Here is a 57,671-nt window from a genome sequence, read left to right as displayed (position 1 = left end):
GTTAAACCCTGGAGACGGCCGTGCAGCAGATGGTACTTCGATCAAAGTGAGTGTCAGAATGGGAATTAAAATATATCATTCATTTGCACAAGCTGATGAAAGAGATATTGAGGTGATCAATTTCACCGATGTGCTCCCTCTCAAAGATGATAAAACAACAGGAGGCTATCTTGAACTAAAGCTGAGTAACACGGGTAAGCAATGGCTGGAAGGAAAAATTAAGTGGGAGATTTTAAATACACAAACAGGAGAGAAGAAAAAATTGGAAGATCAGGAAATATTTTCATTGCCTGGAGATCAACGCCTGGTCAGACAAAATTTACCTCCCAATATGTCCAAAGGTAAATATACTGCAACTGCTGTTATCAATTATGGTGACAAGGATCAATTGAAGCTTGTTGAGCTTGAATTTCAACGATAATCGAAATAAAAATGAAAGAATTATTCAGAAAGTATTTAATGAACGGAAGTCTGCAAATAACTGTCTTGCTCACTTGTTTGCTGTTTTTATATTCTGGAAATGGATTTTCACAAACTATAGCATCTTATAATGGATCTTCCTGTACTTTTAATACAAATACAGAAATTGCAAATGGTTGTACCACTTTGAATTACATCACAATACAGTATAATCTTGCGAATGGAAATTACCCTAATGGATGGACCCTGTCTGTTAAGGCCAATGGCGATTTTTCCAATGGAAGCACAATAATTCCTGCTCAATACGTATCCTTAGGTTTCAGTTCTGCGAACGGTGGGCCGGGTGGAGAAACGGGTACCGGCTACCAAATTTTAAGTACCACACTGGCAAAAAATCTGATCACCACAAGCAGTCAGTTAAGAACTCCGCCTAGTTATTATTTTGAACATAAATTAAACATGAAGGTTCAGGGTGGGAATCATCTTGCTGTTGGAACCGGAACTTACAGTACAACATTGACAGTCAGCCTGCTTGCCAAGAATGGGACTGTAATTGCAACGAGTTCAAATGTTCAGGCATCATTTGTTGTAAATTTCAGTAATTCATGTCAGGGGGCTTCATTAAATACTTATTCAAGTGGCCAGCATACCTTCAGTACTTATGCAGAACAATTAGCAGGAGCAACGGTAACTGATGCAGTTAGTGTTCAATATGCACCAAATGCTGCATCATGTGCAGGCTGGACTCTCAAGGTTAAGGCGGCAGGTAATTTCAGTAATGGCAGTCAATCTATCGCGCCTCAATATTTTTCATTGCGCTTTAACAGAGTAAGTGCCGGTTCTCCTTCAGCCCTTGCAATTGGAGTAGACAATACCCCTGTAATGATCAATAATACAGATGTTACTTTGATTAATCAATCTAATGCTGCTTTTGTTGCTTATTCAGGTACTGAGCATAAATTTGATATGTTGATCCAGGGAGGAATTCATTTGCTGGTGCCAAATGGAACTTATACAGGAACTTTGATTTTCTCATTGTTCAATCAGAATAATGAGCTTGTTTCTATGAGTACGGTGAATGTATCGATCTATATTAATTCTTCGTCAAACAGTTATACCGTGGAGCTTCAGAATTCTGCCAATGAAATAGATCTTGTTTTTAATACACTTGCAAATTATACCAATGGGGTGTCTGTAGCGAAAGCAAGGGGGCTCAGGATTGTTGGTTATCAGCCTTATCAGGTACTGATTAAAACCAGCGGATTAAATTTAGTAGGTTCTGATAGTAATACCATTCCTGTTTCAGCAGTAAGTGTAGAAACAACAAAGTTCACCTCAACAAGTGGGGGTGTATCCACATTCACACGGGAACTTTCAACCGCTGATCAGATTATAATTACAAATCCAATGGTTGATTATACACAGCAGAGTGTAGAATATAATCTAAGGTATTATACAGCGCCAAATGATAGCCGGCTCTCAGGTAAATCAGGTGTTTTTAGTACCACTGTGCTTTTTGTGGTAATTGCTCAATAATTATCTTTTTTAGTGCTGGACAAGGATATTACGGAATAATTCAGGTGAAAAAGAGAAGAAGACAATCGGTGATTCCAAACTATATTTATTGTTTGAACGGAATAAGTTCTGTGCTTTCTAAAATTTCAGGATCTGTTTCCCTTTTTGTGAAATTAAGTCTTGTATTGACACTCTTATCATTCAATTCTTCAGCGTTGAAAGCGCAATCATCCGATTCTCTAATTGTACTTGAGCCTTCCAGGCGTATAATTAATGCTTCAAATGAAGAACTGATCGATCTGACATTAAAGCTGGTAAATAGAAAGTCTGTTCCGCTTTCGGGTGTTATTAATATAAACCTGGAGAGTAGTATGAACCTCATCAGCAAGAATAAAACAGCAGTCAACATCCAACCTGGCGATAGCCTATTTATACCGGTAAAGGTATTTGTAACCAAAAAAACTACATCAGGTAAAGTACATGTGATTAGATTTAACCTGTCTGATACAGAGAATAATCTGTTGCTGGCAACAGAATCTACAGTACAGGTATCTGTTAAAAGGAATGTGAATATGTTCGCATTAGTTTCAAGCATACTCCTCGATGTGACCTCAGATTCAATACGTATTCCGGTCAGGATATCAAACCCGGGTAATACAGCTCAGCGCATTACGATGATCAATCGATTTCCTCCTGTATTCCAGAACGAGGCTTTTCATTCAACCTTAGAGTTTGTCATTCAGCCTTCTGCCGATACTCTTATTACTATAACAAAGCCGGTTACGAGGAAAATGTTTGCATCGGAAGGCTTTGATGTAACGTTCACCGGATTATATTCTAATGGAGATGTATTTGGAATGGCCTATGTCAGGATTCAAAGTGGCCGAAGTGACCGTGCCTATCGCGATCCATTACAAAGCGATAACTATAATGCCAATAGCATTTCACTGAGCTCGCAAAGTATGTTCTCAGATAATCAGTCATACCTTCTTTATGGTCAGGGAGATCTTGAACTCAAATCAGGACAATTAGGCTATAGCCTTGATTATACCAAGTGGCAGAATTCTTATTCGCCTTCAATGATGAGAAATACCTGGGTAAGTTATGAATCAAATAATATGGGTATTACTGCCGGTAATATTAACAGGAATATGGATATAAACCTGAGTGGGAGAGGTGCAAATGTATTTATGAATGATACAACCAATAACGATTCTTATGAAGTCGGTTACCTCGACGGAAACTCCAATTTGATCGGTCAGGATTTTTATAATTTTATGCCAACAGGTAGTGCCGGTTGGGGTAGTTATACTCACAGGAAAGAAAATTCTGAATTTTCAACATCTGTGATCTATGAAATTAATCCGATGTTAAATGCCAATAGTGCGATCCTTGGGAATACTTATACGCTTACGAAATTTAAAGGCCTCCGTATACAAGCTAACCTGAGTGCAGGGAACACCTCACAATATGATAGCACAAGTATAGTTAAAGCAAGTTTGGCCAGTGGCCTAAATATTACCGGAACGATTAAAAAATTTGCAATAAGCAGCTCGAATTATTTCAGTACAGGTTACTATCCCGGTATGAGAAGAGGAGCCTTATCTTTTAATGAAAGGTTAACCTGGTTAAGAGAAAGCTCGAATGTTTGGGTAGGTTTTGATTATAACTATTATGCACCTAAGAATTTTACAACTTTTCAATTGTATATGCCCAGATTTAGTACCATGAGGGCAGAAGTTGGAATGTCAGGCACCGTCCTTAAGAAAATGGTCACTTCAGTTTCTCCCTTATTTTTTAGGGAAACTAATAACTCATTCCGATTTTCCGGATCTGGAGATGTTGTTCATAATTTAAGCTACTGGAACCTCAATGCTTCAATAAACTACCCTATTGCAAATAATCATTATCTTTCTGTTAATACTGAAAGTGGTTTTTATAATACTTCATTTGATGATAAGACCCGGTTTCACTTTCGCTCAAACCTGAATTATAAGAAGGGTATTTTTAATCTGAGTTCTACCCTGCAATTTGGAACATTTTATATTGGAGAAGCTGTCAATAATTATTTAAGAAGTCAGGAATCTCCGAGGATACTGAGTATAATTCCTACTGTCCGGAAAAGTTTTTATCGTAATAAACTCCGTACAGAAGCGGGTGTTGCTTTTATGAATAATTCATCTTATGGCAGCAGTAGCTTCTTAACCGGCAGAGCAGAATATGATGTTTTGCCGAAAACCAGTTTTTACTCTTCAATAAATCATAACCGCTTTAACGGTTACCAGTTTAGTATCCTTGAAGTAGGTCTTACACAGAAGTTATCTTTACCAAAGGTTGGCGCAACCAACAGTGATCTGGAAGTAATCGCTTATAGAGATATGAATCAGAATAATATTTTTGATCAGGGAGATCAAAGGGCCGATGGCCATCTGCTTTATATAAATGATGTAGCCTTTATTGCGGATGCCAGCGGCTCTGTGGTCTATAAAAAATTGCCTTTAGATAATTATCGCGTATCTATTACGAATGACAAAGGCTGGTACGCTCCCGATCAATATATCAGGCTTGAAAAAAAGAAACATCGCCTGGAAATTCCATTGAAAAGAACTGGTACCCTGAAGGGCAGCTTAGTTTATAGTTTTGATGAGTTTAGCTATGAGATAAATAGAAATCTTCAGGGAATAGCAGTTATTGCAACCGATGAAAATAATGTGAGGTATATGACCAAATCGAATTTAGATGGTCAGATTATCTTCTATCTTCCTGTTGGTAAATATACACTGGTAGTTGATGGTGCTAACCTTCCTCCTGAAGTAGAGGCAGAGAAGAATATTCCAATGGTTGTTCTGGATGCTGAGACCCCTAAAAATATAACGATCAAGCTTATTATTAAACCAAGAAAGATCGAGACTAAAAAATTCACGTCTCCAAATAAATTACCTAACAGGTAAAAATATTTCTTTATTTTATTGTAACTTTTCTATAAATTTATCGTAAAGATAAATATGAAAAGCTTACTGGGATTTATTTTCTTCTGCTTCATTGCCTCTACTATTCAGGCCCAGTCAGCTTCTGCATCAATTTCTATCACTTTTACAGACATCCAATCCGTTAAATTCATTGATCTTCCTGAACAAGCAAAAGCTGACCCATCAAAAGGAAAATCAGCTAAAAAAACTATTGTTTTATTGCATCCTGCTACATCTCAGGTCCGTCAGTTTGATTCCCTTACTGAAAATATGGAGAACTTAATTCAGGAACTTCCAACAACATCTAAAAAACAAGCATCTTATTTTTTCGCATCCACCAATTCTAAAAGTGCAGAGCTTACAGCAGATAGGAGCAAAAAAACTAAAACTTCAGTCCCCCTGATCGTTTACCAGATAGATCCACGTTAGGCTGCTCATTTTTAATATACCGGATATATTCTCCTTTTTTTTCTACCTTATCCCATCTAAGGAGAGGATAAAATGACACCAATTAATTTCAGGATTAAATTACTTTTAGTTGTATGCTTTTCCCTGTTCTATGTACTTGAAATTTATTCACGAAATGTTGATCCGAAATTTAAGGTAATAGCTTTCTATACCGGGAAAAATGATCAGGCTCATATCAGTTATCTTACTGAGGCATTAAAATGGTTTCCGAAAATTGCTGAAGAAAATAAATTCTCATTTAGTTCAACTAATGACTGGACTAATATGAATGCTGATTTTCTTTCCAATTATCAGGTGGTAATTTTTCTGGATACCAGGCCTGAAAAACCTGAACAGCGAGAGGCTTTTCGTAAATATATGGAAAGAGGAGGATCATGGATGGGCTTTCATTTTTCGGGCTTTGCATTAAGTCCTTCATCATTCCCGCAAAATTGGGATTGGTACCATGAAGAATTTTTAGGATCCGGACAGTATAAAAGCAATACCTGGAGGCCGACTGCTGCAATTTTAAGGGTAGAGGATCAAAAGCATAAGGTAACCCGAAAATTGCCGCATACATTTCTTTCTGCTCCAAATGAATGGTACAGATGGAAAAACGACCTGCGAACAAATCAGGATATAAAGATATTGCTCTCAATTGATCCTGCAAGTTTCCCTCTGGGTACAGGTCCGAAGGCACATGAGATCTGGCACGAAGGATACTATCCGGTTGTTTGGACGAACAAAAACTATAGAATGCTTTATGTTAATATGGGTCATAATGATATCGATTATGAGCATAAATTGGATAATACTAATCAAACATTATCGTTTACTTTTGATAATGATGTTCAGAATAGCATGCTGACCAATGCCCTTCTTTGGTTAGGAAAAAATAAAAAATAGCAAATTGATTTTACCGGCTTCTAACTAAAATTTTGAAACAACAGCATAAAGCAAAAACTTACACATTGAGAACAGTCTTTATTATTGCTTTTTTCTTTTTCTCTCCAGCCCTTTTTGCGCAGAATGAAATACCCATTGAAAATGGAGAGGAATACAATGCTATTAAGGTGAAACCATTTTTAGATACACTTCATAAACAGAACGATTATGTGATTGCATTTCGTGTAGTACTTCCCTCATCCCGGGGATCAAAGCCCAATTATTTCATTTTGACACACCGTGGTCAGAGTTTTCAGGGATTCAAGTATACCGGGGAATTAGAAAAGCTAATCTTACCTGATCAATCACTTGAACTGATATGGAAAAATCTGGTGCAGAATGAGCTTTTTTCTATGAAGGATGAAAAGGAACTATCCAACTTCTGTCCTAAAAAGTACCATGTATATAATTCATATTCCTATGAATTTACCCTGATTTCAAAAAGCAGGATCAAAACATTATCTTATTATTATCCTGAACATTATGATGAGGCTTGTTTTGGAATGCCTGAAAGGAAAAAGATCATCAATTCTGTATCTGTTATTGATTTACTTGCCCTGAAAGATTGATCAGACTTCGTTGAGCTTTTGTATCTTTTTTCTTTCACCAACTATCCAGACAATATCACCCCATTCAAAGACAGTGAATGAATTGGGATTCAGGATCCGTTCATTTTTACGCTCAATACCAATAATTAGTCCATTGGTTTTCTCCCTGATCCCGGAGTCACGAACCGTTAATCCCTTTAATTTATTATATTCATTTACTACAATTTTCTGAACTATAATATCTTCAACATCATAGTCAGGAATGTCTGTATTTTCTGTTTCTGTTGAATCGAAAACCGGCTTAAAAACCAGCATTTGTTCATCTGTGGCAATAAGGCCAACATGATCAAAGGGTAATAATTTTTTGAATCTGGAAGGAGCATAGATCAGTTTATCTCCCCGTTTGATATAGGCTATATTTACTCCGTATTTTTCCCGCCATGCCAATTCCTCCAGAGTTTTTCCTGTGTAGTCGGCATTCGGATTTACCTGAAGATCAACTATATGTGCCTGCCATGGAGCCAGTTCAGATTCAGGTTTAAAATGCTGCCTTAAGATCTTCTCCGAATGAGAATCTTCCTCGGCTGCAATTTCTCTTGCATTCAAATTACTGAGGAATCTTTTTTCAAGTCGCTGGTAAAATTTTTGAATTCTTTGCGAAAATAACCTGAGTACAATAATGATCAGGGGTAAGGCAATTAATATAGCTACTGTGGCTGAAAATAAACGGCTAACCCAAAATCCTATTAAAAGTAGACCGAGTATGACTCTGGAGATCTCAAGAACCAGCAATGGCCCTTTACTGTATTTATAATCCAGCCATAATTCTTTATAGTCCATATTGTCTGGTCTTTTTGCCATTAAAGCCCATAAAAAGGGTGCGGAAATGCCAAATGAAATCACCAATACGATGATTCCTGAAATTACCGGATTTGTTATTGATCTATTTATAAAAGGCAGTAAAAAATTTATGGATAGAAGCATCAATGCTACCAGAACAATACCATTTGTAACCGCTATGTTCAAATAAGATTTAAAAACTTTTTTCCAGCTCGTTTCAGCCTGTATATTTTGTGTGCTTGAAGCATAGTTTGATAAATTATTGACCCATTTTTCGGGCAGAAAACGAACAATAAGTTCATAGAGTTTTTCAGAATATTGGATCCTGTAGGGCGTTGTAAAGGTTGTTATTACGGATGCACCAACAGCAACAGGAAACAGGAAATTACTTGTCACCCCTAATGCAAGTCCTAATGAGGCCACAATAAAAGCAAATTCACCTATTTGTGCAAGACTCATTCCAACCTGTATAGATTGTTTTAATGGCTGGCCTGATAGTAAAGCACCCATTGTGGAGCTGAAAAATCTTCCAAACAATATTAATAAAGTAACCCAAAGAATTGCCCAGCGGTTTTCCATAATGGCCACAGGATCGATCAGCATCCCAACAGAAACAAAGAATACAGCACCAAACAGATCTTTTACAGGTTTAACTAAATGCTCAATTTTTTCTGCTTTTGTTGTCTCAGCGAGGATTGATCCCATAATGAATGCACCCAGCTCAGCCGAAAATCCGGATTGTCTGGCTACGATCACCATCCCAAGGCAAAGGCCTATCGCAAGAATAAGCAGGGTTTCATCATCTAAAAGTGATTTTGCCTTCCTGAGAAATGTGGGTAGCAAAAAGATTCCGGCAATGAACCATAATAGCAAAAAGAACAGCAGTTTACCCACAGTAAACAGCATTTCAGTCCCCTCAAATTGATTGGTTATAGCTAGAGTTGAAAGTAATACCATTAAGAGGATCACAACAATATCTTCCACTACAAGCACCCCGAAAACTACCTGGGCATACTGCTTTGTTTTGACGCCAAGTTCATCAAATGCCTTAATAATAATGGTGGTTGACGAACTGGCGAGCATCCCTCCGAGGAAAAGGCTATCCATAAGTGACCATCCCATCCATTGTCCGACTAAATATCCCGATACTGTAATAAAAACTATTCCGATCAGGCCTGTTATTGAGGCAGCACCACCAACACGCACCAGTTTTTTAAAACTGAATTCGAGACCAAGGCTAAACAATAAAAATATAACACCAATCTCTGCCAGCGTTTCAATATTCGTTGTATCAACAACTGTAGGAGTGATGGATAAATGGGGGCCAACCAAAAAACCTGCAATAATATAACCTAATACAAGTGGCTGCTTTATCTTCCTGAATAAAATAGTTGTTATTGCAGCAACAATAAGTATTAATGCCAGATCTTCAATAAGTTTTGGTAAATGACCCATTTAATTTCTCCCGTTCTGTCTTTTTTGTATGTTTTCGCTTTAATATAGTAAAAATAATGATGAGAATGGTCATAAAAGTGACGAATTTGAAGGAATTGATAATTACTGTATTTGCACTATTTAATGTCATTTATGGCTGTTGGAAATTAGATCATATGTCTGATTGAATTTAATGGTCAGTTCATTACTTTTATTGAAACATTAGAATCTATTGAAAATGATAAATGGTATAAATCTTATTACTGACGAGAATGGAAAGACAAAAGCTATTCTGCTCGATCTTATCCAATTCAAGAAGGATGGGCTGAGCGCAGAATCCATTCTTGATTCACTTTCTGATCTTCAGCAAATGATAAATGATGCAGGAGTAGAAAAGAAAGCTCCCAATACCTGGGAAATGGCCAAAGAAAAATTAAAGGATTTAAAACCCTGAAATTTCTTTTGGGATTCCGAATTTGTTCGAAAATGGCAAATGCATGTTTTTCCTCTCCGGACTGTTTTCCCGGACAGAAAAAATATCAATATGTTAATCGCTATTACGGACTTGAATGGAAACATTTATAGATTGTTGAAAATAGCTTTATTTGGGATAGCTTTAATTTTCCTAATTTAGCCGAATCATTAAGATAGCCAATGAGTACAACATTTGATTTTGAAAAGCCTATTGCAGATCTGCAATTACAGATTGAAAAGGTTAAGCAGGTCTCTGAAAAGACTAAGGTCGACATGACTGCAACCATTACTGAGCTGGAAGCTAAGCTTGATTTCACCAAACATCAGGTTTATTCAAATCTTACAGGATGGCAGAATGTTCAGATCTCCAGGCATCCGGAGCGGCCTTATACTCTTTCATATATTGAAATGATCTGCGATGATTTCATTGAAATGCATGGTGATCGTACTGTGAAAGATGATAAAGCCATCGTAGGTGGTTTTGCTAGTATTGGTGGTCAGACAGTAATGGTTATTGGCCATCAAAAGGGAGTGAATACAAAAATGCGTCAATACCGCAATTTCGGTATGGCAAATCCGGAAGGTTATCGGAAAGCGCTCCGGTTAATGAAGCTTGCAGAAAAATTCAATAAACCGGTTATTACATTTATAGATACTCCAGGTGCATACCCCGGGCTTGAAGCTGAAGAGCGTGGTCAGGGAGAGGCTATTGCAAGGAATCTCCTGGAAATGTCTGTTCTGAGAGTTCCAATACTTTGTTTCATTGTAGGAGAAGGTGCTTCAGGTGGTGCTTTGGGAATTGGTATCGGAGATCGGGTTTACATGCTTGAACATACCTGGTATTCTGTTATTTCACCGGAATCCTGTTCTTCCATATTATGGAGAAGCTGGGATTTTAAAGAGAAGGCTGCCGATTGTTTGAAATTAACAGCTGATGATATGTTTAACAATAAGTTGATCGATGGGATCATTAAAGAGCCTCTGGGTGGCGCTCATCATAATCCGGAGGAAATGGCTAAGACAATACAAAATAAGATCACTGAAGACCTTAATTTGCTTCTTAAGCAGGACATTGATCAGGTAATAGCAGATAGAATTGAAAAATTCTGTTCTATGGGGGTTGTTGTTGAATCCTGATTTGATTTTTTAACCTGAATAAATTATTAAAAGACCCGAATCTTGCTGAAAGGCAGGATTCGGGTCTTTACATTTATGGACTGTAGGTTTTAATTTTTATTTCCTCCATTCGAAAGTAGCAGGACTTAATCCCCTCTGGTATTTTCCAAAGCCAAACATGGTAGGATTGTATTCGCCAACTATAAGAACGTTATTTTGCTCCGGAATTTGTTGCTCCAAGCCTGTTGCCCAATAACATGCATTCACTATTAGTCGGCGCAGGTCTTCACTCACCAGATCGATAGAAGCACCCATTGTAGTTGTAAAGATCTTTGCTTTTTTTCCGCTTTCAGAGGTATGACTTTTTATCCATGCTACCGGCATGACTGACTTCTCATAACTCAGTGGTGCGGATGGAGTCATTCCAAGGCTTGATTGCCCGAATATCAGAACCTGTGAATCAGTTGTTAGTCCCCGAATTCCATATACATCTGTTGGAGTCCAGATATCTTTTACTCCGCGTAAAATGGGATGGTCTTTCATCAAACCATTCACTAATCCTCTTGTACCTTCCTTACCATGAATTCCATGGTGGTCAATCCACGTTTCACCAAGTACCTGCTTGCCATATCCACCTTCCCATCCTTTAACCTTACTGTTATAACTATATTTAGCATAAGGACTTTGTTTATTTCGGGTATAATTGAAGCCATGAGTTGAGGTACGTAAGGCAACAACCGGTTTTCCTGCCTTAGTATATTCAACAAAATATTTCATTTGTTCATCGGGCAATTCCCTGAAACGAATCAATAATACCATCAGATCGGCTGTTTTAAGCTGTTCCATTCCTGGTATATTTGTTTGATTCTCGGGATTGATAGTAGTTGTTGCAGGGTCAATAGCAAAAAGAACAGTGCATTTAAATCCATGACGTTCAGCTAAAATTTTAGCCAGCATTGGCAAACCTTCTTCTGAACGATACTCTTCATCACCGCTTATAAAAACAATATGCTTCCCTTTACCAGGTCCTTCATTTCCTTGATATATAAGCCATTGCGGGCTTTTCTGAGCGATTGCTAATCCTGTATGAATGAAAATGATCATGATGATCATTGCTAGTCTGTTTTTCTTATTGTTCTTCATTTTCTTGAATTAACCAATCTGGTAATAATCAACTTGAAAATCATGATCTATTGTTTACCAATTCAAGTAAAGATCATGATCTTTACAGCTTATTTTTCTAAAGGGTGTTGTTTTAGTAGTTCTTCAGGTGAATAAAAACCGGTTTTATCCTTTACGGCAGCACGTGTAGCTTTTACTTTTTCTGCCGATACAGCAGGTGCTTTGTTACCAAATGAGTTTCTCACGTAGGTTAGTACAGCTGCTACCTCATCATCATTGAGCATGCCTGCAAAAGGAGTCATTGGTACCTGTCCCGGATATTTTTTACCAAGAACATCAATCGGACCATAAAGCCCTTTTAACACCAGTTTGATCAGACGTTCTTCACTTCCGGTAACCCAGGTTGTACCTGCCAATGGTGGGAAACCGGAACTTTCCAATCCTTTTCCATTACTTTGATGACAAGTGTTGCAAAATCCATCTTTTGCGTAAATAGCCTTTCCTTTAATGAAAAGATCGCGGTCAGCACCTTTTAGATCGGTTAAAATTGGTTCTTCTTTTTTTACAACCCGTTCAGATCCATTGAGGTGTGCAAGAGCTGTTTCATAAGCAGGAACCATCCATTCGTCAAGAGGATGTTTACCAGCTTCCATTAAAATAGCAAGCCCTTTGGCTTTTTCCAGCCAGGATGCGGTTACAATTGCCTCCAGTCTTACTCTGCCATGCACATCTTTGGCTGCTTGTATCAGTAAGTTTGGCTGATCAGCTACCTGATGGCCAGTGTATCTTAATACACGCACTGCAGCAGCACGAGCCTTATAATTTTTTGCCTGCAGCAATTGACGAAGTAATTTTTGATCAACCTTATTCAAACCCCAGCTAACCCATAACGCTTCCAGCAAATGATGTTCATATCGGGGGTCTTTTTTATCAAGTTTTGCAGCCCATGGAGTGATGGCAGCAAGCACCAGCGAAGCCTGGCGACCACGAAGTTCACGGCGTGTTCTGTAGCGGGTACGATATTCAGGAAGCTTGAGATTGTCTAAAAGCTCATTGATACTCGCTCCTGCAACTTTAGCGGGTTTAACCAGGGGTCTGGAAGGATAGGTGATGCGGTAAATACGTCCATGAGAATGATCACGAAGCGGGTCACGTACATTATGCTGCATATGTCCAATCAGAACATTATGCCAGTCTACCACATAGAGGGAGCCGTCGGGAGCAAATTCCATATCTACGGGACGGAAATTCTTGTCGTCTGATACCAGCAAGTCCTGACGATGTTTACTTGCAAAGCCGGTTCCCTTATCCTCCATAGCATGTTCTTTAGTTCCTAAAAAACCAATGGTATTATTAATAAGCATATCACCCTGTACCTCATCTGGAAAGTGGCGGCTTGAGATAAATTCAAGCCCTGAGGTAGGACGTACACGATGTTTTTCTTCGATCAGGTTTGTAGATTTATGGGTGGCGACACCATATCTTGGTTTAATAGATCCGGGCATCATCCAGAGAACATCTGGTCCGGAGGTCTCGGCAAAGAAATTCTGTCCCCATTCATCAAAGGCAATTCCCCAAGGATTTGGAATGGAAAGTTGTGCTGTGCGTTCCAACTGGCGGCGGGCAGGATTATATCTGTAAAATCCACCATTGGTAGCACGAACCGGACCATAGGAAGTTTCCACATTGGTATGCAAGAAGACTCCTTCACCCATATAAATTGCACCGGAAGGATCGGCAGTATATGCATGATGCGCATGGTGTGTATCATGATCATCAAAACCACTTAATAGAATTTCTTTTGAATCAGCTTTGTCATCACCATTCGTGTCCTTATAAAGTACCAGATTGGTGCCCTGAGAAACATAAACACCTTCAGGCGCAATTTCGAAACCTACAGGCAGGTGTATTCCATCCAGAAAAGTTGTTTGCTTATCGGCCTTGCCATCATTGTTGGTATCTTCCAGAATGATGATCTTATCATTAGGTTTTTTATCGCCAGGCTGCCAATGGGGGTATGTTGGCATGGTAGCAACCCAAAGCCGGCCTTTATTGTCAAATGATAACTGAACAGGATTCTCAACATCTTTAAATTCAAGTTCAGAAGCAAAAAGGTCGATTTTATATCCTGGAGGCAATTTGAATTTATCGAGGGCATCTTTTCCATAGAGATATTCAAGGCTTCCGTTTTTCTCAGGATTATAATTAGTTTCTATTTTAGGTAGCGGGGATGTATTTTTATCAGCAGCATCCAGATCCATTTTTTTTCCTTTGTTCGCCATCCAGATTGCCTGATCTCTTATTACGGTCAACTCTCTGATCTTTTTAAGTTCAGCAGGGTAATTATCCTGACCGAAGGGATTATAACGGCGACCAAATACATGAACACCATTAGGGATCTTAAGGTCATTATGCCACATCCAGTTTTTTTCCAGTACGGCTTCGTGCACCAATTTACGGTTGGCCTCCATGGCAGGTGTTACTTTGGATTTGCCAAAGATTCCATCAGCTAATAGGGGTCCAAACTTAGCATAAGCGGCATCTGTTAGCTGAGAACCATCGATAGTTTGTGGCTTCTCATTAGTATCATACCATTGTTTTGTAGGGGTAAAAACATTTAAATAATGAACCTTGTTTTTAGCAGCAACTTCTTTCATTGCCTTCGCATAGAGCTCCAGATTTATATTTTCAGTTTTCCCATTTGGAAGGTCGAACTGCTTAGAAAGATCCTCAAAAGCGATTGGAGATACAATAGCCAGTTTAGGAGCTGATGTTCCGTTATACTTTTGTTTTAAGGTATGTTTGATAAAAGCATCAAGCTCAGCTTTATAGTTTTCAAGTCCTTTTGCACCCTGAAATGACTCATTATATCCAAAAAAAGCTATGATTATGTCTGCTTTGTGATTGCTTATCCAGGTATCCGGACTATCATAAAACCCTTCGCTATTCGAGTTTTTTGCAAGTTCAGTTTGGAATTTCTCAGCGCCTGGGAATGCCCAGGGTAATGCACGACCTGAATGTGCCCTGAATCCTGGAGTATTACCACCGTCACACATATTCCTGATATACAGCATACTATCCGGATAACGGAGCTGCATTTCTGTCTCAAAATGACCATAATTCATCATCCTTGAGCCAAGGTTATTTCCAATTAAAATGATGTGATCACCCTTTTTAATTTTTAATGCAGCTGAATCTGATTGTGTAAACTTAAACGCAGTTAATGCAATTAGCACCAAGGTTAGTGTGTAGAGCAGTACTTTCAAATTCTTTTTCTTAGGTATTATCATGTTCTTAATGCTTATTTTACTTTTAAGGGGTTTACCAGAAATTCATTTACAATTTTAAATTTATTTTTTTGCCTGTTTTAACTGCCAAATAGATAGCATCAATAATTTTCAGGTCTTTTAGAGCTTCTTCGCCATTTACAGGTACCCGGGCAGATTCATTTGCCAAAATTATACCTGCCATTTTTTCCATTTGTACAGTTTGGTGAGTAACATGCGAATGATTTAATTCGCCTTTGTTAGTGCGGCCCCTGATGGGTCCATAACCGGTTGAGGGTTGTAATTCGGCAAATCCTTTTTCAGCAGTTAGGAAAAAGCGATCCAAATTACTCATGTTGTAGCTTGACAAACAGGATGCTACTGCTCCGCCAGGAAAGCCGAATTGAAACTGAATGGTTTCGTCTACGCCTTCTTTAAATTTTTCGGGGTTAGTCTTGGTTTCCTGTGCAGTTACCCAAACAGGCTCTTCGCCAATCATATAACGTGCACCATTTATTGCATAAATGCCTATGTCCATTAGTGAGCCCCCTCCGGCCAATTGCTTATTCAATCGCCACTGAGTAGGGTCGCCAATTTTGAAGCCGCATAATCCCTGAAAAAACATAATTTTCCCTAATTCCCCTTCATTCCGCATCCGGATAATTTCCAGGGTTTTTGGCTCAAAATGCATTCGGTATCCTACGAGCAATTTTACATTCGCTTTCTTACAGGCTTCAATCATTTCCTGCCCTTCTTTGGCATTTAAAGCCATTGGTTTTTCGCAAATAACATGTTTACCAGCTTTGGCTACACGTATTACCTGATCGTGATGCAGGGCATTCGGCGTAATGACATATACCGCATCGATGTCCGGATTATCTTTTATGAAATCGAAATTCTTATAATTGTAACAGTTTTTCTCAGGAATATTATACTTGCTCTGCCAGTTCTTTATTTTAGAAGGAGTGCCACTGATTACCCCGACTAATTTAGCCATCTTACAGGCTTGCATGGCCTCAGCTACACGGGTTCCATAACTACCCAGACCCATGATTGCAACCCTTAGAACGGGGCCTTCATAAGGCTGACTGTTAAAATCCTCAAGGCTCGCAAAACCATATCGGGGTATGGATAAAGCAAGTATTGAAGCACTTATTGTTTGCAAAAAATTACGTCTTGAATCCATAACATTAGGTTTAAAATATAGGTTTCAAATCCGGCACTATTTAATTAAACGTGATCTTAAAAATTTCAATCCTTTGATCGCTATATCTTCTTGTGAAGGTTCAAACTGACGCCATATTGAGGCTGCCTTAGCAATCATTTCTATATCAGGAATAAATGATTCAATGACAACATCTCCATCATAATTGATCTGGTGAAGAGCTGAACTTATTTTGTCCCAATTGATTTGGTCACCTCCGGGTGTTCCACGGTCAGAACCGCAGGCATGGAAGTGACCCAATTTACTTCCTGCATTTAAAATGGCCTGGTATGGATCTTTTTCTTCAATGTTCATGTGGTAAGTATCCAGCTGAAGCATCAGTGCATTGCTATTTACCTGATTAACCATTTTCATTCCTTGTTCACAGGTATTGATAAAATCAGTTTCATAACGATTCAGAGGTTCAATGGCCATTTTTACATTCAAGGACTCAGCGTAATCGGCTAAAGTTTTTAAATGTTTTGCAACTGTTTCCCATTGCTTCGCATAATCTTCTTTACTCACCAACTCTGCCCTCCCAACTCTGGAATACAAAGGGCCGATCAGGGTATCACAACCCAGTGCAGGCATCATGCTTAGCATACTTTTTAAATAATCAAAGCCTATTTGCTGTTCTTCAGGTGTTCCTCTAAGGTCACGTCCCGGGCCCATTGCGGCACAAATAGTTCCGCATTTTAAACCATTGTCATCCAATGCTTTCCTGATCACATGAGGGTCAATGTGGGAGGGGTCTTCAATTGAAATTTCTACAGAATCAAATCCCCATTCCTTAAATTTTGGAAAAAGGGATACACTTTCATTTGTAAAAGGGGAGGTGAATAGAAAAGTATTAATGCCAAATCTCATTTTTTGTGTTTTTTCGTCTGAAAGACTATTTATTTTTTGATTATTTCCTGCAAGATTAATTCCTTGTTCAGCAGGTATTTAAATTTAATGTTCTCCTGATATACTTTTTTATCAGGACTATTGTTTGATCATGATCTTGCGATATTCAACCTTCATTGGCGGACCAACATGTACCTGTATACCTAAGACTCCCTTTGTTTTACCATTCACCTGATCATTATCTGTGACATCACTCATCAAAACCCCGTTGATATAGTGTTGTAAACGATTGCCTTTTGCCACTAAGCGACAGGTATTCCAATCTTCACTTTTTATTTTTTTCAACAAGGCATCCGATTCCCCTAAAGAACCTGTTACACTTAGGTCAGTCCATGCGTTGTTTTTAATTTTTGATTGAACAGTCTCCTTAGTATTTTCACCACTTTGAGCTTTTATCATTGTTTTTTGTCCCCTATAAGCCAAAGTTGTTCTGCCACGCTCCTCATAGTTTTGTCCGGTATAACGGTTGGCACCATCAATATCCAGCTGATATCCTTTTACTGCAAAAGGCAGGTCTTTCAGTTCTTCGCTTCGGTAATTGATACCGCTATTACCTGCCAGACTGATTTTAAACTCTAAAGTAAGCTCAAAATCGGCCGGAGTTCCGTTACGCCAGATTAAAAAAGAATTTCGTTTAAGTAAGGTAGCTGGGGTGATTTCTCCAACAATACTTCCATTCTCCACCCTCCAGTACGTTGCATCACCTTCCCATCCATTAAGGCTTTTCCCATCGAATATGGAAACAAATCCTTTTTGAGGAATGTTGCTATGATCAGCCAATTTATAGCTGACAAGAATTAGGGACAGGGTCAAAATGCCCAACGTGAAGTATCCCTTAAATGTTTTAATCTTTTTAAACATGATTGTCAGCTATAAAATGGATGAACTTTTGTAAAAATTTATGTTTTAAATTTAGCTTTCCGATTAAATGTCTTTCCAGCTTCTGGATGCGGCAGATTCAATTACTGCCTGACAAACTTTTTGTGTTTCCAGAGCTTCCTGGAAGGTAGGTGAGCATGGCTCTCCGGTTTCCAGACTTTTTAGAAAATCAGCCACCTGATGTACAAACGTATGCTCATATCCTATAGAAAGACCCGGAACCCACCATTTATTCATGTAGGGTTGATCTCCATCAGTTACATGAATGGAGCGCCAGCCACGAACAATTGAATCATCTGCATGATCGAAATATTCTAAGCGGTTTAAGTCGTGAAGATCCCAGCGAATAGAAGCATGTTCTCCATTTATCTCGAAGGTGTACAATGCTTTATGTCCGCGGGCATATCTGGTAGATTCAAACAATCCTAATGAACCATTATTGAAATGGCAGTGAAAGAGACATGCATCATCAATTTCTACTTTTTCCATTTTTCCAGTTAGCTGATGCATACGTTCTTTGATGAACGTCTCCGTCATGGCGGATACATCTTTAATGCCCCCATTTAACCATATTGCGGTGTCGATGCAATGTGCTAATAGGTCGCCGGTTACACCTGAACCTGCGGCATCAATGTCCAGACGCCATAATGCTTCACCTCCCTGAGGAAGATCTGCACTGATAGTCCAGTCCTGAAGAAAATTAGCCCTGTAATGAAAGATCTTTCCCAACTTTCCTGAATCAATGATCTGCTTGGCTAAAGTAACTGCAGGAACCCGGCGATAGTTATACCAGACTGTATTTTTAACACCTGCTTTTTCAATGGCATTCACCATTAAAACTGCCTCGTCCAGGGTTCTGGCAAGTGGTTTTTCGCAAAGGATCATTTTTCCCGCTGCCGCAGCTGCGATGGCAATTTCGGCATGCATATTATTGGGTGCGCAGATATCAATTGCATCAATATCATCACGGGCAATAAGTACTTTCCAATCTGTTTCCACAGACTCATAACCCCATTGATCAGCAAATGCCTGAACTTTATCTTTATTACGTGAACAAACCGCCTTCAATACCGGGCGATAGGTCAGCTCAGGAAAAAAATCACTAACTCTTTTATATCCATTTGTATGGGTTCGGCCCATGAAGCCACATCCAATCAAACCAATTCTTAATTCTGTTTTATTAGTCATTGTATAATTTTGAAGATTTTATTTAAATCGATTAAAATCCTTAAGACCAGCTATTTAAATTGCGCACTTTGATCATTGCAGCCAAAATATCATTCCACGTTTTTTGCTCATTCAGAACGGCATTCGGGAACATACATCCATCCCAGCAAATATGTTTAAACGCTTTTGTCAGTTCTCCGTTTTCATTTCGAAGCCAGTGTCCGGCATCCACAGCAATGTCTAATTTGCCGTTAGGGTCTGTTGCCTGACAATGTCTGCCTGTTTTATCATGTGAGCCTGATCCATAGGCGGTTCCATCATTCTGAGCGACGTGGAAATCAAGGGTCCAGGGACGTAAAGCTGCCGTTAATTTTTTAAGACCTTCTGTAAGTGTTTCACGGTCATCCCACTGATAATCAGCTGGTAAAATGCGATGCTCTGGTGCATTATAGCCGAGGAGATATAAAAAAGTATGTGACATATCCGCCTGAAAACCAATATTGGGACGGTCAACAGCTTCCAGTGTATCCAGCATTGCTTTCCAGCTATGCATTCCACCCCAGCATATTTCACCTTCAGCGGCTAATTTTTCACCGTAATCAGCTGCCACATCACATGCTTCACGGAAAGTTTGTGCGATGAGTTTAGTATTGTTTATCGGATCTGCAGCCCAGCTTTCAACACTGCTTGCAGAATCAATTCTGATTATTCCATATGGGCGAATACCCATTTCCTTGAGTTTTTGACCATAAATACATGATTTACGGACCTGATCTACAAAATTTGCACGATCTTCTTTGGTACCCATTGCTGGTCCGCCCCAAATGGGAGCAACCAAACTCCCAATCACTAAATTATGTTTGCTAACCTGATCAGCCAATCTTTTAATTCCATCAAGATCATCTAAATCGATTGAAGGATCAAAGAGTCCAACATCAACTCCATCAAATTTTATTCCATCAACTTCCGCCGCAGCAGTCATTTCCAGCATTTTTTCCAATGAAACAGGAGGTTCTGAATCAGGACCTTTCCCCACAATACCAGGCCATGTTGCATTGTGAAGTTTTGGATAAATATTCTCAGTCATATTCAAAAAATAAATAAAAATTACAAAATAAGATCCGGATTTTCGGGACCAAAATGTTTTAAGATAACAATAGGATCTGTCTTGGATGGGTTGCTAATACAAACACCTTCTAATGCAGCTTTTTCGCTCACAAAGAATTCATCATCAGTAAGTTGACCATATTTGATCAGTGCAGGAGTTTCAATATCCCATACACCAAATTTACCATGTCCCTGCATGACGATCATTCCATAGCAGGCGCTATCTTTAATAGTTACTGTTTGTCCCGGTAAGACCGTTAACTCTTTTGCACTGAATGCAGCAGACCGATAGCAAATCCAGTTCTCGATATATCCCTCTGCTTCCATTTGTTTAACAGGTTTTACAGGCTTTGGAAGCATAAAACGAGTTTCCAATATATTAGGATTAACGTTCAGGTCCCAGTCAATAACTTCCATCAATTGATCAAAATCACCTATTCTGTCCTTTGGAGTTCCATTCCACAATAATTCTTCAGGAATGATCGCTTCATTAACCAGTGACTGGTACATCGCAAAAACATCTGATGCTTTCTGAGGCTCATAGGTACACATACTTCCTGGTGCATGAAGCATCCCGGGAGGAACATCCCATCCGGTTCCCGGCTCCAGTTTAAATGCCTGTGAGTAGGTAGTCAGTTTATTGTCGCCTTTGGTAAAATTAACCAGACATTCCCGAATCTGCTCTTTAGTTGTACCCGGAGCAATTCCAAAAAAGGTGTAAGGAAAGTCGCCACCATGATTGTTCAATTGAGGCGGAAAATAATAAGCTTCAGGCTTACCTTTCTGACCGATTTTTGCAGCATGCTCATCATTATGATGAATATGGTGGGGCAAAGGACCCATATTGTCAAAAAACTTGGAATACATGGGCCAGCTTTTATGTTCATCCCATAAGCGATCTCCGATTATTTCGCCCTTAAGCTCATCAATGGCATCTTTCAATAAAAATTGTTCGTCTTTACCTCCCTCATTGATTACTACAGCACTTAATCCTTCATTCTTGCCTGTCAAAGGACCGTTTTGAGCTGGCGTAGTGGAAGACAGCCATCGTTCATCAATACCGCCCCTTTGGCCTCCCAACACATAATAATCATCCGGGTGTAACTTGATCCTTCTTCCCGGTACACAAAATGAACGTGGTACCCAGGTAGGTGCTAACCTTAATATCCCTTTTCCTTGTTCTAATGCTTTCTTTGCTAAGCTCATATTCTAATTTAAATGTTTATAAGGCTTAAATCTGTGTCTGATCAGCCTGTTTATTATTAAATACCTCTATTTCTAATGTATATTTTTTTGTCTCTCCCGGGGCCAGCTGAATTAATTCATTCTGAAGTCTTGCCTGGCTTTGTCCGATTGGCGGATTTGTTCCAGGCTCAAGTCCTACAACATATTCCCCTTTCCCGAAATGCTGCCAATTGGTTAAGCAGGGTAATTGTTTTTTCTGAAATTTTAAGTTGATACTTAGTCCAATTCCCGAGTTTTCAAGTCCGCAGGTACAAAATCCATCTTTATCTGAATACAGATCAATAAAAGCAGCTTCTTCTCCACCACCCTGATGATCATCGAGAGGTGGCGGGCATGTCTTGAAATCATTGCCTTCGCGGAATATTTTATTTGGATTGCCATCCCGAGCTTTCCATGTTCCATTCCATACTATTTTTGTGCCCTCATCAATTAAAGGCCAGCCAAAATTACAGTGATACAAAAGCATGTGCGCTGCTTCCGTATTGCCTCTGTTGATCACTTCATCATGAATGCGGATCACTGATTTTCCAAGAGTGGCAGAAATAGTACGTCTCAGTTCCAGCCTGCTGCCAAGTGCTTGAGACTGTTTAATTATTCCTGTTATACTCATATCCATATTCCCGGATAGAGGATCAGGCTGTATGACCGACTCTATTTCTGCTGGCAGGTTGCTGATCTGTCCGTGAATTCCGCGTTCTCCAAATTCATCACTTTCTGGTCCGCCTACATGACTTAATCCGCAGGTAACGAGTAATCCTCCTCCAAAAGTTCGCAGCCAGTCAATACCTTTATCAGATAGGGGCTGTGCAGCAGTGATCCCTGAATGGCTCAGCCATGCCAGACTATGCTCATTATAAAAGGCATCGGCAATATCCATGGCACGATCGATCACCACCTTGAAGCGTAATCCGGTTCCGGTATTGATCCATGCGATGCGGGTTCCGCGACCTGCACCATTATCTATCACAGAGGTTTCAATACCTCCCAACTGGGCGGTATTAGATATTTTATTATGCCAGACTTGATGTATCAAACTTAGTTCTCCTGATCAATTATTTAATACTCTTTGGCTTATAGATCGCATGATCCTTATTTGATCCTGACACCAGATAGGCCATCAGATCTTTCAGTTCTTCCTTATTCAAGCCATTGATCATACCGGGATACATAGATGACACATCAGAAATTCTTGTTCTCACAACATTTTTCTTAAGCACCTCACGCATGGTTTGTGGTGCAAATGGATTTTGGGAAATATAATATTTTTCGCTGTCTTCATTTTTTAGCCTTCCGGTTACCGAGCCGCCATCTTTCAGGTAGTAAGAAGTGTAAGCATACTGATCAGAAATTACTTTATTGGGTTCAAGAATTGACTCAAGAATATCTCTGGCAGAGAAACGTGTACCTAATTGAGTTAACGCAGGGCCAACAGCACCACCTTCACCCTTCATATTATGACAGGAAATACATTGGGTTGCACTGAACAGCATTTTACCTTGTTCAAAGTTTCTGTCGGTTGAGTCATTTTGAACAAATTTTAGTGCTTCATCAATTTTCCAGGTTCTTCCCGGACCTTTAGGGCTTCCTGCACTGGCCAGTTTCATGCCATTATTAGTCAGTAATTCATTGCCCGAAATTTTATTATAATGCTCGAATTGATTCTGAGGGAGATTAGCTAAAGCCATTTTGCGCGCCTTATCGATAAAACCGATAAAACTATTACCCCCTTTATATCCAAATGCGGTATAATACCATTTGAAATATTTTTCCCTTAATTCTGTTGTCCAGCCATTTTTTGCTTCACTTAATGCCGTTACGTAATAGATCTGCTGTGCAGGTGGGGTTTTAGCTAACATTCCTGCAATGTCAAGTCCGTATTGAGGATTACGCAGGATTAAGTCTGAAGACTGCATGAAAGATTTTTGGTCATCCACATCCAGAACGACTCCATCAAGTAATGCCAGTGTTTTTTGAACGACTAAAGGGTCATCTAAGGCTACTAAAACCTTGCTGAAGGAGCGATTCAATTCATTACTTTTTGCAGGATAGAATTGATTTAAATAACTGCTTAATTTAACTTTTTCAGCATCATAGGGTTTACCCATTCTTGAAATTATCAACTCATAGGCTCTTAGAACATCTATTTGTTGAGATTTAGGTAATAGATTGAAGTTTATGTTCATCAATGCATTGATCATCCTGACTTGTAAACCTCTGTTACCTGTTCTGGCCATAGCAATCATAGCTTGAGTAAGTATCTGTGGGTCTTTTTCTATGAATGCTCTTTCCTGCCATTGACTAATAGGCTGGTGCTCCATGGCAATGCGGGCAGCATAACGAATATAACGATCACTATTTTTCATGTTAGGCCATGCCATGCCAATTGCTAACTTGTTTGGTGCACCATGAAAAGTTTCTAATCGTCTTCTTAAATTTCGTGCCTGGACTATATCTGCGGAGGTTTTTGAAATTATTGGAGCATTTGGCAATTTATTGTCGCCATAATAAACACGGTACAAGTCTGAATCAAGTTTTCGGCCTCCTGTTAAAAAGTACATCGCACCATCTGGTCCGATGATACCATCAGTAAGAGGTAAAGGAGCTCCAGAGATGAATTCTTCAGCACTTGCCTTGTAGGATGATCCGCTTGGTGTTAGTTGAACGGCATAAATGATACCGAAACTCCAGTCAAAGGCAAAAAGACCTTTACGATATTTTTCCGGAAAACGTGCATTATTGCCACTGAAAAGGCTGGTAGGGGAGCCCTGCCCGATATTTAATATGGCCGGTAAATTATCCGGATAAGCTGGTGACCACTTACTGTTTCCTGTGCGCCATCCAAACTCGCTGCCACTTGTAGAATGGCTGATACGTGTTGGTCTGTACCATGGCATACCAAAATCCCATTCCATGTCAGCATCATAAACAAACATATCGCCAACCTCATTAAATGCAAGATCAAATGCATTTCTGTAACCTGCGCTGATAAGTTCCCAATTTGTTCCTTCAGGATTTATTTTTACAACGAAACCTCCCGGGGCCATACGATCGTTTGCATGTCCGTTAGGGTCTTTTATTAAAGGGAATAAATTATCTTCCTGCCAGGTTTCAGGCAAACGATAGGCATCCATTTTTGGAACATCCACATGGTTTCCGGCAATGAGATGAATAGATTTCTTATCCGGGGAAATAACCATACTGTGTGGTCCATGCTCACCACCAGGGGTAACCAGATCCTTGAGTAAAGTAATTTGATCGTACTGGTCATCATTGTTGGTGTCCTGTAGGCGATAAAGGCCGCTGCCCTTAGCCATCGAGGTGTCACTTTTATGGTTAACCATCACGTAGAGGCTATTAAATGCATACAATAAGCCTTGAGCATATCCCATTTTTATCTTGGCGGAAGAGGTATCTCCGGTAATCTTTAGCTCCAGTTTTTCAACTATTACTTTTGATTTAACGGCATCTGTTCCAATTGGGGGTATGGTTAAACGGTACAAATATCCATATTGATCACAAGCGATCATTCTGCCCTTATTATCGAAGGTCATGGCTACCCATGAACCGTTTTTGCTTTCAGAGGGACTGTATAAATGTTCTGCTTTGAAATTGGGCTGCAGCTTAAGCTTTTCAACTTTTGGATCTAATTCTCTGATCCTATCCCTGGTAGTTTCTTTTACATTGTCAATAAAAGAGATTCCCAGAAAAAAGACGATCACCAGCAATCCTGCTAGCTTTAAATACGTGTTCCGATTCATAATTTTATATCCTGCTGTTTTTAAGTATATCCTTTAGCATTGATTTTTTCTGTAGATTAAATATAGAATAAATCAGGAAAAGAATATCGGTCGTTAATTGCCAATCACAAATTATATATTAAAAATTGACTGTCTGTCCTGAGCTGTCATGGCCTAAGTATAATGTCACCCCTTCGGGGTTATAACCATATCATCATTTATGCGAAGAGTCCCATTTCAGCTTTTCCTAATCCGTCGGGGGTGGTGTAAAATGGCCTTTTTTCAACAACATAATGTGCATCTTCAGCAATACCAAGAGCATGGTAGATCGTTTGGTGGATCTGTTCGATCATGATAGGTTTTTCAACGGTTTTACAAGGGCGTTCATCAGCGGTTTTGCCATAAACACTTCCTTTTTTAATTCCGCCGCCAAACATTAAGATCGAACATCCATCGGTAAAGTGGCGGTGCATACCATAGTTTTTGATGTCATGAATAATGTCGGGCTGTGCAACTTGTTCTTCAACCTTTAGATCGGGTCGTCCTTCAACCATCATGTCTCTGCTAAACTCACTGGCCAATATGATCAGGGTGCGATCCAGATGACCGGATTTTTCCAGGTCTTTTACTAATTGGGAAACAGGTCCGTCGATTTGCTTTTTCATGTCAATTAAGCGCGTATGGCCATTGTCATGCGTATCCCAGCTTTTGAATGGTTCATATTCGGTGGTAACACTTATGAACCGGGCTCCCTGTTCTGTTAACCTGCGAGCCATCAAACAGCCTAAACCAAACTTTCCGGTATTGTAAATATCATAGCTTTCTTTGGGCTCTTTGCTCAGATCAAATGCAGCGGCTTCCGGCGATTTTAAGAGCATATAGGCCTGCTCCATCGATCTTCTTAAAGATTCTTTCTGATAGTCGCTGCCATACTCACCCATCGCACCCTTACTCATCAGATCATTATAAAGCTGGTTTCTTTTTTCAAACCTCATTGATGACATACCTAAAGGTGGTCTTACACTTTCCAAACCTGCGGATGGATCTGGTATCAGGAAAGGACCATATTCACTGCCCAGAAATCCGGCAGTATGGAAAGCTTTTAATTCTTCTCCTTCTCCCAGGGTAAACCGCTGACCGATATCTATGAAAGCAGGAATTACCGGATTTACAGATCCCAACTCCTTCGCAATCCAGGAGCCGATATGTGGCGCTGAGACCGATTGAGGTGGTTTATAGCATGTATGCCAGTGGTATTGGTGTCTGGAGTGTAAAATATGGCCCATATCTCCGGCTACATACGAGCGGATCACGGTGCCTTTATCCATTATAGACCCTATAGATTCCAGCCCTTCCGAAAATGAAACCCCATCCAGTATCGTGGGAACAGGCTTAAAGGTGCTTAGAACATCATTCGCATTCATTCCTTTTGAAAAAGGAGTAAATCTTTTTGGATCAAAGGTATCTGTATGAGCCATTCCTCCTGCCATCCAAAGCAGGATGACCGTATCGGCTTTGGAATTTGTTCTTCTGCTATTACAAGAGGACAATAAACTTGTTAAAGGAGCACCTGCTGCAAGTGCAGCGAGAGTAGCCGCACTGCTCTTTTTTATAAATTCCCTTCGGTTCCAATTATTATTCATGTCCAATAATTAATAGATGATTTGAAATTCAGGGAGCAGCATTACTGCCCAGAAAAGATCCTGTATGGAATCAGTCTCAGGTTTATCTCCTAATATTTTTTTAGCGACCTTGAATTCATTTGCCTGCACTTGACGTCCTAATGCCTGTTTATATACTTCTTTAATGATCGCATCACCATTCTTATATTTTAATTTCCAGTTTTCTGCACCTTTTCTGAGCATTGAATTGAATCTTTCGCCATTGGTGAGTTCGAGCGCCTGTAATAGATTTGCCTGTGATTCCCTACTCGTAGAGACTGTTTCTCTGTTTGGCCTGCCCAGTGCAGTTAGAAATGGATTGTTTACAACCAGAGATGCACGGGTGAAAAGCGGACTGGACTGACTGATGGCAGGAGTGAATACTGGTTTGTATCTGACCATTGAATCAGGGAAAAGTGTACCGAAAAGTGATGCTCCTGCATCTGCAAACTGTTCAGCTGTCATTCTTTTTCTCAATCTGCCGGTGAATTTGTATTCCTTGGCTACTATTTCATTGGGGTCTTTAAAACCTGCAGATGGAAGCTGGTAGGTATTGGAGGTAGTGATCAGGAAGATCAGTTCCTTGATATCGGATTTGTTTTGCTGAAAATTAAAGGCCATCCAATCCAGCATATCCTGACTCCAGGGTTCATTATCCATCATGTCAACTGGCTCAATAAAACCACGCCCCATGATCTGGGCCCACATCCTGTTGACCAGGGTACGATACAAACGGCCATTCTGCGGTTTTACCATGTTCTCTGCAAGCTGAGCCCTTTTAACAGATACTTTTGCCTTATTATCTATACTGCCCAGCTCCTTCCAGAGCATTCTGGCATCGGTATATTTACCGGTCGGTTTATCGCAACGATTTATTTCAAGAGTGGTGTCAGCAAAAATATTGGCGAATGCATAGGCATCATCAAGCTTCCAGTCGCTTATGAAACTGTTATGACAGGATGCACATTTTAAATTCAATCCTAAAAACACCTGAGATACGTTTTGTGCTGCCTGCATTTCTGTCCTTTGGCTTGCATTCACCACGCCCCGCCATTTAATACCTTCAACAAAACCTTTGGAGCTTTCATCCGGACTAACAAGTTCTTTTACAAATTGGTCATAGGGTTTATTTGATTTGATTGATTTGTATAACCAATCAGTAATGGCATAGCGCCCATTTGTAATATAGCCTGTTCCAGTATAATCATTCCTCAATGCATCATTCCAGAAAGTAAGCCAGTTTATGGCGTAGTCATCTTCGCGATCTAATAGTTTTCTACTCCAGATCGCTCGTTTATCAGGCCTGGTATCTTTGCTGAAAGCATCAATATCTTCCTGGCTGGGCAGTAATCCTATGATGTCCAGAAATATTCTTCTTAAATAGGTTCTGTCGTCAACAATTTTTGGCCAGGCAATTTTATTCTTTACGAAATACTGATTGGTCCATCTATCCACCGGATTCGTATGGATGCCTGAAGCAGGAGGAAGCGCCGGATTTCTCGGGGCAAGAGCAGCATTATTAAAAACTTCATTTTTATCTGGTCCGTCGGGCCATGGTGCACCTTGCTGTATCCAGAAATTGATTACAGCGACATCATTTGCTGAGAGTTTTTTGCCTTTGGAAGGCATTACATCTTCATGATTTGAAGGCAGGGTAATACGTCTGAATAGTTCACTCTCATTGATGTTTCCAGGTTTGATTACTTCTCCGTTTTCCCCGCCTTTAAAAACAAAATCCTTGCGGTCGAGTCTTAATTCACCCTTTACTTTTTCTTCTCCGTGACACTTATAGCAATTATGGGCAAATATGGCCCTCACTTTCAGATTGAGCTCCTTCTCCTGCGCTTTGCTCAAAGTGTCTTTATCTTTAGAAATTGAATTGATATCAAAGCTGATGTTTTCTGCATTTTCATAATCATCAGTCCAGGGTAAGGTACTTGAAAGGTAGTCATCACCATGGGTTAATGAAGCTCCTAAATGTCCGGCAAGTATCACCCCCAGAGCAGTCATAAACAAGGCAAAGCGATAGGTTTTGATAAGTAGAGTTTGATTTTTTACTAAAACTTTTTGATGCAGAAACCAAACAATAATTCCAAGGAAAGCAGTGCATATACCCAGCCACTGGTGTAAAATCAGATTTTCGCCATATTCAGCATTGCCCGACAGCAGGATTCCAAAAATTGCTGAAATCAGGGAAGAGACAATGCCTGCAATCAAAAGTATTTGAATGCCGGGCCGTAATGGAGAATTGAATTTTTTTATTGTACTAAGTTCAAGGATGGCTGTAAATAGGAGCAGAGCTACCGGAAAATGAACTGCTAAAGGGTGAAGTCGTCCAAAGAACCTCAAAAACCAGAAATTCTCAGGCGTCAGGGAAAGGAATGAATTGGCAGGAGCAAATTCATCATAAATCAAATGCAGCAAAAAGATTGACAGGAGTGTAATGAATAAGGCAATCAGCTTATTATTTCCGAGAAAATTATTTTTAGCATTGCTACTCATTGGCTCCTGAAAATGAATTGTTAAATAAATCTAATATTTATTCAGGAAATAATATAGTAAATAGCTTGGCTACCAAGTTAATTGCCTTTAAATTCTATCAGCACAATCGCTATTCCTCCCTTTGATTTTAACGGATCGCTCTGAAATCATTTATAAAAAGGAAAAGTGTTATGTCACTCATCATTTGACGGATAAAGTTTCAATAATTTCATCCTCTCATCGTCACAGGTAAACTGCCATTTTATTTCATCCTCCTAAGTATTCCGATGGGTTCGTCAAAGTATCTGTGGCATGACACCAGTACGGTCGCTAAATAGGCTCCAGCTTTAGCTGGGCTTAACGAGTTTGTTCGTTTTCGGGAATGGTAGATGTGGATTATTTATCGGCATTTTGGCGCTGAAGCACCAGTATTTGACCCGTTCTGGTCGCTTAAGTTTTGGGCTGAAGCCCGGTCTGAAAACCAAATCCTTACCCGGAGCTAAAGCACCGGGCTATTGAGCGATATGGCTATTCCAACACTCAGTATATTTTATTTAATCATGACACCAGTACGGTCGCTAAATAGGCTCCAGCTTTAGCTGGGGTTAACGAGTTTGTTCGTTTTCGGGAATGGTAGATTTATTATTTATCGGCATTTTGGCGCTGAAGCACCAGTATTTGACCCGTTCTGGTCGCTTAAGTTTTGGGCTGAAGCCCGGTCTGAAAACCGGATCCTTACCCGGAGCTAAAGCACCGGGCTATTGAGCGATATGGCTATTCCAACACTCAGTATATTTTATTCAATCATGACACCAGTACGGTCGCTAAATAGGCTCCAGCTTTAGCTGGGGTTAATGAGTTTGTTCGTTTTCGGGCTTCAGCCCAATATTCAGCAACATTTGAGGAAAATTACATTGGGCTTTAGCCCAATAGATAGAACATTAACCTCCTCTGATTTGATTGAACCCCAGTTTTTCAACAAAAGCCTTATATTCTTCTTCAAATGATTTTTTCTGATGATGCCTTTCCTGATTTTTAATGTATTCTCTTACAATTGCTAAATTGGATTCAGAAACAGAAATTGCCAGGTATTCATCCTGCCATTCAAATTTTGATGCGAACGAATTGGTAAATCCCCCTCTCAGGTTTATCCATCTCGAAGATTCTCCTTTGATAAGTTGTAGAACATCCTTAATACATTGATCGCTTTTTAAAGAAATAAGGCAATGGCAATGTTCATCATATCCGTTTATGGTATCTATATAAATATTTTTCTTTTTCGAATTTTCGCGAATGTGATCCCATAGCTCATTCCGGAATTCCGATGATTTTAGAAATGGGATTCGATTTTGTGTGCTCCAAACACAATGGATAGTTATTTTTATAAATGACATTGCAGGTATTTAGACTACAATATTTGAAAGTTTTGGAATAATAAAAAATCGGGTTAGGGAATGGTAGATTTGGATTATTTATCGGCATTTTCGCGCTGAAGCACCAGCATTTGTTCCGTTCCGGTCGCTTAGGTTTTGGGCTGAAGCCCGATCTGAAAATCGGATCTTCACCCGGAGCTAAAGCACCGGGCTATTATGCGATATGGATATTCCACCACTCAGTACTTTATTCAATCAGTTCAATTACCCATCATCCATTGTCATCTCACACATTAATTGACGGAGAACATTTCAATAAATTTACTGGCATTTTGGCGCTGAAGCACCATTATTTGTTCCGTTCTGGTCACTTAGGTTTTGGGCTGAAGCCCGATCTGAAAATCGGATCTTCACCCGGAGCTAAAGCACCGGGCTATTATGCGATATGGATATTCCACCACTCAGTATATTTTATTCAATCATGACACCAGTACGGTCGCTAAATAGGCTCCAGCTTTAGCTGGAGTCAATGAGATTGTTCGTTTTCGGGCTTCAGCCCAATATTCAGTAAGATGTGAAGAACTATTACATTGGGCTTTAGCCCGATCTGAAAATCAAATCCTTACCCGGAGCTAAAGCACCGGGCTATTGAGCGATATGGCTATTCCAACACTCAGTACTTTATTCAATCAATTCAATTACCCATCATCCAGTGTCATCTCACGCATTAATTGACGGAGAAAATTTCAATAAATTTACTCTTGTATAATCAAAGGTAAACTGCCATTTTATTTTAGCGTCCTTAGTATTCCAATCTATTCATCAAAGTATTTATGGCATGACAATAGTCCGGCTTTGGCCAGATCCTTTAAGGACTAATGATTGTTCATCCCGGCCATCAAAATTCAGCATCCTTCCGTACCGCTTCTTAGAAGCTTCGGAAAGGCTTATTATCTGCTTCGATATAAGCACAAATTAAGACCGTAAGAAACACATACTAAACACAGAGAAAACACAGATTTGTCCGCGTTTAGTCCGCGTTTAGTGTGCGTTTAGTGTGGGTTTAGTGTGGGTTTCCTATAATTCAGATACGAACAAAATAACAAGCTGTCTGCCAGTTGGTATTAAGGGATTCCGGGATATTTATGATGATAATAAGAAGGAGAATGGCATGCTGGTTTTACCTTACCAAAGCAGTGGCGCTGGTATCTTTTTTAGAAGAAGAGGGATTTTATATTTATCCTATTTAATCTTATGATTCAGGACAGGTTTAATTGCGAAAACTTACAAGTTTCCCGTTTTTTTAATCTAATTACTGATTCTATTTCAAATAGGAATCAACATCCTCTTTTGTCAGCAATTTGAATGGAATCAATAATTCCTTTTCAAATTGCTTACCCTGAGCGATCTTTACCGCTGTTTCAATTGCTCCGGCACCCTGCTTGCGGGCATCCTGAAAGACTGTGGCATCTAAATGGCCCTTTTTGACTGCCTGTAGTGCATCAGCAATTGCATCGATACTAACTACAATCACTTTGTCTTTCATCCCGGCATCTTGCAATGCTTTTACTGCGCCCAAGCCCATTTCATCGTTGTGGGCAAATACCGCATTGATTTTAGCGCCATAAGATTGAATCCAATTTTGCATCAGATCCATGCTTTTTGATCTGTCCCATTCTGCAGTTTGCTGGGCAATTAGTTTTAATTCAGGGTATTCTTTCAAAATCTCCTTTGCACCAAGCTCTCTTTGAATTTGTGCAGCCTGTCCATTTAATCCCTGAATCATCACAACATTCCCTTTTCCTCCCAGCTGGTCTGCAATGAATCTCATTGCAATTCTGCCGGATTCCAGATCATTTGATCCGACAAAGGCAGTTGGTGCTATTTTGGTGGCTGAGTTTACATTTACAATCGGGATGCCTGCAGCCAGGGCCTTGGTCACAGCAGGTGAACTAGCTTCATATTCACAAGGATTCAGAATAATAACATCCACTTTTTGGGCAATAAAACTCTCAATCTGTTCAATTTGCTTCAAAGGAGAACGTTCAGCATCCACAATAATCAATTCTGCACCTAATTCCTGTGCTTTTTTCTGCATTTCATCATTAATATTCACGATGAATTCATTTTGCATACTAAGCATCGATATTCCTATGACTATTTTATTTGCTTTGCTTTTTTCGCTGTTAGTTGATTGATTACATCCTGCAAATAATGCTACCAGTATGATTAAAATCAGATAAGAGTATTTCATTTTTTGTTTTTTTATGAATTTGATTTCTGGTTCAGGCTATCTAAAACTACTGCTCCGATGATGATGATTCCCATCACAACCTGTTGATAATAGGATGTGACATTAAGTAAATCTAAACCATTATTTATTACTCCAATTAGTAAAACGCCAATCAAAGTACCCGCCATACTTCCCCTGCCTCCGGAAGTGCTTGTCCCACCGATAACGACTGCAGCAATAGCATCTAATTCGAAGCCGGCTCCTGCATTAGGCTGGCCGGTATTGATCCTAGAGGCTAACAAAATGCCTGCTAAACCTGCCAATAATCCGGAGATGGAATATACAGCTAATTTTACCCGATCAATATTGATTCCGGAAGCTCTTGCAGCTTGTTCATTACCGCCAACAGCATAAATATACCTGCCTAAGATCGTTTTATTGAGGATAATTGAACAGAGTGCAAAAACAAGAATGAAAATTAGTATTAAAACAGGAATTCCTAAAACGGTACCACTTCCTAAATAATTAAAGGAGTCGGATAGGTTAGAAACCGGCCTGCCATCGCTTAGGATCAGGGCTAATCCCCGTCCGATGGTCATGGTGCCAAGCGTGACGATAAATGGAGCAATTTTGCTTTTTGTGATGATAAACCCATTGAAAGCACCCATAAGCAGACCCGCTAACAATCCCATGAAAATAGGAAGTAAAACAGGATAGGTATCAGGATGGGCAAGCATGGCAGATGTAACGCCGGTGACTGCAACTATTGATCCTAAAGAAAGATCGATTCCGCCAGTTATGATTACAAATGTTACTCCGAAGGCCAGCAGGGCATTGATTGAAACCTGTGTGACAATGATTGTCCAGTTGGATACGGTTAAGAATTGAGGTGTAATCAGGGAAATTAGAAGGCAAATAATGCCAAATACGATGAACAAACCGTATTGCCGGATGCTATTAATGTACTGCATAGTGCATGATCTTTTCTTGAGTTGCTTCCTGTTTGGTTAGGATAGCAGTTTGTTTTCCTTTTGATAAAACGAGGATCCTGTCACTCATTCCCAAAATTTCAGGTAATTCTGATGAGATGATTATTACCGCTAATCCATTGTTTGCCAATTGATTAATTAGCTTGTAGATTTCATGTTTCGCTCCAATATCAATTCCTCTTGTAGGTTCATCCAAAATAATTAGAGAGGGAGAGGCCAGTAAAACCTTAGCAATCACAACTTTTTGCTGATTTCCCCCACTGAGATTTATAACTTTTTGTTTAAGGCTTGCAGCTTTTATTTTTAGATCGCCAGCCATTTGGGAAGAGGCTTTAGTCTCATTTTTAGTTTGAATGAACCATCCTTTTGAATAATTTCTCAAACTTGAGAGACTAATATTTTCTATCACTGACAATTCCGGAATAAATCCTAATGATTTTCGGTCTTCACTGACATATCCAATGCCTATTTCTATTGCATCTTTTGGGGTTCTTATTTCTATTTTTTTGCCTTTTAGAATAATTTCACCGCTATCTGTTTTGTCTAATCCAAAAATAGCTCTTGCAATTTCAGTCCTGCCAGCACCCATTAAACCAGCTATTCCAAGTACTTCACGGGCATGGACTTCGAAATTAATATCAGAAAATTTGCCTTTTTTAGCTAGGCCCTGAACTTTTAAAATCACTTCACCGGGAACTCTTGAGTCTGCGGAAAATAAGTTTTTAATTTCCCGACCAACCATAAGTGAGATCAGGCTGTTTTTATTCAGTTCATTTGTGTTTTTTGTAATAATAAATTTGCCATCCCTCAGTACAGTAATTCGATCTGCGATCTGAAAGATCTCCTCCAGTTTATGAGAAATATAGATAATAGCTACGCCTTTGCTTTTTAGGTCTTTAATTATTTCAAAAAGCATTGCACTCTCCTTATCAGAGAGAGCAGAGGTGGGTTCGTCCATGATGATGACCTTTGCATGGTTAGAAATTGCTTTAGCGATCTCTATCAGCTGCAATTCGGCTATGCTCAGATTTTTTGCTTTGGTCCGGACATCGAGATCCAGTCCAATCAAATTCAGTAAATCCTGTGATCTTTGATTTATCTGCTGTTCATTAACCCAATATCCCTGTTTAATTTCCCGACCTAAAAAAATATTTTGAGCGACCGTTAATTCTGGGACCATTAATATTTCCTGGTGAATCATTGAGATGCCCTTTTGCAGCATTGTATGAACATCCATATTTTCGATGAGCTCCCCATTGAAATTAATTGTCCCGGAATCCGGAACCATGAGTCCCATTAAAATCTTCATGAATGTTGACTTTCCTGCCCCGTTTTCTCCCATCAGGGCATGGACCTCTCCCGGATAAAGGTCAAACTGAATGTTATCCAATGCCTTAATGCCCAAAAAAGATTTGTTCAGACCATTTACATGGATAATTTGTTCAGCAGCTTGAGACATCTCTATTCAAATTCGGATATTTTGTTGGAGATGAATGTACCGATTTGCAATTAATAAAAAAAAATCCCTGCTAAATGTAGCAGGGATTTTCTCATTTACTGGATTAAGATTGAACCTTACTGTCCGGCGCTAATGAATTTTGATTCAATAACTTTTAGGCGATCCTGTAATTTTTTATTCAGTTCCTTCTCTCCATTTTGCTCAGTGAGTTTTGAAAGTTCAGTCATTACATAAACTCCAAGCTGTATTTCACGCGTGTTCAGGTTTTCTTTTGTCTTTGCTATGGCAGCAAGATAATTCAGCTGATCTTCAATGTATTCTGCAGTATTGCTTACAAGTTCATTGGCTTTCTTTGGTTCTTTTAACTTATAAAGCAGGTCGGCCATATAGAATTTACGGATAGTAAAGTTTAGCGAATGATTTTTATCTGGAACTACTTCCATGCATTTCAGAAGGGCTTTTTTAGCCTCTTCAGTCCGACCTTCGCGATACAGATTTTCTGCAAGAATGTTAAAATGGTTGATGATGGTAAAGCTCATTCTTACTGATTCCGGATCAAGGTATGTGGCATTTTTCATATTGCCCCATTTAAACTTCGTCATCATGTTGTTATACATCTGATCCGTGTTTGTCAGTTCAGCTTTCTCGCCAGCAGCATCAACCTGAGGCTTTTTAAGCGGAAGAAGGCGATATGCAAAACCCTCATTATACAGGTAATCGCCAAGCCCCATATAATTATCATCCGGAACTGTGATTGCAAAATATACAGGGCGTTTCCAGTCGTTATGTGCAAGAATATCAATCAAAGCTAACTCTGTTTTTGTGACATAGTTTTTGTTATATGTCCATTCAATCGAGGGCACGATCAGATCTTTTTTATTTGCAGGAACTGTCTTGCTCGCAATGATCTGGTCAGGATTAATAGTGATCTTGAAATTTTTTGTAGGCAGGAAGTTTTCTTTTGATCCATCCTGATAGGTTGCTTTATCAGCATCATTATCTGAGGTCATGATATCAAAAATATCTTTCAGTTCAACTGCGCCTGCAGTGTTATAGTCCTGATATCCCATTACATCTCTTACTCCCTGAACAAATTTTTCATCAGGCATAGTAATTGGAAGAGGTTCAGCCTGGTTTACTTTCTTTTTCATTTGCCTGATATACCAATCGGTTCCCAGAAGACTAAGGTTAACCACTCTCACATCCGGCCTTACATTCTCAACTTCCTGAGCGTACCAGAGAGGGTAGGTATCATTATCACCATAAGTGAATAAAATGGCATTTGGCGCACAAGATTCGAGGTAATTTATTGCCATATCGCGGGCAGTAAATTTTGTTGAACGGTCGTGGTCGTTCCAGCCTTCTTTAGCCATTAAAACCGGTGCAGCCAGTAATCCGATCAAAGAAGCAAGAACAGCAGCTTTTGGAGCATTCAGTTTATTCCGGAGAAAATCTGTAATTCCGGCAACTCCCAATCCTATCCAGATGGCAAATGCATAAAATGAGCCCGTATAGGCATAATCACGTTCCCTTGGTTGCAGCGGATTTTGATTTAAATACAGAACGATTGCAAGTCCCGTAAAAAAGAATAATAATCCAACTATTCCTGCATCCTTTTGGTTCTGTTTAAAATGCCAGAATGCTCCTATAATACCCAGAATGAAAGGCAGGAAATAGAATTTATTGTAAGCGTTATTGGTTAACTGGCTTTTTGGCAGCTCATATTGTCCGCCCAGTAACATATTGTCAATGAAGCTTATGCCTGATAACCAGTTTCCATGGATATAATCCCCGTGTCCCTGTTCATCATTTTGTCTCCCGATGAAGTTCCATGCAAAATAGCGGGTATACATGAAGCTGGTTTGGTAGCTGATGAGGAAACCAAGGTTATTGAGGAATGTTGGCGACTGGTCTTCTTTTAAACCCATCCAGTCGCGATAGAAACCTACATGCTGAGGATCATCACTATACATTCTTGGCAGGAGGGTATTGCGGTCATACACACGCTCAAATTTCTGTCCTGCATTTTCATATTTCTCTTTTCCTTTGCGATAAATGATATCGCCTTGTTTATTATCAATAGGCTTTGAATCAAAAAATTGGCCATATAGCAATGGGCGGTCTCCGTATTGTTCCCTGTTTACATAACTCAATAATGAAAAAGCATTTTCAGGATCGCTATTGTTGAGTGTTGGATCTGCTTTTGCTCTTATTACGATCATTGCAAAGGAGCCATAACCGAAAATAATAAATACTATAGAGATCAGCGCGAGGTTCAATACTCTTCTTTTTTCACGGATCTTAAGAATGTATTCGAGACCGGCCAGAATGATCGCAGCAACTATTAAACCAGATATTCCACCTCCAATGGTCATTAACGCAACAAAAGATGTGACGGCAGTCAGAAGATAGGTTTTGCTTCCGTTTATGGTATATAGTATTCCTGAAACCAGGCTGACGATCACTAAAAAACTAAAGAATATAACACCAGTTCCAAAACCAAGTCCCAGAGTATTTACAAAAAACAGGTCTGAGTAGGCGGCAAATTTGATCGTATACTGAACAATACCATATTGAATGAATGCCAGAATAATTATCCCGGCCAGCAATGCCAGAAGGGTTCCTGTAGAAGTTCTTGTTTTTGATCTTCTGAAATAGTAGACCAATGCAATAGCAGGAATTGCGAGCAGGTTCAGAAGGTGTACACCTATTGAAAGCCCCATAACATAAGCTATAAATATTAACCATCTGTCTGAATAAGGTTCATCGGCATGCTGATCCCATTTTAAGATCGCCCAAAAAACGATTGCGGTACAAAGAGATGAAAGCGCATATACTTCGGCCTCTACAGCAGAGAACCAGAAAGAATCTGAGAAGGTATAAGCTAATGCACCAACAAGGCCGGAACCCATAATAGTGATCAGCTCCCAGTTGGAAAGCTTCTCGCCATTCTTCCAAAGTACTTTTTTTGCCAGGGCAGTGATGGTCCAGAACAGGAAAAGAATAGTCGCAGCACTTGCCATGGCAGAACACATATTTATCCAAAAGGCAACCCTGCTGGTATCGTCGCCTGCAAGCAGAGAAAATACTTTTCCAAGCATCAGGAACAATGGTGCACCCGGTTGATGAACAACCTGAAGTTTATAGGCAGAGGCGATGAATTCACCTGAATCCCAAAAACTTGCGGATGGTTCAAGCGTTAAGGTATAGACAATCAGGGCTGTCAAAAAGCTGAACCAGCCTAATAAATTGTTGATTTTGTTATAGTTCATGGATTCAAGATCAATAATATTGCTGCCGAAATTAGTGAAATTATTATTATTCGCTGAAGAAAGAGGCTATCCTTTAACACTTATTAACATGTTTTGGCCTTCAGAATAATAAATAACAAAATTTTCAATTTGATTTGCAGTTAATGGTATATCGCAGTATATTTGCATTCCATTTCAAAAGGAGCTTCTTTTTGAATTTGATTGCCCGATAGTATAATGGTAGTACAACTGTTTTTGGTGCAGTTTGTCTAGGTTCGAATCCTGGTCGGGCAACCAATAAAAATTTCGAGTTTCGGAATTGCACATTTAAAGATCGCTTTGCGGTTTACTTATTAACATATTTGTGTCCTTTTAGGCATTAATCCGAAATTATTATTTCGAAATCCGAAACAAAATGGCTCTTTCCTTCAATCCAATCAAATTATTTGCTGGCTCCGGAACACTTGAACTCGCTAAGAATATTGGTGAAAGTTATGGAATTAAGTTAGGGGATATTTCTTTATCGAAATTTAGTGATGGCGAATTTCAGCCTCATTTTAATGAAACAGTTCGCGGTTGTGATGTGTTTCTAATCCAATCTACCAATCAGCCAAATGATAATCTTGTTGAGCTTCTATTGATGATAGATGCGGCCAAGAGGGCTTCAGCACATTATATTACTGTAGTAGTTCCTTATTTCGGCTTTGCAAGACAGGATAGAAAAGACAAACCACGTGTTGCGATCGGAGCCAAGTTAATGGCTAACCTGATCACTGCAGCAGGTGCACACAGGATCATGACAATGGATCTTCATGCTGCTCAGATTCAGGGATTCTTCGATATACCTGTAGATCATCTGGATGCTTCGGTAATATTTGTTCCGCATATTAAAAATTTGAATCTTCCGAATCTAACTATAGCCTCACCAGACATGGGTGGTTCATACCGGGCAAGGACATTTGCAAAATATTTCAATGCAGAAGTTGTGATCTGTGATAAACAGAGAAAAAGAGCCAACGAAATTGAATCTATGTCGATCATTGGTGATGTTACCGGTAGGGATGTAGTTCTTATGGATGATATTTGTGATACAGCCCGAACATTAGCAAAGGCTGCAGAACTGATCATGGAAAATGGTGCCAGCAGTGTTAGAGCGGTTTGTACTCACCCTGTATTATCAGGTGATGCATATAAAACTGTAGAGGATTCAGCCTTAACAGAGTTGATCGTTACAGATACAATTGCATCGGTTAAATCAAGTGCTAAGATCAGAGTCTTGTCAACAGCGGATCTTTTCAGCAGAGCTATTGCAAATGTAAATGAGCATGGTTCTATTAGTGAGCTTTTTAAGATAGATTAAGGGACAAGACCCGATAGCTATCGGGTCAAGATTGAAAATATTAGATTGTTAGGTTTTCTGACATCTAAATACAAACAAAAATAAATAATTATGAAATCAATTGCTATTAGCGGTTCTCCAAGAGAGAACGTAGGGAAAAGAGACGCAAAAGAGCTGCGTTATCAGGGATTAGTTCCTGCAGTTCTTTATGGTGGAAAAAATCAGATCCACTTTTCTGTGTCTGCAGCTGATTTGAAAGCTCTGGTGTACACACCGGAAGTTTCATTCGTTGCTTTGGAAATTGGTAGTGTGAAAGCACAGGCCATCATTCAGGATGTTAATTTCCATCCATTAACTGATTTACCTTTACATGTAGACTTTTTAGAATTAGATGAAAAGAAACCAGTAGTTATGCAGATCCCTGTAAAACTAACCGGTACTTCACCTGGTGTTAAAATTGGTGGTAAGTTAATTCAGAAATTACGTAAACTTCGTGTTAAGGCATTGCCAAAAGATATGCCTCAATATGTTGAAGTTAGTATCACTAAACTTGAAGTTGGTAAATCTGTTGGTGTTGGAGAATTGAAGTTCGATAACTTCAAAATCACTAACAACCCTGAGGATACTATCGTTTCAGTTACTATGTCTCGTGCATTAAAACAAGCTGAGAACGAATCCAAAAAATAATTTAGTTTAAAAATTTTTTGATCAGCAGTGCAGGAGAAACCTGCACTGCTTTTTTTATATAGTACAATTAGCTTTTTTTGAAAGCTTTCTGCCATATTTGTTACAAATGAAGTATTTGATCATAGGCTTAGGGAATATCGGACCAGAGTATGCCGACACCAGGCATAATATAGGTTTTATGGTTGCAGATGAATTTGCAAAGCAGGCACACTCTTCCTTTTTTAATATGCGGCTTGCATATTATACGGAGTTCACTTATAAAAGCCGTAATATTTTTGTGATTAAACCTACTACTTATATGAATCTTAGTGGTAAGGCAGTAAATTACTGGATGCAGGAGCTTCGAATCCCTAAAGAAAACATATTAGTTGTTGTTGATGATCTGGCTTTGCCTTTCGGTACGATCAGACTAAAGCCAAAAGGAAGTCCGGCGGGCCATAATGGTTTAAAGAGCATTGAAGCAATGATAGGAAGTGCAGATTATCCCAGATTACGCTTTGGTATCGGAGATAGCTTTCCTAAAGGAAGGCAGGTTGATTATGTACTGAGCGGGTTTGATCCGGATGAGCAAAAAGAACTTCCCGCTCTTATTGATCGTTCTATTGAGTTTATTCAAAGCTTCGTCACTGCCGGTACTGAACTAACAATGACCCGTTTTAATAAGTGATCAATAATTGATCTATACACATATACTGATTTTACTGAAATTGAAAATGAAAATTTACGGAATCCCTAATTGTAATACGGTAAAAAAAACACTCGATTGGTTCAAACTTCATCAGATTAATTATGAATTTCATGATTTCAAGAAGCTTGGGATCAGTAATGATAAGCTGGAAGAATGGACAGAGAAGCTAGGTTGGGAGACATTGCTCAATAAGCGCGGTACAACCTGGAAAATGCTTGATGCAGAACTTCAGAAATCTATTGTTTCTAAAGAAACAGCATTCAAGCTGATGCAGGAAAAAACCAGTGTTATTAAACGACCAGTTATAGAAACCGGATCTGGTTCTATTATTCTGGGGTATAATGAAGAGCAGCTGTCAGAGCTTTTTAAATAGGTATATAATAGTAATCTTTAAACTTAGAACACTTCTCTCTTTCTAAATTAATTTCAAATGAATAAACTAAAATTTTTAACCTTCCTTTTTGCTGCTATCAGTATTTTATCTCCGGTTTGGGCACAGACAGTAAATCAAGCTGAAGTTTCGGTCAATAGTTATAATTATAATGATGCATTCGGGCCATTGTTCTATACAAAAAATGGGAATGAATATAGGTCTGCCGGCGGTCAGCCAGGTCCTAAATATTGGCAAAACCGTGCCGATTATAAATTATCTGTAAGATTAAATGATCAGACGAATGAGATTTCCGGTACCGAGTTAATAACCTACACCAATAACAGTCCCGATAAGTTAGCTTTTATCTGGATGCAGCTCGACCAGAATTTGTTCAAGAGTGATTCACGAGGTACTGCTATAATCCCACCAACAGGAAGTCGTAATGGTGCACGCGGACAAAAATTTGACGGTGGATACACCATAAAATCTGTAAAGCTTATATCGGTTGAAAAAGGCAAAACGACTGAGTCGGCTGCTGAATTTTTAATTGAAGATACCAGAATGCAAATTTATCTTCCTTCTGCACTTTCAGCAGGTGGTGGGCAGCTAAAGTTAAAGATCGAGTATTCATTTGTCTCGCCTGACTATGGTTCTGACCGAATGGGTATTTTAAATACTAAGAATGGCAAAATATTTTCAGTTGCTCAATGGTATCCAAGAATGTGTGTTTATGATGATGTTTTAGGTTGGAACACATTGCCTTATACAGGTCCTAGTGAGTTTTACCTGGAGTATGGTGATTATGATATCAGTATTACAGTGCCTTCTAATCATATTGTAGTGAGTTCTGGTGAACTGACAAATCCTCAGGATGTGTATACTCTTGAGCAGCAACAACGATGGAAAGCTGCGGCTCAGAGTGATAAGACTGTGATTATCAGAGCTGCCTCTGAGGTTGGCGATCCAAAATCCCGCCCTTCAGGTAAGCAGGAACTGACCTGGAATTTCAAGTTAAAGAATGCACGTGACGCTGCATGGGCTTCATCTGCGGCATTTATTATAGATGCGGCTAGAATGAATCTGCCCAGCGGTAAAAAGTCGATGGCTATATCAGCATATCCCGAAGAAAGTGATGGAAATGATGCCTGGGGTCGTTCAACTGAATATACTAAAGCATCCAATGAATTCAATTCAAAAAAGTGGCTTGAATTTCCTTATCCGGCTGCTACCAATGTAGCTTCGGTTGCAGGTGGTATGGAATACCCTGGTATTGTTTTTTGTGGCGCAAGAGCAAAATCGGCTGGTCTGTGGGGAGTAACGGATCATGAATTTGGCCATACCTGGTTCCCTATGATCGTAGGTTCTAATGAACGTTTATTTGCCTGGATGGATGAGGGCTTTAATACCTTTATCAATTCCCTGGCTTCAAAAGACTTTAATGGTGGTGAATATAAGCCAAGACCAACAGATATGCATAACCTTGGTAAAGCAATAACAAGCGATGCCTATGAGCCGGTTATGAGTAGTCCTGATAATATGAAGGAAAGAAATATTGGTATACTGGCTTATTACAAGCCAGCCATTGGCTTGACATTATTACGTGAACAGGTTTTAGGACCCGAGCGATTTGACAGAGCCTTTAAAACCTACATTGAGCGCTGGGCCTATAAGCATCCAACACCAGATGATTTCTTCCGCACAATCGAGAACGTAGCCGGTGAAAATCTGAACTGGTTCTGGAGAGGGTGGTACATAAACAACTGGAAACTTGATCAGGCAGTTACAGATGTGAAATATGTGAAAAATGATCCTGCGCAGGGTGTTTTAATCACTATTGAAAATCTTGAGAAAATGCCTATGCCAGTTATCCTGGAAATAAAAACAAAAAGTGGTAAGGTAAGCAGGTTAAAACTTCCTGTTGAAGTTTGGCAGCGTAATAAGCAATGGACATTTATTTATCCTTCAGATGAAGAGATCGTATCAGTAGTTTCAGATCCGGATAAGGTGCTTCCTGATTCCAATTCAGCAAATAACAGCTGGACTTCAGTCAAATAATAGAAATTTTAATTTACTGCAGGCATTTGCCTGCAGTAAATTAATTTCTAAAATATATTGATGATCCTTCTTGCCTTCTTTTGAATATTTCTTGACTTCTTCCTACTATCTGAATCAGTTTTAACTGACCTGTAGATCCTTGCGGTTTTTCGAACAATCTTTTTTAGTTTCTTTTTCTTTACCCGGCTATTGTTCGATTGACTTTTAGCCCCAAGCAGCTGCTGGACCAATTCCTTTACATTTCGATTCGAAAATGTCTCACTCTTTGCTGCAGGTATTAAAGCAGTAAATAAAAGGAGAAAAATAATGGAGAAAATACTCTTTTTCATAGCGTTTTATTTAGCAAGTTTCAAGGTTTTATCTGTAACCTTCTTACTATAGGACGCAAAGTCAGGTGATATAGTTGCATCATGCAATTTTATATCATTATTGCCTGATAATAAGCAGATTAATAGGATTCCTGTGATTTAACATACACAAGATGATTAAGTACTGCTCTTAATTCACCATACGAAACATCATCACCCAAAGCATTTTTTGTTTCGGCGGTGCCCATGCCGGGATGTTGAATGATATATGCCATGATCTTTGCCACTTTCAGTTTGGAGACGATTTCGAAAACAGATATTTCTCCTGAATTGATAAAGGAGGCTAGATGGCCTTCTATTGTAGTTGGGGTAAAACCACGCTCGATGGCTATTTCAGAAATCATTTTTCCTGATTTAAACAGATCCAGAGATACTTTTTTTGTGTCAGTTTTTAATTTCTTCTCCGTAAAAGGAATTACAATAGCCTGCCTTTCGACATCATTATTCTCGCAATAATTATTAATGATCTCTATAATTTGCTGTCCGTATTGCTTTATTCTGGTTTTCCCCAAACCTTTAATGCTTTCAAGTTCAAGCAGGTTTGAAGGAAGAGTTTGAATTAATTCAAGGATCGACTTTTGAGCCAGAACAAGATACACCGGAACTCCCCACTCTTCAGCAAGGGAATCTCTCCAGTCTCTTAATGATTTGTATAATTCAGGATGCGGTATATTGGCTGCCACTTTACCAGATTCTTTTGCTGCTGCTTTTGCTGGCACATGGTCAATTTCAGCATTTGATTTAGTTTGCAGGTATTGGGAAGTAGAAAAACCATTCAGGCAAATTTTCATTAATGCCAATTTAATGGTGATCTCCTTTTGCAAATTATCTAATGTCTCTGTCAGACTGGTTCTCACTGCTTTATTATCACAATCTGTATTTAGTTTTTTTAGCGGTTCATCAAATACCGATTTAATTTTATCAATGAAATAGATTGAAGCTTTTTTAACCCGTTCCTGCAATTCCTGGTTATCCTCGGGCAATGAGAGATGGATAAGATAGCTGTTCAGTTGTTTTTTAAAATTTTCTGAAACTTCATAAATGTCTTTTTCAGAATTTGTCCGTATCAGTTTAAGATCTTCAATAATTCCAGGGTCAAGAATGCTATGGTGATCTTCAGCAATTTTTCTGACCTGGAAAAAGTAGCCTTTAATAGGGTTGAAGTCAAATAATTCGAACAATAAAGTTTGCTGAAAGGATTTTCTTGATTCAGTTAATTGTTGTTCACCTGGTTCATTGTTTTTGGCATTCCTTGTATATTCAGAAACAGTTCCATCCGTTTTGACGCTGTTAAAGGAGATCGGACTTCGCAGTACCATGCCTTCAAAGCTTTTACAGCGGCTAAGTGCAACATAAACCTGGCCATGTGCAAATGCAAGATTAGCATCGATCACGGCTTTCTCAAAGGTCAATCCCTGGCTTTTATGTATGGTTATTGCCCAAGCTAGTTTCAGTGGAAATTGAGTAAATGTTCCAATGATTTTTTCTTTGACTTCTTTGGTATCAGTATCCAGCTCGTACTTAATGTTTGTCCATTCCAGCGGGCTCACAATGATCTCTGCATGATCACCCGGGCATTTGACAATGATCTGATCAGCTGATATTCGGGTGATTATGCCGATCTTTCCATTGAAAAATAGACGGTCTCTGGACAGGTCGTTTTTCACAAACATAACCTGTGCTCCCTTTTTTAGTTCAAGGTCGGCAACAGTAGGATAGGAGTATTCCGGAAAATCTCCTTGTATTTCTGCTTTATAGTTGAAAGCAGGATTGATCAATTCTTTTAGTTTGACTTCATTGATATCCTGAGCAGACTTATTGTGAGTGGTAAGGGTTATATACCCTTCCTCATCAGCAGGTTTGAAATCTGGTATATATCGTGAATTTAGCCTTCTGAGAACATCCTCATCGATCTGGTTTTTTCTAACGCTGTTCAGAAGGTCAATAAACATAGAGTCAACCTGCCTGTAAATATGTTTAAGTTCAATACTCACCGGACTGGTTTGTTCGAGGGCTTTACTGCTGAAGAAAAAGAGGTTTGGGTAATAATCTTTAAGTATCAGCCAATCCTCATCTTTAACTACCGGCGACAGCTGGTGCAGGTCGCCGATCATGAGTAGTTGAACACCTCCGAAAGGTTTTGTATGGTTCTTAAAGCGACGTAATACTTCATCTATATGATCAAGTGTATCTGCACGAACCATACTGATCTCATCAATGACCAGAAGGTCGAGACTTTTGATCAGATTAATTTTGTCTTTATTAAAGCGTTTATGCTGAACGTTGCCGGGATTTCCAGGAATATAGGGGCCGAAAGGAAGCTGGAAAAATGAATTAATGGTTACACCCCCGGCATTGATAGCAGCTACTCCGGTGGGAGCCACCACAGCCATACGTTTAGGTGTTTCTTTTTTTAACTGGTGCAGAAAGGTTGTTTTGCCGGTTCCTGCCTTTCCTGTCAGAAAGATATTTTTGTCTGTGTATTGAACAAAATTAAAAGCGAGCTCCAGTTGTGAATTCTGCTCCATGGATATTATTTAGACATATTTTGGTGTGCTGGCAAGATAAAGATTAAAATCCTATATACTAAATAGAATGCCGTTTACCAGACTGAATATACCGTTTATTCAAGAATGATCTTTGATAAGTTCGAATTCTGGCAGGCAGTGTTTTGGATAAATGGAATGCCTTGGAATAATAGTAAATCGAGTTTAATAGCCAAATGCAATGATTCGGGGGAACAATTTCATATACCCTGCCATTTACTCCTCAAATTGTAATTCAAAACCAGGAAATATGAAGTAATAGATAGACCAGCAATTGAATTCCATTGTGAAATAGAATTTAAATGGACCTTCAACCGCTATTCGTTCATGATTTCTTGATATAGCATTATATTTTACTATCCCTTCGGCAAATCCCATACCTGTATCATTTTGGAATTCAAAGTCGACCTTGTCGATCTTGTACCGGCAATCTTTAAATTCAGGAAAGCTCCTGCACATGTTTTTTATTTTGGTTGCTATTTCATCTTTGCGCAAAATATGGCCATTAGGCATGATAAAGGTATCTGCCAGATCCAGGTAATCTTTAGTTATTTTTTGATTGATCCATGCTGACATAAAGGATATGGTTTTACTTTCTATATCCAATTGATGGTTTGGATGATATTCTTCATAAGTAAAATGCCAGATCATCCCAGGTATCATGTTATCGGATACTTCTTCATTGAAAAACTCTTCAGTGATAAATTTATATTTTGTGCGGCTGTTATATGGCCCTGAAAAGTCAAGGGCGATTTGTTTCTTTTTCATTAGAGCAAACAGTTCATCGAGTGCTAATTCTATCGCATGGTCATCTAATTCGGCAGTCGGCAAATACTCAGGTTTGTCCAGCAGCTCAAAAATATTTTTCATTTTGGCTGTTGAAAAGCTTTTTTCAAATGCAAGCACATTTTTCAGGAATTCATTTTCAACTTCGGGAGGGAAGTGGCCTGAAATATAGGTTTCTGCGCCTAGTTCTGCCTTAAGCTTTAATTGCAGAAGTTCATTTTCAATGCGCATATTTTCCTCGGGATCGTCGTTAAAGTGCAAATTGTTATTGCTTAAGTTTTTCATACTCATGGTGTTTTTGAAATTTATTAGTATGATGAAATTGTGAAAAAGCAACAGAATTCAACAATTAGGTATGCAAACGGTAGTGCTTTTTTATTTAATGGTAAATTGGGCAGTCTGCCGCAACCGATTTGCACCGACCATAACTAATAAAAATGTTGGCTTTTTAATGAGGTACCTCTTCTTTCGGCCTGTCAGTAGTTATGGATGATGGTATGTGCCATACTGATGATTGATACTGGTCGATGTTATATTCAATAAGCGACTAAAACAGAGACCGTCTAATTTAAATCCATCAATCTTCAATTTTTTCTCTCGCAACCCCTTGAAAATCAAAATAAACTTCCTACTTTTGCAGTCCCTAAATGAAAGCTGTAAAAAGCAATGCTTCAGGGATTATAAATATTTAAACACTAAAAGGAAAAAATGCCTACTATCCAACAATTAGTTAGAAAAGGTAGAGTAGCTCTGGTTGACAAGAGTAAGTCACCAGCGTTGGACAGCTGTCCACAGCGAAGAGGAGTGTGCACACGTGTGTATACCACTACCCCTAAAAAACCAAACTCAGCAATGCGTAAAGTTGCACGTGTGCGCTTAACAAACGGAAAAGAAGTGAATGCTTATATTCCGGGTGAAGGTCACAACCTGCAGGAACACTCCATCGTGTTAATACGTGGTGGTCGTGTTAAAGATTTACCTGGTGTACGTTATCACATCATTCGTGGAGCTTTAGATACTTCTGGTGTAGCCGGTCGTAACCAACGTCGTTCTAAATACGGAACAAAGAAACCTAAACCAGGTCAGGTAGCAGCTGCTCCGACAAAAGGTAAAAAGAAATAATTAAACGGAGGAAAGCAACATGAGAAAGTCAAAACCAAAAAAGAGAATCTTACTGCCTGATCCAAAGTTTAACGACGTAATGGTTACCAGGTTTGTAAATAATATGATGTATGACGGTAAAAAATCTATCGCATATTCTATTTTCTACGATGCAGTTGAATTAGTAGAGAAAAAAACAAGTGAAAACGGATTAGAGTCATGGAAAAAAGCCCTGAACAATGTAATGCCTGCTGTTGAGGTTAAATCTCGACGTGTAGGTGGTGCAAACTTCCAGGTTCCTACTGAAGTTCGTCCTGAGCGTAAAATTGCTTTAGGAATGAAGTGGTTGATCAATTATTCCCGCAAGCGTGGTGAAAAAACTATGACTGAGAAATTGGCTGGTGAAATCATTTCAGCTTCAAAGGGAGAGGGTGCAGCAGTAAAGAAGAAAGAGGATACCCACAAAATGGCAGAGGCCAACAAAGCATTCTCTCATTTTAGATTCTAATCAGGAAACAATACAATGTCAAGAGACTTAAAATACACAAGAAATATCGGTATCGCTGCCCATATTGATGCGGGTAAAACCACAACTACGGAGCGTATCCTTTATTATTCAGGAGTAAGCCATAAAATTGGTGAGGTGCACGATGGTGCTGCTACCATGGACTGGATGGCACAAGAGCAGGAGCGTGGTATTACCATTACTTCTGCTGCAACAACTGTTAACTGGAAATACAGAGGTGATACTTATCATATCAACGTTATTGATACTCCGGGACACGTAGATTTTACTGTAGAAGTAAATCGTTCATTACGTGTATTGGACGGATTGGTATTCCTTTTCTCAGCAGTTGATGGTGTTGAGCCACAATCAGAGACTAACTGGCGTTTAGCAAACAATTATAGCGTTCCCCGTATCGGATTCGTTAATAAGATGGACCGTTCAGGTGCTGATTTCTTAAAGGTTGTTAAGCAGGTTAAGGATATGCTTGGAAGCAATGCTGTTCCTTTGCAAATACCAATTGGCTCTGAAGATTCATTTAAAGGGGTAGTTGATCTGATCAACTTCCGTGGTATCGTATGGAATGAGCATGATAAAGGGATGACCTTTACTGAAGTGCCAATTCCTGATGATTTGGTGGAAGAAGCAACTGAATGGAGAGAGAAATTACTTGAATCTGTTGCAGAGTATGATGAAAGTCTGATGGAGAAATTCTTCGAGGCTCCTGAAACTATTACTGAGCGTGAAGTACTTGATGCCTTGCGTAAAGCTGTTCTTGATGCGAAGATCGTACCAATGGTATGTGGTTCATCATTTAAGAATAAAGGTGTTCAAACCATGCTTGATTATGTGATGGAATTATTGCCATCTCCAATGGATGTTGAAGGTATTGTAGGAACTAACCCTGATACCGGAGAAGAAGTTGTTCGTAAGCCTAGTGAAAAAGAGCCTTTTGCAGCATTAGCATTTAAGATTGCAACGGATCCTTTCGTTGGTCGTCTATGTTTTATCCGTGTTTATTCAGGTAATCTGGAAGCAGGTTCCTATGTACATAATATGCGTTCTGACAATAAGGAGCGTATCTCTCGTATTTTCCAGATGCATGCTAACAAGCAAAACCCTATTCCGAATGTTGGAGCAGGTGATATTGCGGCAGTAGTTGGATTTAAGGATATCAAAACAGGAGATACCCTTTGCGATGAGAAACATCCTATCGTATTGGAATCAATGAACTTCCCTGAGCCAGTTATCGGTTTGGCAATTGAGCCTAAAACACAGGCAGACGTTGATAAATTGGGTATTGGTTTAGGTAAATTAGCTGAAGAAGATCCTACATTCCGTGTACAAACTGATGAAGAGACTGGTCAGACCGTTATTTCCGGAATGGGTGAGCTTCACCTGGATATCCTGATCGACCGTCTTAGACGTGAGTTTAAGGTTGAGGTGAATCAGGGTGCGCCGCAGGTTTCTTATAAGGAAGCTATAACTGGTACTGCCCAACATCGTGAAACATACAAGAAACAAACTGGTGGTCGTGGTAAATTTGCCGATATTCAGGTTATTATTTCACCGAATGATGAAGGTAAAACCGGATTACAATTTGTGAATGAGATTTCAGGTGGTTCAATTCCGCGTGAATTTATTCCTTCTGTAGAGAAAGGTTTTGCTGCTGCGATGGTTAATGGAGTACTTGCTGGTTATCCTTTACAGGATATGAAAGTTCGTCTGATTGATGGATCATTCCACGCAGTCGATTCAGATGCATTGTCTTTCGAGATATGTGCAAAATCTGCTTTCCGTGAAGCATTACCTAAATGTAAGCCTGTATTGATGGAGCCAATCATGAAGATCGAAATCCTAACTCCTGAAGAGAATATGGGTGATGTGATCGGTGATATGAACCGTCGTCGTGGTCAACTTTTAGGAATGGATACACGTGCCGGTGCTCAGGTTATCAAAGCGACTGTGCCACTTTCAGAAATGTTTGGTTATGTAACTCAGTTACGTACAATTACTTCAGGTCGTGCAACTTCTACAATGGAGTTTGATCACTATGCTGAAGCGCCAAGAAACGTTCAGGAAGAGGTTGTAGCTAAGGTAAAGGGGAAAAAAGCGAACGGATAATAATTAGAACCAAGAACGTAGAATCAAGAGCCAAGATGCATGACGGAAAGTCTTGACTCTTGGTTCTTGACTCTTGAATCAAAAATAAACCGGTTACCGTTACTAATAGCTCTAACGTTAACCATAAACAAACAATAATGAGCCAAAGAATCAGAATCAAATTAAAATCTTACGATTATAATCTGGTAGACAAGTCTGCTGAGAAGATCGTAAAAACTGTTAAACCTACGGGTGCAGTAGTAAGTGGGCCAATTCCATTGCCAACTGAAAAGAGAATTTTTACAGTGTTACGTTCACCACACGTAAACAAGAAGGGCAGAGAGCAATTTCAGTTATGTGCTTACAAGCGTTTACTTGATATTTACAGCTCTAACTCTAAGACTGTAGATGCCTTAATGAAGCTTGAATTGCCAAGTGGTGTTGAAGTTGAAATTAAAGTTTAAGTATATCTTTAGATGATAAAAAAAGCTATCCGAAAGGGTAGCTTTTTTTGTTTCCAATAGTTTTTATTTTTGTGTTTTAGTAATTCTTGTCAGGGGAAAATAGACTTAATTATCATAAAAATTTTGCTAAAATTTCCTGAATTCCTGATTTTTTTGAGTGCTTCCTGGTACATATTCAGACATTTTTGTGCCCCTGCTTTCGAAATATTCTTTCTATTCCGGCCATTTTTTTTCTTTAGCCGTGCCATGATTTCATCTCTTTTTTCATAGAGTATTTAACTATTAGTTTAGAAATGGTTTATTTACTTTCTATAAATATTTAAGTAAATGTTCATTAAATGGGTAAAATATTCCCCGTATTGTGCAATTTATGTCTCGTTCATTTAAATTTAAATGCCCCATTTATGCCAATTTTTATCGCTAAAATTAAATAAATATCGTATATTGTGTTATTTTGACGTATATTGACGCAAAATGATCTCTAATGGAGATGGAAAGGCCGAAATAATACCGATGGTATGATTATCGCTTTATTACGCGCGAGCCTGGGGTAGATTAATGCCAGAGTAATTTTTTAAGGAATTTTGCATTTACATAGAACGTTAAAATATTTCATATCGTTTGTCATTTGTATCGCATCTCCCTTTTTGATAAAGGGGCAGGAGCTGATCCAGATGACCGTGCAAACAGGCGAATCATTTTACGTACATCCTGAAGCTAATGTGTCAATTTTTTCTGATGTGAATAATTCGGGCTCTATTGGTTCTCTTAAAAGTTCAACGATCAATTTCCTTGGTCAGCGATGGAATAGCCGAATTGGTAGCCGGATTGCTGACGAGGGTTCAACAGGAGTAAATGGTGTTGGAGGAATTATTAAATTTTCAGGAACTGATGCAGCTCAATACATCAATACTCAGAACAATACTCAAGGCAATACTGGTTTTTCTAATTTGCAAATAGCAAATTCAAGGAATGTTATTTTGGAGGGACAGGATCTTTTCGTTAGAAATAATGTGAGTTTCACTAATGGCCGGATCATATTGAATAGCAGAAATGCTGTTATGGAGCTTAATAGCTCAATTACCGGGTATAATGAGAATCGATATTTTGTTACCGGAACTGGAACAAATGGGGGGGCATTGGTCAGGAAAACAACTGGTTTACAGCAAGCTCAGATTATTTTCCCTGTGGGATCTTCTGTGAGTAGCTATACTCCAGCTTCTGTAAATTACATCGGTGTTGCCCAGGATTTTAAGGTTAGGGTGTTTGATAATGTGTATGATAAAGCAACTTATGGCACACCAGACAATATTAATTTCGTAACTAAAACATGGAATATATCATCTTCTAAATTAGATCCTAAGGCTAGTTTAATATTCAACATGCAGCATAACTCGAACGAAGAGGGTATGCAATTCAGCACAGTCAGAAATCAAAGTTTCGTTAGCAGGTTTGTATCGCTTAATGAAAAATGGGATGTTATTGCTGCTAGCGGCCTGACTCCAGGTATTATATCTTCAGGTAATGCAATTCCAAATTCATATATCAGCAGTCGTATTGTCACGTCTGGTCTAACTCAAAACGAATATTTTTCTAAATCTGTTTTAAGAGATAATTCGATTTCAAATTATAGAATTCCAGCAGGTATATCTCCCAATAACGATGGCTTAAATGACAAATTCGTTATCGAAAACCTTAGATCAACAGACAAGGTAAGGATTGAGGTATATAACAGATGGCAAAGTTTGGTTTTCAAGGACACGAACTACAAAAACAGTTTTGATGGAATTGGAAACCAGGGTGGCTTAGTAAATAATATTTTGCCTGATGGGACATATTATTACATTCTAAATTTTAATGATTCAAAGCCTATTACGGGATATATAATTATAAACAGGTAAAAATGGTTAAAGCTAAATTTAAAGGATTTTTTATTATCTGGATCGCATTTTTGCTATCAGGTACTCAAAACCTTTATGGCCAGCAATTGCCACTTTTTTCTGAATATATGTTCAATACTCTGGAAATTAATCCTGCTTATGCCGGATTCAGGGATGCATTAAACGTAACGACCATGTTTAGGAAGCAATGGACCGGATTTAAAACTGCGCCTCAAAGTACATTTTTATCAGCGGACCTGCCAATCTCCAATAAGCGGGTTGGTGTCGGAATAAAATTGATTGACGACAGAGATGAAATAACCAAAACAATGGGAGCACAGGGTGTTTATTCATTTAAAATTCCGACAGGTGACTACTCGACTCTCGCACTCGGGCTTCAGGGTGGTGTTTATAATTTTAAAACTGATTATACAAAAGTTGATGTGATCGATCCAAATGATCCTTCATTCAGCCAGAATCTCAATAACACGAAGATCAATTTCGGAACAGGAATATTTTTCAATACAGAGAAATTTTATGTCGGTCTTTCATCACCTAATTTGATCAGGAACAATTTTAATAAAGCCAATAATACGGGTGCATTTAGCGAATTGAGGCAGGATATGCATATTTATTTCAATGCAGGATATGTGTTTGCGATTAGTGAAGACCTGTTGATTAAACCTTCATTTCTTGTTCGTGGTGTGGTTGGTAGTCCGGTTTCCTATGATATCAATACTAATTTTTGGATAGCAGACATGTTATCACTCGGTCTTTCTTATCGTAACCAAACGGCGATCGTAGGATTAATTGATCTAAAATTGACTCCCCAATTGAGATTGGGTTATGCATACGATCATGTTACTTCAAAATATAATATTATCTCTAAAGGTTCGCATGAAGTTGTTTTGAGATATGAGTTCTCCTTTGACAGAACCTCTCTTTCACCAAGATATTTTTAACATATGGAAAATAGAATTTACTTAACCCAGATTCAAAAAAGATTTACTAAAGTTTTAATACTTGGATTAGTGAGTATTTTTTCTGTTAGTACACTTCAGGCACAGGTTAAAATTGGTACCAATCCCGATCAGATCCAAAGGGCATCTATACTTGAATTGGAGAGTGATACAAAGGGACTATTATTGCCACGTTTATCCGATACACTTGCAATAAATGCGCTAAATCCTCTTGACGGGATGCTGATTTATCTTGAAAAAGAGCCACTCAAGGGCCTTTATGTTCGTAAGGGAGGTGTTTGGAGTTTTCTTAGCGGTGTTTCAAGTACCAATATCAATAACAATACAAACGTAGATGAGTCGAAGCTTAACCTTCAAAATATTGGTGGTAAAATAGACCCCCTGACTCAAATTACCGCAGGTGCAGGCACAACTACAGGTCAGGTTTTAACCTGGAACGGAACAGCCTGGGAGCCAAGGTCCATACTGTCTGTGTCAACTACAGTTTTAGAAAAACCGAAGGAATTTAATACCACATCCGGCGGAAACTTAATCATTGAACCTAATAGTACAAACGTGATTAAAGTAAATGTTGATGGTGCAGTTGCCGGTGATATTGTTTTTGTTGCCCTTGTTGGTGATACTCCTGATTTTTCAGTTTATAATGCATGGGTAAGTGCTGCTAATGAAGTAAGTATTCGTTTTGCTAATTATCAGGCAGATCCGGTAACAATTATTGGAACTCAATACAAAATTTTATTAATGAAATAATTTATTGTGAGGCAGTTAGATCTGCTGATCATTGTTAATAACATATTCTATCTCGATTACATGAAATATTCAATTAAACGATTTATCAGATTTGTATTCCTTCCAGGAATCCTGGTTCTTGCTCTAAATTCGGTTCAGGGACAAACCAGGCAAATCAGACTTGGAGATAATATGGGCGATCATACAGCATCTCAGGATCTGGATATGAACAGCAAGAAATTGCTGAATGCAGAAGGTATTGCAATTGGTACTGCTACCATTGGTAACCAGAGCATTGCTTTGCAGGTTGATGGTGCTAATAAAGCTATATTGATACCTCGTATCACCTCACTTGCCGCAATTGTTACTCCTGAAAATGGTATGCTTGTGTACAATGCCGGCGACAATAAATTCTATGTCAGGCAAAACGGAGCATGGGTTACTTTCGCAAGTTCAAGCGGATCAGTAATTTCAGTTAATGATAAATTTGGGTCAATAATCATTTCAGGAGACGGTACAACGGTCAGCGTTAATAATTCAGGGACAAACATTGTTTTATCTGCAAATAATAATTCAGCAATATGGAATGCAGATAGATTACAGGGTAATGTAATCTCTGCGACTAGTCCGGTTGCTGGTCAGGTTCTAAGTTGGAATGGAACCAGTTGGGTACCTGCAAATGTAACGGCCACAACAGCAGGAACAGTCACGACAGCTGCTCAACCGGCGATCACTTCAGTTGGTACCTTATCGGGATTAACTGTTACAGCGCCAATTGCCGGAGCTATCACAGGCAATGCAGCCACAGCGACCAAGCTTGCTGCCCCAAAAAATATAAACGGAGTAGCTTTTGATGGATCATCAGACATCACGATCAGTGCAGCCGCCGATGCAGCAACCTTAACAGGAACAACACTGAATCCGGCGATTGTTAATTCATCATTGACTTCTGTTGGAACATTAGGCAACCTGACAGTTACCAACCCGATTGCGGGTAGTATCACCGGAAATGCAGCTACTGCGACTACAGCCGCGAGTGCCACTACAGCAGGAACCGTCACGACCGCTGCTCAACCGGCGATCACCTCCGTTGGAACCTTATCGGGATTAACTGTTACAGCCCCAATTGCCGGAGCAATCACCGGCAATGCAGCCACAGCGACCAAGCTTGCTGCCCCCAAAAATATAAACGGAGTGGCATTTGATGGATCATCAGATATCACGATCAGTGCAGCAGCGGATGCGGCAACTTTAACGGGAACAACACTGAATCCGGCGATTGTTAATTCATCATTGACTTCTGTTGGAACATTAGGCAATCTGACAGTTACCAACCCGATTGCGGGTAGCATCACCGGCAATGCAGGAACAGCTACTACTGCCGCAACGGTCACCACCGCAGCTCAACCGGCGATCACTTCCGTGGGCACTTTAACCGGCTTAACGGTTACGGCTCCAATTGCAGGAGATATCACCGGATCAGCAGCAAAGCTGACTACCGCTCGTACGATCAACGGCGTATCCTTTGATGGTACTTCCAATATTAACGTAACTGCTACAGCAGATGCAGGCTCCCTGACCGGAGCAACGCTTGCTGCCAATGTTCTTTCTTCCTCCTTAACCTCAGTAGGAACCCTGGCCAACCTGACGGTTACTAACCCAATTGCAGGCAGCATCACCGGCAATGCAGCGACTGCTACAACAGCTACTACTGCTACTACAGCAGGAACAGTTACTACTGCTGCACAACCAGCGATCACTTCGGTGGGCACTTTAACGGGCTTAACAGTTTCAGCCCCAATTACAGGTTCGGTTAGCGGCAATGCCGGCACCGCAACAGCCCTTGCTACCGCTCGTACGATCAACGGTGTATCCTTTGATGGTACTTCCAATATTAACGTAACTGCTACAGCAGATGCAGGCTCCCTGACCGGAGCAACGCTTGCTGCCAATGTTCTTTCTTCCTCCTTAACCTCAGTTGGAACCCTGGGCAACCTGACGGTTACTAACCCAATTGCAGGTTCTGTAACGGGATCAGCTGCAACGGTTACTACTGCTGCACAACCGGCAATTACTTCGGTAGGCACCTTGACCGGTTTAACAGTTTCAGCTCCAATTACAGGTTCGGTTACCGGCAATGCCGGCACCGCAACCGCCCTTGCTACCGCTCGTACGATCAACGGTGTATCCTTTGATGGTACTTCCAATATTAACGTAACTGCTACAGCCGATGCAGGATCTTTGACCGGAGCCACTTTAAATGCTTCCGTTGTCAATTC

General features: G+C 39.4%; 43 protein-coding genes and 1 tRNA gene (1 of these 44 running past the window's edge). 23 read left to right on the top strand and 21 right to left on the bottom strand.

Annotated elements, in window-relative coordinates; translation table 11 throughout:
- The 6 genes from BLR27_RS14935 to BLR27_RS14910 form a co-directional block, all read left to right on the top strand.
- Nucleotides 1–421: the 3' portion of a fimbrial biogenesis chaperone gene (locus tag BLR27_RS14935; protein ID WP_090706212.1), read on the top strand. 398 nt of this gene lie to the left of the window's left edge; the window shows 421 of its 819 coding nt (coding positions 399–819); its start codon lies off the left edge, out of view; the stop codon is at nucleotides 419–421.
- Nucleotides 422–432: 11 nt separating this feature from the next.
- Nucleotides 433–1,956: a hypothetical protein gene (locus BLR27_RS14930; protein WP_090706210.1), complete on the top strand. Its 1,524-nt coding sequence runs from the start codon at nucleotides 433–435 to the stop codon at nucleotides 1,954–1,956.
- Between the two features lie 92 nt (nucleotides 1,957–2,048).
- Nucleotides 2,049–4,886 carry a hypothetical protein gene (locus BLR27_RS14925; RefSeq protein ID WP_143007756.1) on the top strand — a complete coding sequence of 946 codons (2,838 nt, stop codon included), beginning with the start codon at nucleotides 2,049–2,051 and terminating at the stop codon, nucleotides 4,884–4,886.
- Between the two features lie 54 nt (nucleotides 4,887–4,940).
- The gene (locus BLR27_RS14920) at nucleotides 4,941–5,333 is read left to right on the top strand and encodes a hypothetical protein (RefSeq protein WP_090706207.1); all 393 of its coding nucleotides are present in this window, start codon (nucleotides 4,941–4,943) and stop codon (nucleotides 5,331–5,333) included.
- 72 nt (nucleotides 5,334–5,405) lie between these two features.
- A complete protein-coding gene (locus tag BLR27_RS14915; RefSeq protein ID WP_090706205.1) occupies nucleotides 5,406–6,257 on the top strand; it encodes a ThuA domain-containing protein in 852 nt (283 codons plus the stop codon).
- A 32-nt stretch (nucleotides 6,258–6,289) separates the two neighbouring features.
- Entirely contained in the window at nucleotides 6,290–6,865 is a 576-nt protein-coding gene (locus tag BLR27_RS14910; RefSeq protein ID WP_090706202.1) for a hypothetical protein, read from the top strand.
- On the opposite strand, the gene BLR27_RS14905 is transcribed toward BLR27_RS14910, so the two are convergent.
- The gene (locus tag BLR27_RS14905; protein ID WP_090706201.1) at nucleotides 6,866–9,139 is read right to left on the bottom strand and encodes a cation:proton antiporter domain-containing protein; all 2,274 of its coding nucleotides are present in this window, start codon (nucleotides 9,137–9,139) and stop codon (nucleotides 6,866–6,868) included.
- A gap of 217 nt (nucleotides 9,140–9,356) precedes the next feature.
- Between BLR27_RS14905 and BLR27_RS14900 the strand changes: the two genes are divergently transcribed.
- Both BLR27_RS14900 and BLR27_RS14895 read left to right on the top strand, forming a co-directional pair.
- Nucleotides 9,357–9,572, top strand: coding sequence for a hypothetical protein (locus tag BLR27_RS14900; RefSeq protein WP_090706199.1), 216 nt, complete (start codon nucleotides 9,357–9,359; stop codon nucleotides 9,570–9,572).
- 200 nt (nucleotides 9,573–9,772) lie between these two features.
- Entirely contained in the window at nucleotides 9,773–10,729 is a 957-nt protein-coding gene (locus BLR27_RS14895) for an acetyl-CoA carboxylase carboxyltransferase subunit alpha (RefSeq protein ID WP_090706197.1), read from the top strand.
- 96 nt (nucleotides 10,730–10,825) lie between these two features.
- Here the strand turns inward: BLR27_RS14895 and BLR27_RS14890 are convergent, their stop codons facing one another.
- The 13 genes from BLR27_RS14890 to tnpA form a co-directional block, all read right to left on the bottom strand.
- Nucleotides 10,826–11,851 (bottom strand): ThuA domain-containing protein, encoded by a 1,026-nt coding sequence (locus BLR27_RS14890; RefSeq protein ID WP_090706195.1) that lies wholly within the window; start codon nucleotides 11,849–11,851, stop codon nucleotides 10,826–10,828.
- 89 nt (nucleotides 11,852–11,940) lie between these two features.
- Nucleotides 11,941–15,120: a PVC-type heme-binding CxxCH protein gene (locus tag BLR27_RS14885; protein ID WP_090706194.1), complete on the bottom strand. Its 3,180-nt coding sequence runs from the start codon at nucleotides 15,118–15,120 to the stop codon at nucleotides 11,941–11,943.
- A 46-nt stretch (nucleotides 15,121–15,166) separates the two neighbouring features.
- Nucleotides 15,167–16,282, bottom strand: a complete 1,116-nt coding sequence (locus BLR27_RS14880; protein WP_090706192.1) for a Gfo/Idh/MocA family protein — start codon at nucleotides 16,280–16,282, stop codon at nucleotides 15,167–15,169.
- A gap of 36 nt (nucleotides 16,283–16,318) precedes the next feature.
- Nucleotides 16,319–17,167 carry a sugar phosphate isomerase/epimerase family protein gene (locus BLR27_RS14875; RefSeq protein WP_090706190.1) on the bottom strand — a complete coding sequence of 283 codons (849 nt, stop codon included), beginning with the start codon at nucleotides 17,165–17,167 and terminating at the stop codon, nucleotides 16,319–16,321.
- Nucleotides 17,168–17,284: 117 nt separating this feature from the next.
- Complete coding sequence (locus BLR27_RS14870) at nucleotides 17,285–18,067, bottom strand: 3-keto-disaccharide hydrolase (protein WP_090706189.1); 783 nt, start codon at nucleotides 18,065–18,067, stop codon at nucleotides 17,285–17,287.
- Between the two features lie 63 nt (nucleotides 18,068–18,130).
- Nucleotides 18,131–19,273 (bottom strand): Gfo/Idh/MocA family protein, encoded by a 1,143-nt coding sequence (locus BLR27_RS14865; RefSeq protein ID WP_090706187.1) that lies wholly within the window; start codon nucleotides 19,271–19,273, stop codon nucleotides 18,131–18,133.
- A 40-nt stretch (nucleotides 19,274–19,313) separates the two neighbouring features.
- Nucleotides 19,314–20,339 carry a sugar phosphate isomerase/epimerase family protein gene (locus BLR27_RS14860; protein WP_090706185.1) on the bottom strand — a complete coding sequence of 342 codons (1,026 nt, stop codon included), beginning with the start codon at nucleotides 20,337–20,339 and terminating at the stop codon, nucleotides 19,314–19,316.
- 20 nt (nucleotides 20,340–20,359) lie between these two features.
- Nucleotides 20,360–21,565: a class I mannose-6-phosphate isomerase gene (locus BLR27_RS14855; protein ID WP_090706184.1), complete on the bottom strand. Its 1,206-nt coding sequence runs from the start codon at nucleotides 21,563–21,565 to the stop codon at nucleotides 20,360–20,362.
- A 25-nt stretch (nucleotides 21,566–21,590) separates the two neighbouring features.
- Nucleotides 21,591–22,637 (bottom strand): aldose 1-epimerase family protein, encoded by a 1,047-nt coding sequence (locus BLR27_RS14850; RefSeq protein ID WP_090706182.1) that lies wholly within the window; start codon nucleotides 22,635–22,637, stop codon nucleotides 21,591–21,593.
- 19 nt (nucleotides 22,638–22,656) lie between these two features.
- Complete coding sequence (locus BLR27_RS14845; protein ID WP_090706181.1) at nucleotides 22,657–25,362, bottom strand: c-type cytochrome; 2,706 nt, start codon at nucleotides 25,360–25,362, stop codon at nucleotides 22,657–22,659.
- Between the two features lie 197 nt (nucleotides 25,363–25,559).
- Nucleotides 25,560–26,984, bottom strand: coding sequence for a DUF1501 domain-containing protein (locus tag BLR27_RS14840; protein ID WP_090706179.1), 1,425 nt, complete (start codon nucleotides 26,982–26,984; stop codon nucleotides 25,560–25,562).
- Between the two features lie 9 nt (nucleotides 26,985–26,993).
- Nucleotides 26,994–29,504 (bottom strand): DUF1549 domain-containing protein, encoded by a 2,511-nt coding sequence (locus BLR27_RS14835; protein WP_090706178.1) that lies wholly within the window; start codon nucleotides 29,502–29,504, stop codon nucleotides 26,994–26,996.
- Between the two features lie 920 nt (nucleotides 29,505–30,424).
- Nucleotides 30,425–30,877 carry an IS200/IS605 family transposase gene (tnpA, locus tag BLR27_RS14830; protein WP_090706176.1) on the bottom strand — a complete coding sequence of 151 codons (453 nt, stop codon included), beginning with the start codon at nucleotides 30,875–30,877 and terminating at the stop codon, nucleotides 30,425–30,427.
- A 110-nt stretch (nucleotides 30,878–30,987) separates the two neighbouring features.
- Between tnpA and BLR27_RS14825 the strand changes: the two genes are divergently transcribed.
- Entirely contained in the window at nucleotides 30,988–31,341 is a 354-nt protein-coding gene (locus tag BLR27_RS14825) for a hypothetical protein (RefSeq protein WP_090706174.1), read from the top strand.
- Between the two features lie 836 nt (nucleotides 31,342–32,177).
- Here the strand turns inward: BLR27_RS14825 and BLR27_RS14815 are convergent.
- The 4 genes from BLR27_RS14815 to BLR27_RS14800 all read right to left on the bottom strand — a co-directional run bounded on the left by BLR27_RS14815 (nucleotide 32,178) and on the right by BLR27_RS14800 (nucleotide 38,809).
- Nucleotides 32,178–33,110: a substrate-binding domain-containing protein gene (locus tag BLR27_RS14815; RefSeq protein ID WP_090706170.1), complete on the bottom strand. Its 933-nt coding sequence runs from the start codon at nucleotides 33,108–33,110 to the stop codon at nucleotides 32,178–32,180.
- Nucleotides 33,111–33,121: 11 nt separating this feature from the next.
- Nucleotides 33,122–34,060 carry an ABC transporter permease gene (locus tag BLR27_RS14810; protein ID WP_090706169.1) on the bottom strand — a complete coding sequence of 313 codons (939 nt, stop codon included), beginning with the start codon at nucleotides 34,058–34,060 and terminating at the stop codon, nucleotides 33,122–33,124.
- The gene (locus BLR27_RS14805) at nucleotides 34,047–35,537 is read right to left on the bottom strand and encodes a sugar ABC transporter ATP-binding protein (protein ID WP_090706167.1); all 1,491 of its coding nucleotides are present in this window, start codon (nucleotides 35,535–35,537) and stop codon (nucleotides 34,047–34,049) included. The genes BLR27_RS14810 and BLR27_RS14805 overlap by 14 nt, the downstream gene beginning before the upstream one ends.
- 116 nt (nucleotides 35,538–35,653) lie before the next feature.
- On the bottom strand, nucleotides 35,654–38,809 hold the full coding sequence (locus BLR27_RS14800; protein WP_090706166.1) for a protein O-mannosyl-transferase family: 3,156 nt from the start codon (nucleotides 38,807–38,809) through the stop codon (nucleotides 35,654–35,656).
- Between the two features lie 202 nt (nucleotides 38,810–39,011).
- Between BLR27_RS14800 and BLR27_RS14795 the strand changes: the two genes are divergently transcribed.
- From BLR27_RS14795 to BLR27_RS14770, 6 genes are all read left to right on the top strand, one after another.
- A tRNA-Gln gene (locus BLR27_RS14795) sits at nucleotides 39,012–39,085 on the top strand.
- Between the two features lie 118 nt (nucleotides 39,086–39,203).
- Entirely contained in the window at nucleotides 39,204–40,148 is a 945-nt protein-coding gene (locus tag BLR27_RS14790; protein ID WP_090706164.1) for a ribose-phosphate pyrophosphokinase, read from the top strand.
- Between the two features lie 90 nt (nucleotides 40,149–40,238).
- Nucleotides 40,239–40,814, top strand: coding sequence for a 50S ribosomal protein L25/general stress protein Ctc (locus tag BLR27_RS14785; protein WP_090706163.1), 576 nt, complete (start codon nucleotides 40,239–40,241; stop codon nucleotides 40,812–40,814).
- Nucleotides 40,815–40,920: 106 nt separating this feature from the next.
- Complete coding sequence (pth, locus tag BLR27_RS14780) at nucleotides 40,921–41,481, top strand: aminoacyl-tRNA hydrolase (protein ID WP_090706161.1); 561 nt, start codon at nucleotides 40,921–40,923, stop codon at nucleotides 41,479–41,481.
- Between the two features lie 46 nt (nucleotides 41,482–41,527).
- On the top strand, nucleotides 41,528–41,875 hold the full coding sequence (locus BLR27_RS14775) for a Spx/MgsR family RNA polymerase-binding regulatory protein (protein ID WP_090706218.1): 348 nt from the start codon (nucleotides 41,528–41,530) through the stop codon (nucleotides 41,873–41,875).
- A gap of 57 nt (nucleotides 41,876–41,932) precedes the next feature.
- Nucleotides 41,933–43,930, top strand: coding sequence for a M1 family metallopeptidase (locus BLR27_RS14770; protein WP_176767714.1), 1,998 nt, complete (start codon nucleotides 41,933–41,935; stop codon nucleotides 43,928–43,930).
- Between the two features lie 47 nt (nucleotides 43,931–43,977).
- Here BLR27_RS14770 and BLR27_RS14765 read toward each other — a convergent pair whose 3' ends face one another.
- The 3 genes from BLR27_RS14765 to BLR27_RS14755 form a co-directional block, all read right to left on the bottom strand.
- Entirely contained in the window at nucleotides 43,978–44,259 is a 282-nt protein-coding gene (locus BLR27_RS14765) for a hypothetical protein (protein WP_090706159.1), read from the bottom strand.
- A gap of 119 nt (nucleotides 44,260–44,378) precedes the next feature.
- Nucleotides 44,379–46,826 carry a helix-turn-helix domain-containing protein gene (locus BLR27_RS14760; RefSeq protein ID WP_090706158.1) on the bottom strand — a complete coding sequence of 816 codons (2,448 nt, stop codon included), beginning with the start codon at nucleotides 46,824–46,826 and terminating at the stop codon, nucleotides 44,379–44,381.
- Nucleotides 46,827–47,060: 234 nt separating this feature from the next.
- Nucleotides 47,061–47,915, bottom strand: coding sequence for a hypothetical protein (locus BLR27_RS14755; protein ID WP_143007754.1), 855 nt, complete (start codon nucleotides 47,913–47,915; stop codon nucleotides 47,061–47,063).
- A gap of 423 nt (nucleotides 47,916–48,338) precedes the next feature.
- Here BLR27_RS14755 and rpsL point away from each other — a divergent pair, with 423 nt between their 5' ends.
- The 8 genes from rpsL to BLR27_RS14715 all read left to right on the top strand — a co-directional run.
- Nucleotides 48,339–48,752, top strand: a complete 414-nt coding sequence (gene rpsL / locus BLR27_RS14750; RefSeq protein ID WP_026897873.1) for a 30S ribosomal protein S12 — start codon at nucleotides 48,339–48,341, stop codon at nucleotides 48,750–48,752.
- A gap of 19 nt (nucleotides 48,753–48,771) precedes the next feature.
- Entirely contained in the window at nucleotides 48,772–49,239 is a 468-nt protein-coding gene (rpsG, locus tag BLR27_RS14745) for a 30S ribosomal protein S7 (protein ID WP_079703558.1), read from the top strand.
- Nucleotides 49,240–49,254: 15 nt separating this feature from the next.
- Nucleotides 49,255–51,360, top strand: coding sequence for an elongation factor G (gene fusA / locus BLR27_RS14740; protein WP_090706154.1), 2,106 nt, complete (start codon nucleotides 49,255–49,257; stop codon nucleotides 51,358–51,360).
- A 137-nt stretch (nucleotides 51,361–51,497) separates the two neighbouring features.
- Entirely contained in the window at nucleotides 51,498–51,803 is a 306-nt protein-coding gene (gene rpsJ, locus BLR27_RS14735) for a 30S ribosomal protein S10 (protein WP_090706153.1), read from the top strand.
- A gap of 647 nt (nucleotides 51,804–52,450) precedes the next feature.
- Complete coding sequence (locus tag BLR27_RS14730; RefSeq protein ID WP_090706151.1) at nucleotides 52,451–53,704, top strand: gliding motility-associated C-terminal domain-containing protein; 1,254 nt, start codon at nucleotides 52,451–52,453, stop codon at nucleotides 53,702–53,704.
- Nucleotides 53,705–53,706: 2 nt separating this feature from the next.
- Nucleotides 53,707–54,645: a PorP/SprF family type IX secretion system membrane protein gene (locus BLR27_RS14725; RefSeq protein WP_090706150.1), complete on the top strand. Its 939-nt coding sequence runs from the start codon at nucleotides 53,707–53,709 to the stop codon at nucleotides 54,643–54,645.
- 3 nt (nucleotides 54,646–54,648) lie between these two features.
- A complete protein-coding gene (locus BLR27_RS14720; RefSeq protein ID WP_090706148.1) occupies nucleotides 54,649–55,413 on the top strand; it encodes a hypothetical protein in 765 nt (254 codons plus the stop codon).
- A 60-nt stretch (nucleotides 55,414–55,473) separates the two neighbouring features.
- Nucleotides 55,474–57,671: beta strand repeat-containing protein (locus BLR27_RS14715; RefSeq protein ID WP_221406354.1), on the top strand; the 2,198-nt coding region annotated here is incomplete at its 3' end.

The sequence above is a fragment of the Daejeonella rubra genome, assembly GCF_900103545.1.
Lineage (GTDB): Bacteria > Bacteroidota > Bacteroidia > Sphingobacteriales > Sphingobacteriaceae > Daejeonella > Daejeonella rubra.
Note: the sequence above shows the minus strand (reverse complement) of the source record. Positions and strands in the feature narration are given on the sequence as shown.

Coding starts and splice junctions, on each gene's coding strand:
- BLR27_RS14865 (WP_090706187.1), bottom strand. CDS start 19,273: ATGACTAATAAAACAGAATTAAGAATTGGTTTGATTGGATGTGGCTTC.
- BLR27_RS14720 (WP_090706148.1), top strand. CDS start 54,649: ATGGAAAATAGAATTTACTTAACCCAGATTCAAAAAAGATTTACTAAA.
- BLR27_RS14880 (WP_090706192.1), bottom strand. CDS start 16,282: ATGGATTCAAGACGTAATTTTTTGCAAACAATAAGTGCTTCAATACTT.
- BLR27_RS14905 (WP_090706201.1), bottom strand. CDS start 9,139: ATGGGTCATTTACCAAAACTTATTGAAGATCTGGCATTAATACTTATT.
- BLR27_RS14875 (WP_090706190.1), bottom strand. CDS start 17,167: ATGAGATTTGGCATTAATACTTTTCTATTCACCTCCCCTTTTACAAAT.
- BLR27_RS14890 (WP_090706195.1), bottom strand. CDS start 11,851: ATGAAGAACAATAAGAAAAACAGACTAGCAATGATCATCATGATCATT.
- BLR27_RS14930 (WP_090706210.1), top strand. CDS start 433: ATGAAAGAATTATTCAGAAAGTATTTAATGAACGGAAGTCTGCAAATA.
- BLR27_RS14815 (WP_090706170.1), bottom strand. CDS start 33,110: ATGAAATACTCTTATCTGATTTTAATCATACTGGTAGCATTATTTGCA.
- rpsG (WP_079703558.1), top strand. CDS start 48,772: ATGAGAAAGTCAAAACCAAAAAAGAGAATCTTACTGCCTGATCCAAAG.
- BLR27_RS14860 (WP_090706185.1), bottom strand. CDS start 20,339: ATGACTGAGAATATTTATCCAAAACTTCACAATGCAACATGGCCTGGT.
- BLR27_RS14915 (WP_090706205.1), top strand. CDS start 5,406: ATGACACCAATTAATTTCAGGATTAAATTACTTTTAGTTGTATGCTTT.
- BLR27_RS14755 (WP_143007754.1), bottom strand. CDS start 47,915: ATGAAAAACTTAAGCAATAACAATTTGCACTTTAACGACGATCCCGAG.
- rpsL (WP_026897873.1), top strand. CDS start 48,339: ATGCCTACTATCCAACAATTAGTTAGAAAAGGTAGAGTAGCTCTGGTT.
- BLR27_RS14775 (WP_090706218.1), top strand. CDS start 41,528: ATGAAAATTTACGGAATCCCTAATTGTAATACGGTAAAAAAAACACTC.
- BLR27_RS14765 (WP_090706159.1), bottom strand. CDS start 44,259: ATGAAAAAGAGTATTTTCTCCATTATTTTTCTCCTTTTATTTACTGCT.
- tnpA (WP_090706176.1), bottom strand. CDS start 30,877: ATGTCATTTATAAAAATAACTATCCATTGTGTTTGGAGCACACAAAAT.
- BLR27_RS14885 (WP_090706194.1), bottom strand. CDS start 15,120: ATGATAATACCTAAGAAAAAGAATTTGAAAGTACTGCTCTACACACTA.
- BLR27_RS14840 (WP_090706179.1), bottom strand. CDS start 26,984: ATGAATAATAATTGGAACCGAAGGGAATTTATAAAAAAGAGCAGTGCG.
- BLR27_RS14790 (WP_090706164.1), top strand. CDS start 39,204: ATGGCTCTTTCCTTCAATCCAATCAAATTATTTGCTGGCTCCGGAACA.
- fusA (WP_090706154.1), top strand. CDS start 49,255: ATGTCAAGAGACTTAAAATACACAAGAAATATCGGTATCGCTGCCCAT.
- BLR27_RS14895 (WP_090706197.1), top strand. CDS start 9,773: ATGAGTACAACATTTGATTTTGAAAAGCCTATTGCAGATCTGCAATTA.
- BLR27_RS14805 (WP_090706167.1), bottom strand. CDS start 35,537: ATGTCTCAAGCTGCTGAACAAATTATCCATGTAAATGGTCTGAACAAA.
- BLR27_RS14845 (WP_090706181.1), bottom strand. CDS start 25,362: ATGAATCGGAACACGTATTTAAAGCTAGCAGGATTGCTGGTGATCGTC.
- BLR27_RS14770 (WP_176767714.1), top strand. CDS start 41,933: ATGAATAAACTAAAATTTTTAACCTTCCTTTTTGCTGCTATCAGTATT.
- BLR27_RS14900 (WP_090706199.1), top strand. CDS start 9,357: ATGATAAATGGTATAAATCTTATTACTGACGAGAATGGAAAGACAAAA.
- BLR27_RS14920 (WP_090706207.1), top strand. CDS start 4,941: ATGAAAAGCTTACTGGGATTTATTTTCTTCTGCTTCATTGCCTCTACT.
- pth (WP_090706161.1), top strand. CDS start 40,921: ATGAAGTATTTGATCATAGGCTTAGGGAATATCGGACCAGAGTATGCC.
- BLR27_RS14855 (WP_090706184.1), bottom strand. CDS start 21,565: ATGAGCTTAGCAAAGAAAGCATTAGAACAAGGAAAAGGGATATTAAGG.
- BLR27_RS14785 (WP_090706163.1), top strand. CDS start 40,239: ATGAAATCAATTGCTATTAGCGGTTCTCCAAGAGAGAACGTAGGGAAA.
- BLR27_RS14760 (WP_090706158.1), bottom strand. CDS start 46,826: ATGGAGCAGAATTCACAACTGGAGCTCGCTTTTAATTTTGTTCAATAC.
- BLR27_RS14810 (WP_090706169.1), bottom strand. CDS start 34,060: ATGCAGTACATTAATAGCATCCGGCAATACGGTTTGTTCATCGTATTT.
- BLR27_RS14835 (WP_090706178.1), bottom strand. CDS start 29,504: ATGAGTAGCAATGCTAAAAATAATTTTCTCGGAAATAATAAGCTGATT.
- BLR27_RS14800 (WP_090706166.1), bottom strand. CDS start 38,809: ATGAACTATAACAAAATCAACAATTTATTAGGCTGGTTCAGCTTTTTG.
- BLR27_RS14725 (WP_090706150.1), top strand. CDS start 53,707: ATGGTTAAAGCTAAATTTAAAGGATTTTTTATTATCTGGATCGCATTT.
- rpsJ (WP_090706153.1), top strand. CDS start 51,498: ATGAGCCAAAGAATCAGAATCAAATTAAAATCTTACGATTATAATCTG.
- BLR27_RS14870 (WP_090706189.1), bottom strand. CDS start 18,067: ATGTTTAAAAAGATTAAAACATTTAAGGGATACTTCACGTTGGGCATT.